Annotated in this window: 67 protein-coding genes, 2 tRNA genes, 2 rRNA genes and 1 pseudogene (2 of these 72 running past the window's edge); 46 read left to right on the plus strand and 26 right to left on the minus strand. The window is 36.0% G+C overall.

What is annotated here, in order from left to right; genetic code table 11:
- Together AB0A59_RS05985 and AB0A59_RS05990 are read right to left on the minus strand one after the other, a co-directional pair.
- A protein-coding gene (locus AB0A59_RS05985) for a hypothetical protein (protein WP_458747170.1) crosses the window boundary here: on the minus strand, window positions 1–595 show its 5' portion. The gene continues 398 nt to the left of window position 1, outside the view; only the first 595 of its 993 coding nucleotides appear in the window; its start codon is at window positions 593–595; the stop codon falls past the left edge of the window.
- Between the two features lie 62 nt (window positions 596–657).
- The gene (locus AB0A59_RS05990; RefSeq protein WP_458747171.1) at window positions 658–2,265 is read right to left on the minus strand and encodes a tRNA (N(6)-L-threonylcarbamoyladenosine(37)-C(2))-methylthiotransferase; all 1,608 of its coding nucleotides are present in this window, start codon (window positions 2,263–2,265) and stop codon (window positions 658–660) included.
- A 123-nt stretch (window positions 2,266–2,388) separates the two neighbouring features.
- Here AB0A59_RS05990 and AB0A59_RS05995 point away from each other — a divergent pair, with 123 nt between their 5' ends.
- Window positions 2,389–3,144: an ABC transporter permease gene (locus tag AB0A59_RS05995; RefSeq protein ID WP_458747172.1), complete on the plus strand. Its 756-nt coding sequence runs from the start codon at window positions 2,389–2,391 to the stop codon at window positions 3,142–3,144.
- Between the two features lie 47 nt (window positions 3,145–3,191).
- On the opposite strand, the gene AB0A59_RS06000 is transcribed toward AB0A59_RS05995, so the two are convergent.
- Window positions 3,192–4,544, minus strand: coding sequence for an aspartate aminotransferase family protein (locus AB0A59_RS06000; RefSeq protein WP_458747173.1), 1,353 nt, complete (start codon window positions 4,542–4,544; stop codon window positions 3,192–3,194).
- Between the two features lie 954 nt (window positions 4,545–5,498).
- Here AB0A59_RS06000 and AB0A59_RS06005 point away from each other — a divergent pair.
- From AB0A59_RS06005 to AB0A59_RS06060, 12 genes and pseudogenes are all read left to right on the plus strand, one after another.
- Window positions 5,499–6,967 (plus strand): 16S ribosomal RNA (locus tag AB0A59_RS06005).
- An 864-nt stretch (window positions 6,968–7,831) separates the two neighbouring features.
- Window positions 7,832–10,788, plus strand: a 23S ribosomal RNA gene (locus AB0A59_RS06010).
- The 16S and 23S rRNA genes sit together here, the layout of an rRNA operon.
- A 359-nt stretch (window positions 10,789–11,147) precedes the next feature.
- Window positions 11,148–12,137 carry a DHHA1 domain-containing protein gene (locus AB0A59_RS06015; RefSeq protein ID WP_458747174.1) on the plus strand — a complete coding sequence of 330 codons (990 nt, stop codon included), beginning with the start codon at window positions 11,148–11,150 and terminating at the stop codon, window positions 12,135–12,137.
- A 52-nt stretch (window positions 12,138–12,189) separates the two neighbouring features.
- Window positions 12,190–12,705: a phosphatase domain-containing protein gene (locus AB0A59_RS06020; RefSeq protein WP_458747175.1), complete on the plus strand. Its 516-nt coding sequence runs from the start codon at window positions 12,190–12,192 to the stop codon at window positions 12,703–12,705.
- Between the two features lie 101 nt (window positions 12,706–12,806).
- Window positions 12,807–14,546 (plus strand): trypsin-like peptidase domain-containing protein, encoded by a 1,740-nt coding sequence (locus AB0A59_RS06025; protein ID WP_458747176.1) that lies wholly within the window; start codon window positions 12,807–12,809, stop codon window positions 14,544–14,546.
- A 55-nt stretch (window positions 14,547–14,601) separates the two neighbouring features.
- Entirely contained in the window at window positions 14,602–14,931 is a 330-nt protein-coding gene (locus AB0A59_RS06030) for a DUF6659 family protein (protein WP_458747177.1), read from the plus strand.
- 214 nt (window positions 14,932–15,145) lie between these two features.
- Window positions 15,146–15,334, plus strand: a complete 189-nt coding sequence (locus AB0A59_RS06035) for a hypothetical protein (protein WP_458747178.1) — start codon at window positions 15,146–15,148, stop codon at window positions 15,332–15,334.
- Window positions 15,335–15,460: 126 nt separating this feature from the next.
- Complete coding sequence (locus tag AB0A59_RS06040; RefSeq protein WP_458747179.1) at window positions 15,461–16,942, plus strand: menaquinone biosynthesis decarboxylase; 1,482 nt, start codon at window positions 15,461–15,463, stop codon at window positions 16,940–16,942.
- A gap of 90 nt (window positions 16,943–17,032) precedes the next feature.
- Window positions 17,033–17,392: a hypothetical protein gene (locus tag AB0A59_RS06045; RefSeq protein ID WP_458747180.1), complete on the plus strand. Its 360-nt coding sequence runs from the start codon at window positions 17,033–17,035 to the stop codon at window positions 17,390–17,392.
- Window positions 17,393–17,481: 89 nt separating this feature from the next.
- A pseudogene (gene dps, locus AB0A59_RS06050) lies at window positions 17,482–18,073 on the plus strand (DNA protection during starvation protein).
- A 170-nt stretch (window positions 18,074–18,243) separates the two neighbouring features.
- On the plus strand, window positions 18,244–18,396 hold the full coding sequence (locus AB0A59_RS06055) for a hypothetical protein (protein ID WP_458747181.1): 153 nt from the start codon (window positions 18,244–18,246) through the stop codon (window positions 18,394–18,396).
- Between the two features lie 856 nt (window positions 18,397–19,252).
- On the plus strand, window positions 19,253–19,684 hold the full coding sequence (locus AB0A59_RS06060; protein ID WP_458747182.1) for a J domain-containing protein: 432 nt from the start codon (window positions 19,253–19,255) through the stop codon (window positions 19,682–19,684).
- A gap of 171 nt (window positions 19,685–19,855) precedes the next feature.
- On the opposite strand, the gene AB0A59_RS06065 is transcribed toward AB0A59_RS06060, so the two are convergent.
- Window positions 19,856–20,752: a glycosyltransferase family 2 protein gene (locus tag AB0A59_RS06065; RefSeq protein WP_458747183.1), complete on the minus strand. Its 897-nt coding sequence runs from the start codon at window positions 20,750–20,752 to the stop codon at window positions 19,856–19,858.
- Window positions 20,749–21,183 (minus strand): HIT family protein, encoded by a 435-nt coding sequence (locus AB0A59_RS06070; protein ID WP_458747184.1) that lies wholly within the window; start codon window positions 21,181–21,183, stop codon window positions 20,749–20,751. Before AB0A59_RS06070 ends, AB0A59_RS06065 begins: the two co-directional genes overlap by 4 nt.
- Before the next feature lie 123 nt (window positions 21,184–21,306).
- On the opposite strand from AB0A59_RS06070, the gene AB0A59_RS06075 reads away from it, so the two are divergent.
- Both AB0A59_RS06075 and ilvD read left to right on the plus strand, forming a co-directional pair.
- Complete coding sequence (locus AB0A59_RS06075) at window positions 21,307–21,492, plus strand: hypothetical protein (RefSeq protein ID WP_458747185.1); 186 nt, start codon at window positions 21,307–21,309, stop codon at window positions 21,490–21,492.
- A 61-nt stretch (window positions 21,493–21,553) separates the two neighbouring features.
- Complete coding sequence (gene ilvD / locus AB0A59_RS06080) at window positions 21,554–23,281, plus strand: dihydroxy-acid dehydratase (RefSeq protein WP_458747186.1); 1,728 nt, start codon at window positions 21,554–21,556, stop codon at window positions 23,279–23,281.
- Here ilvD and AB0A59_RS06085 read toward each other — a convergent pair.
- Complete coding sequence (locus AB0A59_RS06085; protein WP_458747187.1) at window positions 23,278–24,153, minus strand: hypothetical protein; 876 nt, start codon at window positions 24,151–24,153, stop codon at window positions 23,278–23,280. The two genes, ilvD and AB0A59_RS06085, sit on opposite strands and share 4 nt — an antisense overlap.
- A 96-nt stretch (window positions 24,154–24,249) precedes the next feature.
- Between AB0A59_RS06085 and AB0A59_RS06090 the strand changes: the two genes are divergently transcribed.
- The gene (locus tag AB0A59_RS06090; RefSeq protein ID WP_458747188.1) at window positions 24,250–24,468 is read left to right on the plus strand and encodes a hypothetical protein; all 219 of its coding nucleotides are present in this window, start codon (window positions 24,250–24,252) and stop codon (window positions 24,466–24,468) included.
- A 32-nt stretch (window positions 24,469–24,500) separates the two neighbouring features.
- On the opposite strand, the gene AB0A59_RS06095 is transcribed toward AB0A59_RS06090, so the two are convergent.
- A complete protein-coding gene (locus tag AB0A59_RS06095; RefSeq protein ID WP_458747189.1) occupies window positions 24,501–24,806 on the minus strand; it encodes a hypothetical protein in 306 nt (101 codons plus the stop codon).
- A gap of 75 nt (window positions 24,807–24,881) precedes the next feature.
- On the opposite strand from AB0A59_RS06095, the gene purC reads away from it, so the two are divergent.
- Window positions 24,882–25,745 carry a phosphoribosylaminoimidazolesuccinocarboxamide synthase gene (purC, locus tag AB0A59_RS06100; protein ID WP_458747190.1) on the plus strand — a complete coding sequence of 288 codons (864 nt, stop codon included), beginning with the start codon at window positions 24,882–24,884 and terminating at the stop codon, window positions 25,743–25,745.
- A 30-nt stretch (window positions 25,746–25,775) separates the two neighbouring features.
- On the opposite strand, the gene AB0A59_RS06105 is transcribed toward purC, so the two are convergent.
- Entirely contained in the window at window positions 25,776–26,195 is a 420-nt protein-coding gene (locus AB0A59_RS06105; RefSeq protein ID WP_458747191.1) for a DUF371 domain-containing protein, read from the minus strand.
- Window positions 26,196–26,286: 91 nt separating this feature from the next.
- On the opposite strand from AB0A59_RS06105, the gene psmA reads away from it, so the two are divergent.
- The 20 genes from psmA to AB0A59_RS06205 all read left to right on the plus strand — a co-directional run bounded on the left by psmA (window position 26,287) and on the right by AB0A59_RS06205 (window position 36,694).
- The gene (gene psmA / locus AB0A59_RS06110; RefSeq protein ID WP_458747192.1) at window positions 26,287–27,018 is read left to right on the plus strand and encodes an archaeal proteasome endopeptidase complex subunit alpha; all 732 of its coding nucleotides are present in this window, start codon (window positions 26,287–26,289) and stop codon (window positions 27,016–27,018) included.
- Window positions 27,019–27,105: 87 nt separating this feature from the next.
- Window positions 27,106–27,771: a peroxiredoxin family protein gene (locus AB0A59_RS06115; protein ID WP_458747193.1), complete on the plus strand. Its 666-nt coding sequence runs from the start codon at window positions 27,106–27,108 to the stop codon at window positions 27,769–27,771.
- Window positions 27,768–28,634, plus strand: coding sequence for a putative RNA uridine N3 methyltransferase (locus tag AB0A59_RS06120; protein ID WP_458747194.1), 867 nt, complete (start codon window positions 27,768–27,770; stop codon window positions 28,632–28,634). Before AB0A59_RS06115 ends, AB0A59_RS06120 begins: the two co-directional genes overlap by 4 nt.
- 54 nt (window positions 28,635–28,688) lie before the next feature.
- Complete coding sequence (locus AB0A59_RS06125) at window positions 28,689–29,687, plus strand: 50S ribosomal protein L3 (protein ID WP_458747195.1); 999 nt, start codon at window positions 28,689–28,691, stop codon at window positions 29,685–29,687.
- Window positions 29,688–30,500, plus strand: coding sequence for a 50S ribosomal protein L4 (gene rplD, locus AB0A59_RS06130; RefSeq protein WP_458747196.1), 813 nt, complete (start codon window positions 29,688–29,690; stop codon window positions 30,498–30,500).
- Window positions 30,497–30,796, plus strand: a complete 300-nt coding sequence (locus tag AB0A59_RS06135) for a 50S ribosomal protein L23 (RefSeq protein ID WP_458747197.1) — start codon at window positions 30,497–30,499, stop codon at window positions 30,794–30,796. Before rplD ends, AB0A59_RS06135 begins: the two co-directional genes overlap by 4 nt.
- 61 nt (window positions 30,797–30,857) lie before the next feature.
- On the plus strand, window positions 30,858–31,265 hold the full coding sequence (locus tag AB0A59_RS06140) for a 30S ribosomal protein S19 (protein WP_458747198.1): 408 nt from the start codon (window positions 30,858–30,860) through the stop codon (window positions 31,263–31,265).
- Window positions 31,266–31,270: 5 nt separating this feature from the next.
- Window positions 31,271–31,744 carry a 50S ribosomal protein L22 gene (locus AB0A59_RS06145; RefSeq protein WP_458747571.1) on the plus strand — a complete coding sequence of 158 codons (474 nt, stop codon included), beginning with the start codon at window positions 31,271–31,273 and terminating at the stop codon, window positions 31,742–31,744.
- Complete coding sequence (locus tag AB0A59_RS06150; RefSeq protein ID WP_458747199.1) at window positions 31,745–32,473, plus strand: 30S ribosomal protein S3; 729 nt, start codon at window positions 31,745–31,747, stop codon at window positions 32,471–32,473.
- Window positions 32,474–32,683, plus strand: a complete 210-nt coding sequence (gene rpmC, locus AB0A59_RS06155) for a 50S ribosomal protein L29 (RefSeq protein ID WP_458747200.1) — start codon at window positions 32,474–32,476, stop codon at window positions 32,681–32,683.
- Between the two features lie 3 nt (window positions 32,684–32,686).
- Window positions 32,687–32,962, plus strand: a complete 276-nt coding sequence (locus AB0A59_RS06160; RefSeq protein ID WP_458747201.1) for a ribonuclease P protein subunit — start codon at window positions 32,687–32,689, stop codon at window positions 32,960–32,962.
- A 5-nt stretch (window positions 32,963–32,967) separates the two neighbouring features.
- A complete protein-coding gene (locus AB0A59_RS06165; protein ID WP_458747202.1) occupies window positions 32,968–33,291 on the plus strand; it encodes a 30S ribosomal protein S17 in 324 nt (107 codons plus the stop codon).
- Window positions 33,292–33,293: 2 nt separating this feature from the next.
- Window positions 33,294–33,728 (plus strand): 50S ribosomal protein L14, encoded by a 435-nt coding sequence (locus AB0A59_RS06170; RefSeq protein ID WP_458721269.1) that lies wholly within the window; start codon window positions 33,294–33,296, stop codon window positions 33,726–33,728.
- Between the two features lie 11 nt (window positions 33,729–33,739).
- A complete protein-coding gene (rplX, locus tag AB0A59_RS06175; RefSeq protein ID WP_458747203.1) occupies window positions 33,740–34,114 on the plus strand; it encodes a 50S ribosomal protein L24 in 375 nt (124 codons plus the stop codon).
- Entirely contained in the window at window positions 34,115–34,843 is a 729-nt protein-coding gene (locus tag AB0A59_RS06180) for a 30S ribosomal protein S4e (protein ID WP_458747204.1), read from the plus strand.
- Window positions 34,830–35,348, plus strand: a complete 519-nt coding sequence (locus tag AB0A59_RS06185; protein WP_458747205.1) for a 50S ribosomal protein L5 — start codon at window positions 34,830–34,832, stop codon at window positions 35,346–35,348. Before AB0A59_RS06180 ends, AB0A59_RS06185 begins: the two co-directional genes overlap by 14 nt.
- Window positions 35,349–35,350: 2 nt before the next feature.
- Complete coding sequence (locus AB0A59_RS06190; protein WP_144732956.1) at window positions 35,351–35,527, plus strand: 30S ribosomal protein S14; 177 nt, start codon at window positions 35,351–35,353, stop codon at window positions 35,525–35,527.
- A gap of 11 nt (window positions 35,528–35,538) precedes the next feature.
- Window positions 35,539–35,931, plus strand: coding sequence for a 30S ribosomal protein S8 (locus AB0A59_RS06195; RefSeq protein WP_458747206.1), 393 nt, complete (start codon window positions 35,539–35,541; stop codon window positions 35,929–35,931).
- The gene (locus AB0A59_RS06200; RefSeq protein ID WP_458747207.1) at window positions 35,921–36,463 is read left to right on the plus strand and encodes a 50S ribosomal protein L6; all 543 of its coding nucleotides are present in this window, start codon (window positions 35,921–35,923) and stop codon (window positions 36,461–36,463) included. The genes AB0A59_RS06195 and AB0A59_RS06200 overlap by 11 nt, the downstream gene beginning before the upstream one ends.
- Window positions 36,464–36,591: 128 nt before the next feature.
- Window positions 36,592–36,694 (plus strand) — tRNA-Asn (locus AB0A59_RS06205).
- A gap of 11 nt (window positions 36,695–36,705) precedes the next feature.
- Here the strand turns inward: AB0A59_RS06205 and AB0A59_RS06210 are convergent.
- From AB0A59_RS06210 to bioB, 7 genes are all read right to left on the minus strand, one after another.
- A complete protein-coding gene (locus AB0A59_RS06210; RefSeq protein ID WP_458747208.1) occupies window positions 36,706–37,062 on the minus strand; it encodes a hypothetical protein in 357 nt (118 codons plus the stop codon).
- Window positions 37,063–37,092: 30 nt separating this feature from the next.
- Window positions 37,093–37,437 (minus strand): hypothetical protein, encoded by a 345-nt coding sequence (locus tag AB0A59_RS06215; RefSeq protein WP_458747209.1) that lies wholly within the window; start codon window positions 37,435–37,437, stop codon window positions 37,093–37,095.
- A gap of 15 nt (window positions 37,438–37,452) precedes the next feature.
- Window positions 37,453–38,550 (minus strand): thiolase family protein, encoded by a 1,098-nt coding sequence (locus AB0A59_RS06220; RefSeq protein WP_458747210.1) that lies wholly within the window; start codon window positions 38,548–38,550, stop codon window positions 37,453–37,455.
- Entirely contained in the window at window positions 38,541–39,524 is a 984-nt protein-coding gene (locus AB0A59_RS06225; RefSeq protein WP_458747211.1) for an LLM class flavin-dependent oxidoreductase, read from the minus strand. Before AB0A59_RS06225 ends, AB0A59_RS06220 begins: the two co-directional genes overlap by 10 nt.
- Window positions 39,521–40,216 (minus strand): nucleotidyltransferase family protein, encoded by a 696-nt coding sequence (locus AB0A59_RS06230; RefSeq protein WP_458747212.1) that lies wholly within the window; start codon window positions 40,214–40,216, stop codon window positions 39,521–39,523. The genes AB0A59_RS06225 and AB0A59_RS06230 overlap by 4 nt, the downstream gene beginning before the upstream one ends.
- A 267-nt stretch (window positions 40,217–40,483) precedes the next feature.
- On the minus strand, window positions 40,484–41,665 hold the full coding sequence (locus AB0A59_RS06235) for an aminotransferase class I/II-fold pyridoxal phosphate-dependent enzyme (protein ID WP_458747213.1): 1,182 nt from the start codon (window positions 41,663–41,665) through the stop codon (window positions 40,484–40,486).
- On the minus strand, window positions 41,646–42,626 hold the full coding sequence (gene bioB, locus AB0A59_RS06240; protein ID WP_458747214.1) for a biotin synthase BioB: 981 nt from the start codon (window positions 42,624–42,626) through the stop codon (window positions 41,646–41,648). The genes AB0A59_RS06235 and bioB overlap by 20 nt, the downstream gene beginning before the upstream one ends.
- A gap of 298 nt (window positions 42,627–42,924) precedes the next feature.
- On the opposite strand from bioB, the gene AB0A59_RS06245 reads away from it, so the two are divergent.
- Window positions 42,925–43,500 (plus strand): recombinase family protein, encoded by a 576-nt coding sequence (locus AB0A59_RS06245; protein ID WP_458747215.1) that lies wholly within the window; start codon window positions 42,925–42,927, stop codon window positions 43,498–43,500.
- On the opposite strand, the gene bioA is transcribed toward AB0A59_RS06245, so the two are convergent.
- Window positions 43,497–44,828, minus strand: a complete 1,332-nt coding sequence (gene bioA, locus AB0A59_RS06250; RefSeq protein WP_458747216.1) for an adenosylmethionine--8-amino-7-oxononanoate transaminase — start codon at window positions 44,826–44,828, stop codon at window positions 43,497–43,499. The two genes, AB0A59_RS06245 and bioA, sit on opposite strands and share 4 nt — an antisense overlap.
- A gap of 115 nt (window positions 44,829–44,943) precedes the next feature.
- Between bioA and AB0A59_RS06255 the strand changes: the two genes are divergently transcribed.
- Window positions 44,944–45,489 (plus strand): hypothetical protein, encoded by a 546-nt coding sequence (locus AB0A59_RS06255; RefSeq protein WP_458747217.1) that lies wholly within the window; start codon window positions 44,944–44,946, stop codon window positions 45,487–45,489.
- A gap of 61 nt (window positions 45,490–45,550) precedes the next feature.
- A complete protein-coding gene (locus AB0A59_RS06260) occupies window positions 45,551–45,880 on the plus strand; it encodes a hypothetical protein (protein ID WP_458747218.1) in 330 nt (109 codons plus the stop codon).
- A 21-nt stretch (window positions 45,881–45,901) separates the two neighbouring features.
- On the opposite strand, the gene AB0A59_RS06265 is transcribed toward AB0A59_RS06260, so the two are convergent.
- Together AB0A59_RS06265 and AB0A59_RS06270 are read right to left on the minus strand one after the other, a co-directional pair.
- On the minus strand, window positions 45,902–46,564 hold the full coding sequence (locus tag AB0A59_RS06265) for a Snf7 family protein (RefSeq protein WP_458747219.1): 663 nt from the start codon (window positions 46,562–46,564) through the stop codon (window positions 45,902–45,904).
- A gap of 111 nt (window positions 46,565–46,675) precedes the next feature.
- A complete protein-coding gene (locus AB0A59_RS06270) occupies window positions 46,676–47,632 on the minus strand; it encodes an asparagine synthase C-terminal domain-containing protein (RefSeq protein WP_458747220.1) in 957 nt (318 codons plus the stop codon).
- A 56-nt stretch (window positions 47,633–47,688) separates the two neighbouring features.
- Here AB0A59_RS06270 and AB0A59_RS06275 point away from each other — a divergent pair, with 56 nt between their 5' ends.
- Window positions 47,689–49,035, plus strand: coding sequence for a threonine synthase (locus AB0A59_RS06275; protein WP_458747221.1), 1,347 nt, complete (start codon window positions 47,689–47,691; stop codon window positions 49,033–49,035).
- Here AB0A59_RS06275 and AB0A59_RS06280 read toward each other — a convergent pair.
- From AB0A59_RS06280 to AB0A59_RS06290, 3 genes are all read right to left on the minus strand, one after another.
- Entirely contained in the window at window positions 49,024–49,830 is an 807-nt protein-coding gene (locus AB0A59_RS06280) for an anthranilate synthase component I family protein (protein ID WP_458747222.1), read from the minus strand. The two genes, AB0A59_RS06275 and AB0A59_RS06280, sit on opposite strands and share 12 nt — an antisense overlap.
- A 121-nt stretch (window positions 49,831–49,951) precedes the next feature.
- Window positions 49,952–50,437, minus strand: coding sequence for a hypothetical protein (locus AB0A59_RS06285; RefSeq protein ID WP_458747223.1), 486 nt, complete (start codon window positions 50,435–50,437; stop codon window positions 49,952–49,954).
- 13 nt (window positions 50,438–50,450) lie between these two features.
- On the minus strand, window positions 50,451–50,873 hold the full coding sequence (locus tag AB0A59_RS06290; RefSeq protein ID WP_458747224.1) for a DUF2203 family protein: 423 nt from the start codon (window positions 50,871–50,873) through the stop codon (window positions 50,451–50,453).
- An 82-nt stretch (window positions 50,874–50,955) separates the two neighbouring features.
- On the opposite strand from AB0A59_RS06290, the gene AB0A59_RS06295 reads away from it, so the two are divergent.
- Window positions 50,956–52,359: a glycerate kinase type-2 family protein gene (locus tag AB0A59_RS06295; protein WP_458747225.1), complete on the plus strand. Its 1,404-nt coding sequence runs from the start codon at window positions 50,956–50,958 to the stop codon at window positions 52,357–52,359.
- A gap of 36 nt (window positions 52,360–52,395) precedes the next feature.
- Here the strand turns inward: AB0A59_RS06295 and AB0A59_RS06300 are convergent, their stop codons facing one another.
- Window positions 52,396–52,848: a DNA-directed RNA polymerase subunit K gene (locus AB0A59_RS06300; protein ID WP_458747226.1), complete on the minus strand. Its 453-nt coding sequence runs from the start codon at window positions 52,846–52,848 to the stop codon at window positions 52,396–52,398.
- A gap of 75 nt (window positions 52,849–52,923) precedes the next feature.
- Between AB0A59_RS06300 and AB0A59_RS06305 the strand changes: the two genes are divergently transcribed.
- Window positions 52,924–53,319: a cyclophilin-like family protein gene (locus tag AB0A59_RS06305; RefSeq protein WP_458747227.1), complete on the plus strand. Its 396-nt coding sequence runs from the start codon at window positions 52,924–52,926 to the stop codon at window positions 53,317–53,319.
- A 7-nt stretch (window positions 53,320–53,326) separates the two neighbouring features.
- Here the strand turns inward: AB0A59_RS06305 and AB0A59_RS06310 are convergent, their stop codons facing one another.
- The 4 genes from AB0A59_RS06310 to AB0A59_RS06325 all read right to left on the minus strand — a co-directional run bounded on the left by AB0A59_RS06310 (window position 53,327) and on the right by AB0A59_RS06325 (window position 55,216).
- A complete protein-coding gene (locus AB0A59_RS06310; protein ID WP_458747228.1) occupies window positions 53,327–53,644 on the minus strand; it encodes a MarR family transcriptional regulator in 318 nt (105 codons plus the stop codon).
- Window positions 53,645–53,676: 32 nt separating this feature from the next.
- Window positions 53,677–54,738, minus strand: coding sequence for a transcription initiation factor IIB (locus tag AB0A59_RS06315; protein WP_458747229.1), 1,062 nt, complete (start codon window positions 54,736–54,738; stop codon window positions 53,677–53,679).
- A gap of 9 nt (window positions 54,739–54,747) precedes the next feature.
- Window positions 54,748–54,999, minus strand: coding sequence for an H/ACA ribonucleoprotein complex subunit GAR1 (locus AB0A59_RS06320; RefSeq protein ID WP_458747230.1), 252 nt, complete (start codon window positions 54,997–54,999; stop codon window positions 54,748–54,750).
- A gap of 143 nt (window positions 55,000–55,142) precedes the next feature.
- A tRNA-Thr gene (locus tag AB0A59_RS06325) sits at window positions 55,143–55,216 on the minus strand.
- Window positions 55,217–55,294: 78 nt separating this feature from the next.
- On the opposite strand from AB0A59_RS06325, the gene AB0A59_RS06330 reads away from it, so the two are divergent.
- The 3 genes from AB0A59_RS06330 to AB0A59_RS06340 all read left to right on the plus strand — a co-directional run.
- Window positions 55,295–55,579: a phosphoribosylformylglycinamidine synthase subunit PurS gene (locus AB0A59_RS06330; protein WP_458747231.1), complete on the plus strand. Its 285-nt coding sequence runs from the start codon at window positions 55,295–55,297 to the stop codon at window positions 55,577–55,579.
- 76 nt (window positions 55,580–55,655) lie between these two features.
- Window positions 55,656–55,967: a signal recognition particle subunit SRP19/SEC65 family protein gene (locus tag AB0A59_RS06335; RefSeq protein WP_458747232.1), complete on the plus strand. Its 312-nt coding sequence runs from the start codon at window positions 55,656–55,658 to the stop codon at window positions 55,965–55,967.
- 109 nt (window positions 55,968–56,076) lie between these two features.
- Window positions 56,077–57,671, plus strand: the 5' portion of a protein-coding gene (locus tag AB0A59_RS06340) for a beta-CASP ribonuclease aCPSF1 (protein WP_458747233.1). It continues 535 nt past the right edge of the window; only the first 1,595 of its 2,130 coding nucleotides appear in the window; it begins with the start codon at window positions 56,077–56,079; its stop codon lies off the right edge, out of view.

Below are 57,671 nucleotides of genomic sequence, written 5' to 3' on the forward strand. Positions count from 1 at the left end.
TATTCGAAGTAACAAAATTAAATTTTTCAGGAAAACTCTTGTTCATCGATTGAACTATTATATCGACCATCGCCGTATTAGTAATCTCGTAGCATTGTTCAATGGAAATATCATTTCCATTTCTTATTATTGAATTGTTATCAATCACAATAACACTGTTAACAAACTTGCATAAAAAAGAAAGAGATACTCCGCAACGGAATAACTTTTCTTTCTCAAATCCAAATGGAAGTATAGTCAAGCAAATTATCTCTCGATTGATTTTATTCTTTAGTATTTGAGATAAAACGGGCAATACTGCTGATCCAAACTTGGAAGCTAAGTTTCCAATAATTATAATGGATTGGTATCCATTAACCTTTGATAAGATTTCATCTTTTGCTTTCATTAATGATTTTCTTATCTGGTCTAATGATGGATTAATTCTGGATGGAATAATTATTTCAATTTTCTTATCAACATGAGATCCGTTCGAGGAATGATTTTCCAAAAAAAGATGATCTAAATTCACTTTTTCCAATACTTTAGTTGTTATCTTTATCCCTGCAGTTCCAACACCTATGATACATGTTTTCAAAGTATTAGCATTGTTCAATGGTCATTAACAAACCTTAATCGATAGATAAAAGTGTTGTGAGATCACTTTTGGTCGATAGACTATATCGGTATGGCGTTTAACACATGATTTGAAAAGGCTACTACTCTGACTCTAATTCTCTTACCTAACAAAGGATTGTCAAAATATGATTTGCTGTTCTTATATGGACTAGCTTCGATAACCTTATTTTCTGCCTTTTGATCCTTGTAACTGGGATAGAACCTTGATTGTTGCATGTTTGACTGATAGTCCTTTTGTACATTAATTTTCAAAAATGATTCATCAGATCCGCTATCTAAAATTATTGATTTGTAAAAATCATTTCTGCCCTTCAGTCTTCCATTTTCAATTTCGTTAATGAGGATCTCCCCTTCCCAGTCTATCCACCGAGAATTTCTCTTTTTTGCTATTGCTTTAATTAAATAATGTAATCTTTCTGATCTCTCTGAAATTATATCTTCATCGACTTTCTTCAATTTCGATGCAGCGGTTCCGGGCCTAGAACTGAACTTCGATGAATTAACTATATCGGGATCAATAAATGATATCAAATCAAGAGTCTGCTCAAAATCCTCATTGGTTTCTGTTGGAAACCCAGTAATTATGTCAGTTGCTATTGTGATTTCTGGAATTTTGTCTTTCAACCTCATGACCAGATCTTTGGTCGTATTTATCGTGTGTCCTCTTTTCATATTTCTCAAGACTCTTTCGCTGCCGCTTTGGATGGGTATATGGATGAATTTAAAAAGCTTATTACTTTCTGAATATAACGTGGATAGTTCGTTTATCATTCGGCTTAGATACATTGGATTCATCATTCCGAGTCTTATCTTAAATTCTTGCTCTATTTTTTCACAGCTCTTTAATAAATTTACCAAGTTGGTCCCAATATCTAGTCCATAACACCCATTATCAGTAGATGTTAACCAAATCTCTTTACATCCTTCACCTAAATCCTGTTTTATCTGGTTAACTATTTCACCGGTTCTATAGCTCTTAAGGTTACCCTTCGCAAGCTTTGTTTGACAAAAAGTACATTCGCTAAGACATCCAGTTGAGATTTCAACGATACTAGTTATCGGACTGATTCGAAGTTTGGGAATATTTATTTTTTCAATATGCGAATTCTCTAATATTGATACAGTTTGTCCATCCATCGCTGCATGAGCGACCTCCACTACTTTATCAATAGAATTTGGTCCAATAATGCTAGCCTGAGAATTCGCAGACCTTACTAACCCCTCATCAGCAGCTGGCAGACAACCGGCTATAATCAAAGGTTTATTAGTATTACTCAAATACCTAATTCGATTCATCATTTTATGTTCAGTAGAATTTTTTACCGAGCAAGTTACAATCAAATTAATACTGGAATTTTCGGGGGTCTCAGCCAATCTGAATCCTCGTAATTTCAGCTTTCCTGCCATCATTTCTAGATCAGCAAAATTAGCGGAACAGCCATACCCTTCAATCCAGAAGCTGGGTCTTTGCTGATAATTATTGCTCTTAGGCTCTTTATCTGATCCAATATCATTCGTTTCTCTAAAGATTTTTTTAGCAGTTATTCCTGTTCTATTCAAAAGCTTAATGTGGTCGATTAACTGTGGCTTTAAGGAAATGTAATTTGATGTGTCATCTATTGTTCTACTGGTTTTAATAGATCTCAATATCACTTTTTGGTTGAATCAAATTGAGCAATATACCTTTTCCTTTACTAACTGATTAGTATCCTTTTCTAGGGTTGATATTGGTTAATATATAACTCTCCAAGCCGAAAATATACGCTAGCCATGAATATTCTCGATAATTTGTATGTTGTAACCAAACAAATCTTTATCATTGCATATATGACGGGGTATCTCTGGTTAAGAAGAAATCCACTGTCATTAATATTCACAGCTATTTCTCCCTTTTCTTTGTTGTTTATATTATTTATTGTAAGTAGTGGTGAATATGTACAGTTTGCCGTCGCTGGCAGTCTAGTTATGGCTCTGGTAGGCTACGGATTGGCCTTAGGCCAGGATATATCATTTTACAAAATTGAATATAAGATGCAAGATGTATTTGTTGCCTCTCCAGTTTCGTCCATTACCTATATGCTGGGATTGGCTCTGTCACAATTACTGTACGGCCTGCCTGCGCTACTGGTCTTACTCTCACTTGCCATATATTTTTCGGTTTCTATGAATTTCCTCCCTTTGCTATTATTGAATGTCTTTCTCATTTGGGGGACTATGTCCTCAATAGGATTTTTTTTATCTTCTCATATGTTACATATGCGAAATGCCACTCAGCTAATATCATTCGTCAATGTTATTATTGCAGTTATACCTCCTGTCTTTTATTCAATAGAAAAACTACCTGTAGAATTACAATTCATCTCGTATTTTGTTCCTACCACCCATGCTTCATTGATGTTGCAATATTCAATGGGTTTCTCTATTCCGGAAGGCTGGTCTATCTCCTTAGGATTACTTGTCCAGTCTGTATATTTTGTTTTTTTTATACTGGTAGCAAAAAAAAAGGCACTGTGGAGAGAAAATTAAGAGAGAATGTAAAAGACTTGAATTACTAATCTCACGCTTTAGTAAAATTATTGTTTATTTTGTTCGAAGATTCTTCTAGTTGATTCGACTAATCTTGTTACATCTTTGTTGTTATTTGCGTTTGAAAATGCCCCCATTTTTCCCGGCAAGAAAAATATATTATGCTTAGCCATTAAGGCTAGATTATAATTAGTTAATATCTCTCTGTCAGCCAGTGCTGCGTCAACAGCATTCTCAATCCTCTCAGTCTCTTCCCTTAAAAAATGAACCATAAACAAAGAACCAATTCCAGTTACATGGACTCTTATTCTAAGCTCAACGAATAATTTTGCTAGTTCTTTTCTTGTAATTTCTCCAAGAATATTGATTTTCTCATAAATTCCTGGATTTTTTCTCAATTGTTTTAAAGTATAATATCCAGCTTTCATAGTCAATGGGTTAGCAGAAAATGTACCTCCACCGATCGAACAATATGACGATTTATTATCATCCACAGTAGCATCTGCCCTTTTCATTATCTCTTTCTTTCCACATACGGCTCCAATGGGAAGTCCTCCACCAATTATTTTACCCAAAGTAAAAAGGTCGGGGTCTAACTTGAATAAATTCATAGCGCCATTAAAGGCAAACCTGAAGCCAGTCACTATTTCGTCTAGTATGAAGAGGCTTCCGTTTCTTTTTGCAAACTCTTGCAATCCGAGTAGATATCCGTCCTGAGGTGGAATACATCCAGCTCCGCCCAAAACCGGTTCAACAATAATCGCTGCAAGGTCATCCTTAATAGACTCTAATACTTTTATGGATCTTTCTAAATCGTTAAATTGTAAAGATTCAATAAAATGTGCCTCATCTTCAATTAGTCCCATACCTTCATCTACTTCATAGGGATAATTCACCGATTGCAAAAGATTTGTATTGAAACCGTGCCATCCTCCTTCTACCTTGGCAATCACCCTCTTGCCGGTTGAAGCCCTAGCCAAACGAATTGCATACATGGTGGCTTCTGATCCTGTACTACAGAATCGTAAATTCTCTGCCAGAGGTATGGCTTTATTAATTTCATTACCCAGTTTATAACTAGCTTTATTCGCGGTACCGTACAAAGTACCTTTACCAATTTGTTTCTTCAGCTTGGATGTCACAATTTCTGGAGAATGACCCAGGATAAGCGCCCAGTGACCATTCCAAAAATCCAAATACTTGTTTCCATCAACGTCAAATAAATATTTACCATGTGATTTGGCTGTAAAAAAAGGATAAGGTTTAAAGTATCTAATGTTGTGATTTATTCCTCCTGGAAAAATACCTCTGGATTTGAAATACAAATTCATAGATTCAAATGTTTTACTCTTGTACAAATCCGCGTAATCTTCATATTTCATACCTAATTTATTGTCCATTTACAGAAACTTTTATTTGTTTTTAAAACATATTATGAGACAATAATTGTTTATGTTATTTTACTCTGAATAATCTTAATGAATGTTTTAACTTACATTCGATCATACTTCTAAGAATATTCGAGAACATTAAGGAAATTTATTATATACCGCTTACAGCAACCTCTAAGTAACAAAATCTCATTCATTAGGGTTTTGACCTAAGAACAAGATTTATATTAATATTTTTTTGATTGTAAATAGAACGCATCCAAGACAAAAGGCGGCGTCGGTAATGAAGTTGGCTAATGCCATAATGTGATTTACAGACCTCCAGGTGCGCTCATAACAGTTTAAATATACAAACAGGGAGATTCGATCAAAAAATCAGTGCTGACCTGATCGATTGAATCTGACATGGGAATGATCAGATAGACTAGAAATCTAGATGCGATACTAATCAAGTATATAGTATTTTTTAGTAATGATTAAGATCATTTGCTAAATTACTAATTACTAAATATAACCTTGAATCAAAAGCACAGAAGACGTTTTGTCAACTTAATGTTGTCTGACTTTGAGAATTTTTATGTTAGTTAACCATAGTCACATTAGTCTTTTTACATAAATAGACAACATACAAATCTAGTTTTTCGATCGTACTCTTTCTCTTTATTGTTAATCTCTAAAAAATAGAGCTTTAATAATAAAGAAAGAACTCAATAAACGTCCTTTCAAATCTTATTACTTTTCCTTATTCCTTATTTTGTCTACAATCTAAAATCTAAATGAGATAAGAAGTAAGAAGTAAGAAGTAAGAAGAGAATTGGACGAATTATTATATAAACACATACAAGTAAACAGACAAACAAACTCGTAAAAAAAAGTTAGTTTGTTTGTTTATTTATATGAGAATCAACCGACGATTTATAATAAAGTAAATAATAATTCTACAGCCGTTATTTACTTTATTTGACTCCGGTTGATCCTGCCGGACCCGACTGCTATCAGAGTGGGACTAAGCCATGCGAGTCAACATAGCAATATGTGGCATACGGCTCAGTAACACGTAGTCAACATGCCCAGGGGACGTGGATAACCTCGGGAAACTGAGGATAAACCGCGATAGGTCATCACTTCTGGAATGGGTAATGACTTAAATCTATATGGCCCCTGGATTGGACTGCGGCCGATCAGGCTGTTGGTGAGGTAATGGCCCACCAAACCTGTAACCGGTACGGGCTCTGAGAGGAGGAGCCCGGAGATGGGCACTGAGACAAGGGCCCAGGCCCTATGGGGCGCAGCAGGCGCGAAACCTCTGCAATAGGCGAAAGCTTGACAGGGTTACTCTGAGTGATTTCCGTTAAGGAGATCTTTTGGCACCTCTAAAAATGGTGCAGAATAAGGGGTGGGCAAGTCTGGTGTCAGCCGCCGCGGTAATACCAGCACCCCGAGTGGTCGGGACGTTTATTGGGCCTAAAGCATCCGTAGCCGGTTCTACAAGTCTTCCGTTAAATCCACCTGCTTAACAGATGGGCTGCGGAAGATACTATAGAGCTAGGAGGCGGGAGAGGCAAGCGGTACTCGATGGGTAGGGGTAAAATCCGTTGATCCATTGAAGACCACCAGTGGCGAAGGCGGCTTGCCAGAACGCGCTCGACGGTGAGGGATGAAAGCTGGGGGAGCAAACCGGATTAGATACCCGGGTAGTCCCAGCTGTAAACGATGCAGACTCGGTGATGAGTTGGCTTATTGCTAACTCAGTGCCGCAGGGAAGCCGTTAAGTTTGCCGCCTGGGGAGTACGGTCGCAAGACTGAAACTTAAAGGAATTGGCGGGGGAGCACCACAAGGGGTGAAGCCTGCGGTTCAATTGGAGTCAACGCCGGAAATCTTACCGGGGGCGACAGCAGAGTGAAGGTCAAGCTGAAGACTTTACCAGACAAGCTGAGAGGAGGTGCATGGCCGTCGCCAGCTCGTGCCGTGAGGTGTCCTGTTAAGTCAGGTAACGAGCGAGATCCCTGCCTCTAGTTGCTACCATTATTCTCAGGAGTAGTGGAGCTAATTAGAGGGACCGCCGTCGCTGAGACGGAGGAAGGTGGGGGCTACGGCAGGTCAGTATGCCCCGAAACCCTCGGGCCACACGCGGGCTGCAATGGTAAGGACAATGAGTTTCGATTCCGAAAGGAGGAGGCAATCTCTAAACCTTACCACAGTTATGATTGAGGGCTGAAACTCGCCCTCATGAATATGGAATCCCTAGTAACCGCGTGTCACTATCGCGCGGTGAATACGTCCCTGCTCCTTGCACACACCGCCCGTCGCTTCATCGAAGTTGGTTCTTGGCGAGGTGGTGCCTAATTGGTACTATCGAACCTGGGGTCAGCAACGAGGGAGAAGTCGTAACAAGGTGGCCGTAGGGGAACCTGCGGCCGGATCACCTCCTTAGTTATTATATTGTAGTAGTGGTAGTGGGTTAGAATGGGCCTTGTGCTCTTTCTAATCTGCGAGACTTTACAATACTTATACTAATAAAATAAATAAATCCCTAATCTTAATCTTGATCTTGATCTTAACTGTATCTTGTCCTAAATTCATAATATAATGGATGATAAAGATAAGGCAGATAAGATGGATGATAAAGATTAAGGGAGTGCAATCAAATCAAAACTGATCAATCAATTCCTTCATTTTTCATACGGTTTGAAAAATTAGAATTGTATGTTGTAATTTTGAATAACTGATACAAAGACAAAGATTAGAAAGGAAGTAATTTCAGTCAACAGTCAAAACGTCTGTGCAAATAATTGCCAGGTTATCCCTTTAGAGAAATTAAGATAGAGTAGGTAATTCAAATCTTAGAATACAATTAGTCTATCTGATCATTCCAATTAAAAAAAATCAGCAAATGTAGTATCGGATGCAATTCTTTGTCTCATGTAAATGAGAAGGAGTAGAAGATAAAGAATGAAGTTGATGTAGTAAACGTGAGTTTACAATAATCATCATGTATAGGAAACTCCATTTGAAAAGGATATCAACAACGTGTAGTAACACATTATCACAGATTCTAAAATATACTTTATTCGCGTAATAACAATATAGTCATTAGAATGAATAGAGTTATTAATGATTGTAATAGTAAGATATGTGTTATAGTTGTAGGTAAACAGCAAATAACCTTTTATACATATACCAACCATTGAATTGAATTAGACTTTTCTACCACAAGTGGAACTAAGAACTAACTAGATCCAAAGGACAAAGAAAGAAAGGAAAAAACTCCAAAAATTAGTTTATAATAACTACTGGACTGGTGCAAAGACGCCGATTGGTGGATGACTCGGCTTGATAAGCGATGAAGGACGTGGCAAGCTGCGATAAGCCTGGGTTAGGTGCATGCGACCGACGACCCCGGGATTTCCGAATGAGGTCTCTCTATACACTCCCATGCTTTAGTTAGCTAGGGAGAGCAAACCGTCCGAAGTGAAGCATCTGAGTAGGACGAGGAAGAGAAATCAATTGAGATTCCGTTAGTAGCGGCGAGCGAAAGCGGAACAGCCCAAACTGAATCTGTTATGGTAACATGATAGAGATGTGGTGTTACGGATATGACGTATAGGATCCTGTAATCGAAGCTAAAGTGTACTGGAAAGTACCGGAATAGAGGGTGATACCCCCGTAGGCGAATGAGAGCAGGATTCTGTCATATTCAGAGTAACTGGCCTTGGCAGTGGCCAGTGAAGATGGGTGAAAGTAGCATCCAAGGCTAAATATTCATCAAGACCGATAGAATACTAGTACCGTGAGGGAAAGTTGAAAAGTACCCCGGAAGGGGGGTTAAAAGCGCCTGAAACCAATCGGTTACAGACGTGTATGGCTCGAAAGGATTTCTAGAGTCATACGTTCCGTCTAGAAACACGGGCCAGGGAGATTGCTGTCATGGCGAGCTTAACCTTTAACAGAGGGAAGGCGAAGGGAAACCGAATTTGCGCATTTTTTCATCTGAAAAAAGAGGCAATGGATCTGAAAGGGTCTTGAGTCATGGCAGTAAGGCTAGAAACCGGACGATCTAGTCCTGGATAAGACGAAGGTGAGCGAAAGCTCGCTGGAGGTCTGCAAGGGTCCTGACGTGCAAATCGGTCCCCTGATCTGGGATTAGGGGTCAAAAACCAATCTAGTCCGGTGATCGCTAGTTCCCACCGAAGTGGATCGCAGTCCTGCCTTAGCTGAGATTGCTTGTACCTGTAGAGCACCGATCGGGCGGTAAGGGCTCGAAAGAGCTCGCCATCCATTCGAACTCCGAATGTGCAAGCGTCGTAGAAGCTAGGAGGCGGGTTTATGTGGGGTAAGCCTCATAACCGAGAGGGGGACAACCCAGACTAAAGTTAAGGTCCCCAAATGTCTACTAAGTGTCAAACCAAAGGGTGTTTTCGAGCAAAGACAGCAGGAAGGTAGGCTCAGAAGCAGCCATCCTTCAAAGAGTGCGTAACAGCTCACCTGCCGAGCGAAAGCCCCGAAAATGTTCGGGGCTCAAGTAGACTACCGATACTTTAGACCACCGACGATGTCGGTGCGTGGTAGGTGGGCGTAGTGTTTGGGTAGAAGCTGGGCTGTAAAGTCCAGTGGACCGAACTACTAGTGCAGATCCTGGTGGTAGTAACAGCATAGCCGGGTGAGAATCTCGGCGACCGCATGGGCAAGGGTTTCCCGGCAATGCGTCATCAGCCGGGAGTTAGCCGGTCCTAAAAACAACCTCAACAGAATTGTTTGAATGGGAAACTGGTTAATATTCCAGTGCCTTGAAAGTTCGTTATACCTCTTCTGTCGCTTCCGGATAGGGTAAGCAGAACCGTCGTTCTGTCTAAGTACTCTAGCTTTGAGGAGTGCCGTAATGGCGAGAATTAAAGCGAGATACCAATGGCCTTCCGCAAGGAGGGTTTGCTTGATTCCAGGAGACAATGAAAGCAGAAATAGGAAGATACTTTCAAGACCGTACCGAGATCCGACACTGGTGCCCTGGATGAGAAGTCTAAGGTCTATCGGGTATACCGTATGGCAAGGGAACTCGGCAAAATAGCTCCGTACCTATGGTATAAGGAGTGCCTGCAGTTTTTACGAGGAGTAGGGACTGCAGGTCGCAGTGACTAGGGGGTCCCGACTGTTTAATAAAAACACAGGTGGTCGCTAGTCCGAAAGGATGTGTATGGCCTCTGTATCCTGGCCAGTGGCGGTACCTAAAACCTGGGTTCAACTGGGCTAAGGGCCGCTAAACGCCGGGAGTAACTCTGACTCTCTTAAGGTAGCCAAATGCCTTGTCGGGTAAGTTCCGACGTGCATGAATGGAACAACGAGGGCCCCGCTGTCCCTGCCTACAACCCGGTGAAGCCACATAACGGGGACGAACAGTCCCCGAACCTCTGTCGGGGAGAGAAGACCCTGTGGAGCTTTACTGCAGCCTGTTGTTGCGATATGGTGTCAAATGCAGAGAGTAGCTGGGAGCCGTTATGGTCAGTTCTCCGGGACTGATCTAGGCAAAAGTGTAACACCAGCCATTTGTTACCGTATCGCTAACCTGTTTAACAGGGACATCGGCAGGTGGGCAGTTCGGCTGGGGCGGCACCCCCTTGAAAATGTATCGAGGGGGCCCAAAGATTGGCTCAGGCGGGACAGAACTCCGCCGGTGAGGGCAAAGCCAAAAGCCAGTCTGACTGGATTCCCAATGATACGGGATTCAGAGGCGAAAGCCGGGCTTAGCGATCCATCATGTCCTCACTATTGGGGGCTGGTGGTGACAGAAAAGTTACCCTAGGGATAACAGGCTCGTCGCGGGCGAGAGCTCCCATCGACCCCGCGGTTTGGTACCTCGATGTCGGCTCTTCCCATCCTGGTTCTGCAGCAGGAGCCAAGGGTGGGGCTGCTCGCCCATTAAAGGGGAACGTGAGCTGGGTTTAGACCGTCGTGAGACAGGTCGGTCTCTGCCTGACAGGGGCGTGGTTGTCTGAGGGGAAGTTGCCCCTAGTACGAGAGGAACAGGGCAGCGCAGCCTCTGGTTTATCAGTTGTCCGACAGGGCAAGCTGAGCAGCTAAGCTGTTTAGGATAACTCCTGAAAGCATCTAAGGAGGAAGCCTTTCCCGAGAAAAGACAACCTTCCGTAAGGAGGAGGGCGGCCATAGAAGATGGCGTTGATGGAATGGAGGTGTAATTATCAAGCCTTCGGGCGAGATATTCAGCCTGCCATCACCAATAGCCCAACGCACCTGATCTGTAATTAAAAATAAAATAAAATAAAATAATTACAACCGACAGAAAAAAAAGTAGGTAAATGAATTTCTGCACTATAACATGTTCAGAAGTGCTATTAACATCTCTTCAAAAACTTTGTCCATGATTGTATTGTGCGTAAAGAATAATGTTTATTTTGGAATAACTTATTTCTAGTGATTTACTTATTGATATCCTTGTAGTTCAGTGGAGTTTTCTGATATTGTGTCTTGTCTCGACATCGGCTATTAGATCTTACCGATTAATTAACAGTAAATGAGGTGAAAGTTTCTACTAAGGAGATTTTAATCTGTTGGATATAAACATCTAAATAGCAAACTGATACTAGAATCTCGTTATATTGAAAAGCATTTGTATATCTCATAAGGAAGATGTTGATGGGATAGTTTCCGCAGCGTTACTACAGAACGCTCTGAAGATTAGGAACATATTTTTGGTAGATTATCCAAATTTATTAAACTCCTTAGACTATACCATATCTCTTTGTCAAAAGAATAATAAGTTCTCTAGAGTTTTTATTTGTGATGTTGGTCTTAACAAAAAGAATCAAACTATATTTGTAGATAAGTTGAGAATACTACTTCATAAAAAAATTGAAGTGATTTATATAGATCATCATTATCTTGAGACCGAAATAAAGAATGAACTGGAATCGATTGGGGTGAAATTAATCCATGATATTAATGATTGCACTTCTGTACAAATTTATCATGTGCTTAGGGCAAAATTAAACAGTAAATTTTCCTTTTATGCCTCTGCCGCGGCATTGACGGATTATATGGAGTCCAATCCCAAGGCAAGCTTATTAGTTAGTAAATATGACCGAACGTTCTTAATGCTGGAATCGTGTTTTTTATCATATATAATATCTTCATCACAAAAGAATATTGATTATCTCAAGTATATCTCTAGAGCAATATCGAAAGGAAAAATGCCCCATGAGATTAAGAATGGATTCAGATTAGTCAGGGACTTTTGTGAGAAGATTAATAATGCCATTACTATAATAGATGAACAATCAAAACACCTAAATAATATATCATACTTTGAGCATAATTTGGAGTTATCTTCAAGCATGATTGTAAATTTTGTTTTGGGTATCACAGGTAAGAAAGTTGGAATAGCATTTAAATTAAAATCAAATATTAATTCATATATTCTTTCAATTCGTGGGTCTAAAGAATGCCAGACTCATCTAGGAGCGTTAGTGAACAATCTATCGGCGGAATTGAATGGAAGTGGAGGTGGACATAACAAAGCATGCGGAGCCGTCATTCCTATGGAGAATTTTAAGAAGTTTTTAGATAAGTTGGATCAGTCAATCGTCTAAACTGATTCAAAAAACTATTTAATTAATATTTCATTATAGTATAGATTCCAAAATGACCAGAATAGGAGAGATTTATCGTCGAGTTCATGGAAGGTTAGTTGAACGACCAACTAATTTTAGTTGGGTGATTCCTCAAAAATTAGCAGGTAGCGGGTTGCCATCATCTTACGACCAACTAACTTGGCTTGCTTCTAATAATATAAAGACATTAGTTACTATTAGAGAGATTCCTTTACCAGAAATCTGGATACAAAAAGTAAATTCTCAGAATTATGAGCTAGAAAATTATTTTTTAAAAACAGATGATTATAATGCTCCGACTGTAGACGAAATTCATAAAGTGATAGATTATATCGAAAAAAATATTGAGGCAAACAAACCAGTATTGGTTCACTGTGCTGCAGGAAAAGGGAGGACAGGAACTGTCTTAGCAGCCTATTTAATAAAAAAGGAAGGGTTGACTCCGTTTGAAGCGGTAAAGAAGTTGAGACTTATGAGGCCGGGATCAGTTCAATCAAGACAACAGTCCGTAGCCCTTGAACATTATCACAGATTTCTTAACCAATAATACTTACTATTGTGCAAATAATTGTAATACTTAAATTGACTGAAAAAGTTCTATATTTATTAACGATTAACATGGTGCTCAATACCTATCAAGATTATCAAATGAAAATTGATAAAAAGATTCAGTCGATCATAATATTTCTGACATCATTATTTATTATCATATGTCTATTTTCAATTAATACTGCTCATTCTATTGAGTCGGTTAGCGGGCAGGGAGATAACTTTACTTTAGAATCAGATCAAATGACAGTCGAATCTATGCCTGATTCTACAAACAGAGATTATAGCAATTCGCTACCTGACCTATTTGACAAGGTTGAGAAATCAGTTGTTCAAATAACTGAACCTGGGAGTACCCAGGTTAAAGAATCTAACCCGTCAAGATTGGGATCTGGATTTGTATACGATAAGTCAGGACATATTGTGACTAACTTCCATGTGGTAGATGGATCAAAGAATAATAAAGTTTATGTAACATTTCTCGATGGCGTATCATACGAAGGTGATATTGTAGGAACTGATCCTTATTCTGATCTGGCCGTTATCAAACTTACCGAATTAGATAACAGTGTCAGTTCCAAATTGGTCCCATTAGAATTAGGTAATTCTTCTACAATTAGAATCGGACAAAAAGTTGTAGCCGTTGGAAACCCATTTGGATTATCGGGATCGCTGTCGGAAGGTATTATTAGTGGTTTAGGAAGGCTTATGCCAGCTGGAGATAATGGTGAATCTCCACAAAATCCGTTTGAGAAAGGCCCTATTGTGGAACCAGTTCCTTCATTTTCTATACCTGATATTATTCAAACCGATGCTGCAATAAATCCTGGTAACTCGGGAGGCCCATTGATCGACATGAATGCAAATGTTATAGGAATTAATACGGCCATTTTCTCGAATACGGGCGTTTATTCTGGCATCGGGTTTGCTATTCCATCTAATTTTCTCATAAAAATTGTACCACTTCTAATTAAAAATGGAGAATATGATCATCCATACATTGGGATAAATGGGTTTGATATTACTCCAGAAATAGCAAAATTATTGAATTTACCTGAAGCTGTAGGATTTTTAGTGATCAATGTTACGGAGAATAGTCCAGCTAAGTTGGCTGGCATACAAGGAGGGAACAAGAGCATACAGATTAACGGAATGCCGATTGAACTCGGAGGTGATATAGTTACTGAAATAGATAATAAGCCTGTTAGAAAGGTGGATGATATTTTATCATATTTGGAGAACTATAAGCGAATTGGCGATAATGTAACCCTAACAGTGCTGAGAGGCCCGAATCTTGATAAGCAGGTAGTAACGATCCCATTGACTGCTAGACCATCCTTGGAAACCGATTTGACTAATCCGTCATTGGGTGTAATAGGTTTGGATATAACTCCTATGATTGCCAAGCAAATGAATATATCGAGAGAAAACGGGTTCTTAATTACCAGCATAATTGGTAATAGTTCTGCTTCTAAAGCAAATTTGAGGGGTAGTTACGTGGTCACTGAAGTAAACGGTACCGTATTAGAGTTAGGTGGAGACATAATAGTAAAGATGGATAATGTCGACGTACGAAGCCAGTTGGACATAAAGAATTACTTAAAAACTAAGAATATTGGAGATTCTGTGATTATTACCGTGTTAAGAGACAATAACTATTTAACAAAACCTCTAGTCCTCGAACCGATAAGCGAAAATCAACGAATATTGGAGGATTCCTCAATGACCAATGATACCCTGCCACCTCCACTCTCACAGGATGATCTTAAAGAATTTTTAGAAGGATGTGTGAAAGTATTGCCTAGGGAATCTTGCGAATCAATGATAATCATAAAATAACAAATTTTTCGTAATACATGATATATATCGGCGTTAAAATATAGTAATAGAGAACATGATTTCAAGGAACGAAGATGAATTCCATGTGTTCTGTAAACACGTGATAGACCTGGACCCTAGTATACGTTTTGCGGGTATTGCTGATGAAGACGGAAAATTGGAATCCATCGCTGAAAGAACTGGGCTTGTGCCCTTGTTAACTCCTGAGGAGAGGGCTCAATATGCTATTACCGCTGCCACTAGGCAATATACACGTCTAAGGTGGGAATACATGTTGGGTAAAATACAATATGCTAGTTCAAGATATGAACGTCTAATTAGGGCTACCATACCAATTACCGATGAAAATAGTACCCTTGTCGTACGTTCTACTATTGTCATTTGATCCTGAGATTATAAATGTTCATCAAATCATTACTGAAAAAATTATTCCATTCATAAATAACAATAAAAACAACTTGACGAAATTGCACAATAAGTATGACTGACCATGTAGGAAATGACTACTGTTTTTCAAAAAAGTTTTTAGTGTATAAAAATATTACAAGAAAGTCTACTGGTATTAAACGATGTTGTTATTTGCCAGGAAAATCTATTCAATGATCCATAATAAGTTCAATGTATTCGTAGTTTTAAGTACCGTAGCAGCAGCCTTATGGGAAGAAGTCATGGTAACACCAGCAGTAGCACAAGAAAACATGTCAATGCCAATGGATCATATGAGTAATATGAACATGATGATGGATAATTCTACCAAAATGGGTAATGGTATGACGACTATAAACTAGAATAAAATATTAACTCAAATATTTTTTCTAGAATTCATTTGCCGTTATTTTTTTCCTTTCTTATTTTTATTTGACATCCATGGCATAATATTGATGATTAAATAAGGCTAAATACAATTATTTTTAATGACTTTTGACAATCTATCTGAATACCTAAACGCCTTGGAATCAGCTGGAGAATTAAAAAAGATCCAGACGGAAGTAAGTTCCGAATTAGAAGTCGCTGAGATCATGAGACGTATGATGTATTCAAAAAAAAGTCCTGCTATATTGTTCGAAAACGTACAAGGTTTTGAAATACCTATCCTAGGCAATGCTTTCGGATCGTTGAAGAGATTGCAAATAGCATTAGACATACAAGATTTTTCAGAAATAGGGAACAGAATAGTTGAAATGACACGGATGAAAATGCCATCTGGTGTTTTTAATAAATTAAAAATGCTTCCAAAGTTATCAGAGATTTCAGATTACGGGCCTAAGATTGTGGAGAAAGGTCAGGTCCAAGAGGTAATCGAAACTAATAACCCTTCATTCAAGCAATTTCCAATTCTCAAGTCGTTTAAGCAAGATGCTGGAAGATTTATTACCTTGGGAATGACGGTTACTAAACATCCAGAAACTGGTATTAGGAATATAGGAGTTTATCGTATTCAAATTTTAAATGATAATCAAGCTATAATGCACTGGCAGATTCACAAACGTGGAGCCCAGCATTTTGATATTTCAAAGGATTCTAAAAAACCAATCGAAGCAGCAATAGTGATTGGAGCCGATCCAGGTACCATTTTCAGCAGTATAGCCCCAGTTCCGGAGGGCATGGATAAATTTCTGTTTGCAGGTATTTCTCGAAAGAAAGGGGTCAAAATGGTGAAATGTAAGACAGTTGATCTGGAGGTGCCTGCTAATTCTGAAATCGTGTTCGAGGGCACCATTGACCCAGAACACCTAGAAACTGAAGGACCTTTTGGAGATCATACTGGTTATTATACACCGCCTGATAAATTTCCTGTTTTTAAACTAACAGGTGTAATGCACAGAAAAAATCCCATTTACCTAACCACTGTCGTTGGAAAACCTATTCTTGAGGATGCTTATTTTGGAAAGGTAATAGAAAGATCGTTTTTACCTCTGATACAGATGTTCCAACCCGAAGTAATAGATTTCTCTATGCCGGCAGCCGGATGGTTTCAAGGATTGGGAATAATCTCTATCAAAAAGAGGTACCCTGGACAAGCAAAAAAGGTAATGATGGGATTATGGGGGTTAGGCCAGCTTTCCTTAACCAAGATTTTTGTCGTAGTTGATCATGTTATTGATGTACATAATATTGATAAGGTAATTTGGGCTGTAACAACCAAAGCAGACCCAAAACGTGACATACTAATAATAGAAAATGTACCTACTGACACATTAGATCCTTCATCTCCATTGGTAAATTTTGGATCAAAAATGGGCATTGACGCCACTACTAAATGGAGAGAGGAGGGTTTTTTTAGAGAGATTCAGGAGGAGGTTGACGTTGATGAGGAAACTAAAATGTTGGTTAATAAAAAGTGGGCCCTGTATGGATTACCTACAGAAAACATATACTCTAACGACTTCGATTGAGAGGACCTCAATGGATTAATTGGTTATTAAATTAACAACATTAAAACCTTATATTTAGGAGTTTGGTATAATAGGTTACTACGATAGATAATGTCTAGTAAGGACAAAATCAAGACTAATAACCTCCAGTTGAAAAAAGCCGAGAAATGCGAGAGTTTGGATGAAGGAACCTTTGCATTTTTGAATTGGATGAATTGCAAGTCATTTTATAGTGAAGGCTATGATCAGAATCCTCCTTTGGTTTTAAAATATGTTGATTTTCCTAATATTGGTTTGGTAAGGTTATTTGACAGATTTTTGGCACAGGACATTTTTGTGGATATAGTTGATTGCGTACCATTATGTAAGATGTGTACAACAGATGACTGTTCACATGTTGGTTTTACCATTTGCTTGCTCCAATTAATTGAGAGAGAAGGCTTTGAGTCAATGGATGATATTTTAAAGTAATAAAAAAACGAAGACCATATTTCGATTATTATAGCATTTATTACTAATTTATAATAAAATTTTTATATTCATCTGTCTAACGTTTGATAATGACTGAGAATAATGAGTATGTTCCAAATGTAGTAGCACTAGAAGTCTTAGAAAAAAATGGTGTTAATATTGAAAGATTAAAGGAATTGCTAACTAAAGGCGTGGGGGCGGAATTTACTACCTATTATTATTATACTATTTTAAGGATGCACTGTACAGGGCTCGATGGAGAAGGAATTAAGGAGATAGTCGAAGATGCAAGAATTGAAGACAGAAACCACTTCGAGGCTATGGTTCCGCGGCTTTATGAATTGGGTGGCAGCTTACCACGAGATATTAGAGATTTTGCAACTCAAGCGGGATGTCCAGACGCTTATTTACCCGAGAACTGGAAAGACTTGACTTCCATTATAAAAGTACTATTAGAAGCAGAACAATGTGCTATTAGATCTTGGGGAGAAGTATGTGACATGACCTGGGGGAAAAGATCCCAGAACATTCGACATTGCACAGAGGATAATGCAGGAGGAAATTGAGCACGAAGCATGGTTTATAGAATTGCTATCAAAAAGACCATCTGGACATTTCAGGAGGAATTTTCCAGGACAATCGCCATATACTACGGGTGCAGGGGGACTCAGCCACCTTTAACTTATAGGTTTAATAACTTCCTATATTATTTTTTTTAGAAGTGTTTGATGAATTATCCATATCCGTAGGTGAACCAATTCCAATCCTTTCGTACTAAATAAGCAATTTAATGATTTTTTCATCAAGAAGGAAATATTTTATAAACCCATAGTAAAATAATGATAATAGTATTGCATTTAACAAATAGAAGGAAAGGGGAAATTCTGATGGCTATAGCAGGAATTGGCTTGGCCATAGGTGCTATTAGTATTAGCGTACCACAAGTAGCATATGCAGGCTTGTGTATAACCGGGTTAGGAATAGTATCTATGTTGTGGAGATAAGGCTCATTATTGTATTTTACCTTTTAGTTCTACAGATATAGTAGGTCATACAAAACTGAATCTTGAGCAATTCAATTATTCAAACAATCTGATACCTTAAATCGGGATGCTAAGGGGACAGCAGAGCTAATGTTTCAACAAACTCTTGTACATATGAAGATCTCGTCCTAATCTTTTGGTTAATTATCACTCGTAATTTGAGACTCATAGAGCTATGTAAAAAATAGAATTTTGATTAAATATCAGCAGTTTTTCAGTGTGGGCCAGAAAGATAATCATTTCTTTGTATTTATTCATGTGGCATAATTGTTTGGTAAATATAGAATTATTTGAATCCCAACAAAATTCTGCGCTATTGACCTTTAATGCCATACAGCGGATTGGAGTTATACCTGATGGGCCTTTAATTCTTACTACATATAACGCAATAATTTATTATTTTTTCAAATTCTTTAGATTTTCTATCATAGCATTGAAAACACCCCAGTTGATTTGTCCTCAGATCCCATCTTCATTCACGTTTTTTATTTCTTCAGTAATTAGATTATTGCAAGCAAAGCAGATCTGACAATTTGTTCTAGTTTTTATTGAATGTGAAGTATATCCTCATTTTTGTAAAGTAAGGAACTTGAATAATCAGATTTTTTCTCTATAGTACTAATAATTGATTCGACTCTATCATCGTCCCCTCATTTTCTATATTTATATCGGGATCATCATTGTTATTTTATCTGGCTGATTTTCTTTTAAATAGAAACTTCGCGTTTAGGTTAATCGAAATTATGATATTTTAGAATTGAATTTCGTTGAATCTAGAGCAAAATACTTAATTTTTAGAACTGTTCATTTAGTATTATTGTCGCAGTCCTACTATGACATACTAGGGATAGATGAACATGCAACCATTGCCGATATCAAAAAGTCATTTAGACTTCTTGCCCTCAAACACCATCCTGACAAAAACAAAAGTAATGAGGCTCATCAAAAGTTCCTGCAAATAGTAGAGGCGTATGAAGTACTTTCTGACGAGAACTCAAGGAAGAAATACGATTTGATCAATTCTTCGTCAAACCGGCATTCAAGTTATAATAGAAGTTGGACACCATCTGCTGATTTATCGAAATTTTATAGCTACGATGTGATAAAGAATTGGCAAGTCCCCAGCAAATCAACTGGAGGTATGTGGGACATAGGGGAAAAGGAAAACCTTGGAATGTGGAAGACCACACTGGCATTATTTGGATCATTAGCCTGCGTTGCAGTCTTTATTATTATTCTCTCGAATTAGTTATTGCAATTATCAATCAAGTTTGACTGTAGAATTAATCAAAATTAACATATCATGGCCGGTTGCCATTCTTTAGAAAATGAATTTTCGATCTTTGTATTTTGTTTTCAATTTTGTTTTGGTTCTTCCGTGTCTATCTTTTAACTACATAAAATAACAAATCTTTCATTACTAATTTTTTGTACTATCCGCAGGTTCCCAAAGGTGGGAAACTTGTTCTCTTTCCCTAAAGTAACTAAGAGGTAATTCTAAATAACATAATAAAAGACACAATGAACCTTTAGGATATTTTATTGAATTGATCATAAATTCCTTAATTATTAGTGAAATGGAAGCTTTGAAATCAAATTTTCTCGTCAGCTCTTTTAACTGACTATGGCCTCTTAATGCTCTTACTATTTGGCTAAAAAAATCATGCCGAGTTGTTGGAGGATTAAAATAGATTATTGCATCATCATCATAGGTCACCCTGTCGCCCTTTTCTAGCACTTTACACTGAAGATAGAGATCTATTGCTATTATTTTCTCTGGAATTTCTATCTGTTTGGCCAAATGAGCATTCAAAGCGAGTGCTCTTCCCATTGTCGTGTATTGAGAAAGGCCATGCATTCTTATCGATCTTAACCAATATGCGATAAAAATAGATGCACATGCATAAAAACTTGTATCGTTAATTCTAGGAACAGTGTTAGAAGCACACAATCCTACATTACCTGTTATTTTATTCGACAATTTGGAGATACAGTTCTCGCCGATCTCGATGTCTGCATCTAATAATACTATAATGCTGCCTTTTGCGTTTCTGAATATGGTATTCCATCCTTGGCTTGCACCTTTTCTTTGGTCGTTGTGAATGAGACGAATATTGTATTCGGGATTTTCAGACTTTATTTTATTGATCAGGTTAGGAGTTTCATCATTCGAGTCGTCTACGAAAATTACCTCCGCTATTGTAAAATTTTTTATTAGCTGTTGTGCTCTGAGCGATTCAAAAAATTTTAAAATATTATGCTCCTCGTTATAAGTAATTATTCCTATAGTGATGGCACAAGTATCCATTTTATTCATTTTAATTCGATATTCTCTCTAATTTTTTGAGCAATACCTTCTAGCTCCTTTATCTGTGCAATCTTACGCATGGGCCATTGACCTTTAACTTTCTCAATAGAGTATCTGGGAACTATATGTACATGTACATGTGGAACTATCTGATTTGCAGATTTTCCATTATTCTGATTGATATTGAATCCGTCGCTTCCTAATACACTAGTGATGGCCTTTGCTATCCGCGGTACTAAGCAATGCATCTCCCCAACCTCATTTATGGGCATATCCAAAATGTTTCTATAATGCTGTTTAGGCACTAATAGCGAATGTCCATGGTTTATGGGATATTTATCCATGAAAGCCAAAAATTTTTCATCTTCGTAAATTATTGCGTTAGGTAAATTTTTCAGTACAATCTGACAAAAAATACAATTGTGATTTAATGTCTGCATCCTTATCAAGATAGTAAAATACTGAAATGTTTAATTTAGTTTTTTATACAGTTAATATGTCTTGTCATGATTTAGATTTTATTTTTAGTTCATTTTAAATAGCTCGAAAATTTTTTAAAAGATATGACTGAATCAATTGAGTTAGAAAGTTTCACACTGAATTTTTCTTTCCCATGCCCAAAATGTGAGTACCTTAATGAAATCTCTTCGAACGAATTGCATAATAATAGTATAGAATGTGGAATGTGCGAGACCATATTCAAGTTTGAGGGTTTGGATTCTATAAAAATAACAGCAACCTTGGACTAATATCATAATATAACTAAAAGAATTAAGTTTTTATTTTATGATTCTAATCTAAACATTTGTAATGATTTTACCGAGCAGAAAAACAGTTGAGGGAGCATCGCGTGCACCTCATAGGGCAATGTACAAGTCGATGGGGCTTACAGATGATGATCTTAGTAGGCCCTTAGTAGCAGTATCTAGTACATGTAATGAGGCAACACCTTGCAATATTCATTTGGGCAAACTCGCTCAAAAATCAAAGGAAGGTGTAAAGGACTCTGGAAACACGCCGCGGGAATTCACTACAATAGCTGTTTCTGATGGCATTGCAATGGGACATGAAGGTATGAAATCCTCTCTTATCAGCCGTGAGATCATAGCAGATTCGATTGAGGTGATGGTTAGAGCACATCAATATGACGGAATAGTAGGGATTTCGGGATGTGATAAAAGCTTGCCGGGAACCCTAATGGCTATGGCTCGACTCAATATTCCCTCCATATTCGTTTATGGAGGTACCATTCTTCCAGGCAATTGGAATGGTAAAGCGGTTACCATTCAAGATGTTTATGAGGCTGTGGGAACATATGACGCCGGTAAAATGAGCTTGGAAGAATTGATCAGCCTCGAAAACGTAGCATGCCCTTCGGCCGGATCATGTGCAGGCATGTATACCGCTAATACGATGGCATCCATAAGCGAGGCATTAGGGATGTCGTTACCAGGAAGTGCTACACCGCCTGCTGAAAGCCAAGAAAGATACAAAATTTGCTTTGAAACCGGTAAATCTATCGATCATCTTTTAGTGAACGATTTGAAACCTAGGGATATAATGACCTATGAGGCATTCGAAAATGCAATCATGATGGCAAATGCGATAGGAGGTTCGACTAATGCAATACTTCATCTATTAGCATTGTCACGTGAAACCGGAATCGAGCTGGATATAAAGGATTTTGAATATATACGAAGAAAGACACCTCATATTGCGAATATGAGACCCGGGGGGAATTATGTAATGTTGAACTTGGACAATATCGGAGGCATCCCAGTAATTTTGAAGGCATTACTAGATAAAGGTATACTAAATGGAAATGTAGAGACCGTTACTGGTAGGACAATGAAAGACAATCTTGAATCCTATGACTTCAGTAATTCTAAATCTTTTTATAAAGCACATAGAAATGAGTATCGGAATATCCTTCGACCCGTTGATAATCCAATACATAAAGAAGGTACGTTAAAAATTCTGTTTGGAAATTTGGCCCCGGAGGGTGCTGTAATCAAAGTTGCAGGATTGAAGGAAGATAATTTTGAAGGGATTGCGAAGGTTTATGATTCAGAAGAATCTGCATTTGATGCAGTTTCAAAAAGGCAAATTAACGAAGGCGATGTTGTCGTAATAAGATATGAAGGTCCAAAGGGTGGACCAGGAATGAGAGAAATGCTAGGAGTGACAGCGGCAATAGTAGGTCAAGGATTGGGTGAAAAGGTAGCTATGTTAACTGATGGTCGATTCTCTGGCGCAACCCGTGGATTTATGATAGGACACGTGTCTCCCGAGGCCATGGTAGGCGGACCAATTTCCATAATCAAAAATGGCGATAAAATCAAGATTGATTTGCTCAAAGAAACAGTTGATCTCAAGATTTCGAAGAAAGAATCCACAAGTCGGATCAAGAAATTTAAACCTATTAAGAATAGGTATCGATCGGGAGCCTTAGCAAAATATGCAACATTGGTTAATTCTGCATCAGTAGGAGCCATAACCTCTCCAATACCAAAGTATATGAAAAAGAGCTTCACCTAATTTTCTATGTCAATAGAATCAATGATACCGTAAAGTGGAAAATTATTAAAGTGCTCCGCTATTTTATTATCAAGGAAAATGATTTGAATCAGCTCGAAATTATTGATCATAATTATTACCTTGCTATTCCCAGTTACAAGTTTATTGTCTGTAAATAAATCAACTGTTCCATCCATGAATATGGTGTCATCAGTACCAAAAAACACATCTCCCTCACTATTAAAATTGTTAATTGTATGCCAGTGAAACCCTTTGGCGTTTGATGTAATCATTACAAATTTTGAATCAAATAATACAACTTCTGAAGAATTGACATTTATCTTCCAATTCCCGGAAACTATTGTTGAAATATTCTTATCAAAGGGGCCAGCGGAATCACTAGCGTTACCAATTTTACCTATGGTTGGATTCCCTTTTTCGATCGATTGAATGATAATACCTGAAAGCATTGAAACCAAACTATTTGATAAGTTATCAGTTTGGTTTAATTGACCAAAGCTGGTGTTATTCCCGGTTGTGCTTTGATTCGAGTTCAGCATTGAGGACGGATTCGCTGTGCCGATTATCTCATCAATCTGTTGATCAGGTGATAGGGTTGGATCTGAATTTTCGAAATTAGTATCAAGCTCTGAATAAGAAATTATCCGGTCATTTTCACTTGATCCGTTATTGGATACTAGCGAAGGGTTTAAGGTGGAGACGAGGGATCCAGATAGAGCAAATGTGTTATTCACATCAAGTCTACCGCTCTTTGAATTCGAAATGCTTTCCTTAACAACAATATTATTTGTTTCGGCAAAAACAGACTCGAAATTACTATGAGCAAAATATACCAAGAATACTAGCATTGTTAGTAGAAGAATTTTTGTCAAATCCAATAATTGTAATAAGCCAATTTTTTTAATAAGTTTCTTTCCTTATAAAAGTTAATCCAAAAATTTATGAATCTGAAATACCATAATAATGAAATGTTAAACAAAGATCAATTTTTTAATTTCTTAAAAATAAATAACAATAAGGAATTCTCCAAAGAAGAAATTATCAATCGCTTTGCAGGGTCTTATAATGAAGAACAACGAATAGACCAATTACTAGCTGAACTTGAAGTTGACTCCACTTATACGGATTCAAATCTAAACGCATCATGTAGATCTGGGACCGTATATTACAAATGGAAAAGTTCCTAATAGGTTTAAATGGTTTTGATGTAATCTGCAATTTAATATTCATTTACCATGATTTCCTCCAATTCCGCGTGAATTAACTCAAGCACTTCAGAGATAGTATTTAGGTATGTAATTCCACAAACTATGCATTTGCTATGATCAGTATAATTTCTATTACGATTCAAAAATGGATCCATCTTATTTGTTGTATAATAATATGTTACAAGTAATACGTAGTTTCCAAGTAAATTCTTGTTTATGAAAATCTTTTTGCTAGTTGATTTAGATTCAATTTTGAGGCCCTCGTCAGAATCCAGAAGCGATAACGATTCCGCAAGGAACTCATCTGTAGGATTCACGATCAAATGGTTACATTGTGAATTACCATTTGATCAATTTAAAACTTATAATTAGCATGTGGAAAGATTATCAGGTTGAAGTTAATCAGGAAAGGTAAAGTAAAGGATATTTATGAAACCTCCGAGAACACATTCGTTTTTTCTTTTTCTGACAGAGTGTCTGCCTATGATGTTATACTAAATGATGAAATTCCTTACAAAGGGAAAGTCTTGTGTGATTTTGCTGTTTTTTGGTTTAAAACTATAAAAGGAAAAAACCATTTTAAGAGAAGGGTAGATACAAACAAAATTGAAGTAACTAAATTACACATGATTCCGATTGAATGTGTAGTTCGATCATATTTATACGGAAGCTTATATTCTCGATACCTTAAACATGAAGTCAATATTTTCGGGAATGAGAAGTCATTTCTAAAGGGGGATTTGCCACTAGCTTCAAAATTACCCGAACTTATTTTCGACCCAACTACCAAATCCTATCAACATGATATGCCCATTTCCGAAACTGAAATACTTAAAAATAAGTTAATTAGTCGTAGTGAACTATCGCAATTAAAAAAACTATCGTTGGACTTGTTTAATCAAGTAAACGCGATCATATCTACATCCGGTTTTATTCTCTCAGATATCAAATTTGAATTCGGAAAAGAGCCTAAGACCGGAGAAATCATACTCGCGGACTCAATTGGGCCGGATGAATTTAGAATATGGAATAAAGATGATTATAAAGTTGGATATATTCAGGATAGTTATGATAAACAAATATTAAGAGATTGGCTGGAGAGCATTGGTTTCAGAGAAGAAGTGGAAAAATGCAACAATAATAATACAGTTCCAGATATTCCAAAGCTACCTCAAGCTATAATTGAAAAAGTGTCCCAAAGGTACATTGATGCCTACGAACGCATCACAAGATCAACTTTTAATAAGAGTTCATGATCAGTTAATCGAACAAATAGAGTAAACCTTTTATTCAAGCCTTATAAGCAGCAATCCCTGTTTCAATGGGTCCTTCAATAAATCTATCATCTTTCTTGGGATGTGTATGGCGCTCAAATTACAATTCACACATAGAGTGCGATTACAGGTAAAATTGCTTTTTCTAAAAACAATATCATGATCATGAGTAAGAAGTAGATTCTCATTTCCAAACCCATGAAACATAAACTTAAACGGTTCAACAATCAATTCTATTTCTATGAAAGAGTGATTACTCTTGATCTTATTTTTCATTTCACTAGATAGGTCGGAACACGATTTGTTTGCATTAACTCCTATAATACAATCCCCCCTAAGTGTCAAGTGAGGATCTTTTGTAACCTCTATGGTCCTTGCATGAAGAGACCGAATATTTTTATGGCCATAAAATTGGATTTCCTCTATTAACAACTAACTGTTTTATTCACTTTTTTAAGTAAATAATCCTTTATTTTTTAAATAAGGTAACTATAAATAAAGATTTAGAAGTATTCTAGTTGATTTGTTACCAGCAGCAGCAGGTTATGATAGAGGAATTACTGTTTTTTCACCTGATGGGCGATTATATCAGGTTGAATATGCAATTGAAACCGTTAGGAGAGGCACATTAGCTTTAGGGATCAAAAGCACTGATGGTGTAATCCTTGCAGTGGAAGAAAAAACGAGAAAATTGCAAATATCTAATGTAACTCAAAAAATATTTCAAATAGATGATCATATAGGTCTTGCCGCAGCAGGATATATTCCAGATGCTCGTACTCAGGTTGATCATGCACGCTTTTTTGCCCAAAGCAACCGTCTTATTTATGACGAGGTAGTTGATGTTGAAGGCGTCGCAAAAAATTTAGCTGATATGGCACAACAGTATACTCAATATGCCGGTGCCAGACCTTTCGGCGTTGCACTAATATTAGCAGGTGTAGATAAGAATGGGATTGGTTTGTATCTCACTGACCCAAGCGGTACATACATTGGATATGATGCTGTAGCAATAGGTGCGGGAAGTGAACAAGTAACCGAACACTTGGAAAAGAATTATAGAAACGATATCGGTCTCGATAAAGCCTGCATACTCGCAATAGAATCTATTTTCATGGTTAGTGAAGAGAAAACTGGTACTAAACATATTAGATTGGCCGTGATTGATTCCAAATCAAAAACTTTGCGAATGATGCCATTGGAAGAGATTGAGAATTATTCTAAACAAGTGCAAAATAAAGAAAGCCAATCTTAGCTGGCATTAAGATAAAAATTACCCAGCTTGGTTCTTATGTGACTAGAGTCTTTAAATAATTCTTATTTTATTGAAGATTGATTATCAATGGCGTTAGAAATTGGTTCCAAAGCACCTAATTTGCAACTTTCGAAATGGGTACAAGGTACTCCAACAAATATAGATAACTTGATTGGAAATGTAGTAGTAGTTGAAGTTTTTCAAGTTAACTGTCCAGGATGTTTCCTCTATGGGATTCCCCAGGCAGTTTCCGTGTATGAAAAATTTAAAAATAAAAACGTTAAGGTAATAGGAGTTGCCACTGCATTCGAAGATTATGACAAGAACACCTTACAAAACCTTGAACTTCTGCTTTCAGAAGGTCAAGTAATTGGAGAGACATTGAAGGCTTTAAAACAGCATGGTAAAATAGTTGACGAAAATAAATTATATTACAATATACCCTTTCCTGTGGCTTTCGATAAGGTTATCAAAATGCCAGTTGATGTTTCTGACAAGATGATTTTTGATTTTATAGGAATATATTTTTCTGATTTTTCTACATTTTCTGACACCGATAAGAAAGAACTTATTGATAAGGTAAGAAATTATTTACAAAATAAGGAATTTTCCGCATTGACTTTTGAGACTTTTAGGCTGAGAGGAACACCTTCTTCTATAGTTATTGATAAAGAGGGAATATTGAGATATAGTTTTTTTGGATCTGAAGGTTACTTGGAAGGAGCAGTAAACGAATTACTAAACGAACGGTGATTTATATTTCAAATCCATTGAGGTTTGATGTTTCTATCCCCGATTCATTCCTTTATGATGTTTCGACAGAAAGTGATAAAGCACTGAAAATTTTTCAATTATCTAGAGCTTTATCGATTTTTAGGATTAATAATCTATTTGTATATCACGACAAATTACTGAACCCAGGCAAAAATGATCTGAACCTAATGATAACAATTCTGGAATATCTTGATACACCTCCATATCTAAGGAAGAGGCTTTATCCTAAACTTGAAATTTTAAAAAATGTAGGAAAGCTTCATCCAATAAGATCGCCTCATCATAAAGATAGAATGGAGATAAGGAACTTGAGAAGTGGCGAAATTAGGGTAGGAGTTGTTGAGAACAGACATGGCATATATTTTGTAGATATCGGATTAAGTATTCCAATTGAGTATAGTGGAAAATATAAACAAAATGGTAGGAAAGTTAATGTAAAGATATTAAAACACAAGAATTACATTAATGCCATTGATATAGAAAAGAATGAAATAACTGAATTATATTGGGGATACAATGTGCATCAAATAAAAGACTTAAAAAATATAATTGAAAAATTTCCTAAATCAAAGATCATCCTTACTTCGAGACTTTCGAAATACTTTAATCCATATGACAACGAGTTTTCTAGACTGCCTAGTTCTTCAAGCAATGATTCAATCCTAGTTGTATTTGGTTCACCGAAATTTGGATTAAATTCGATTTTGTCAAATGAGAAAATGGATATTTCTAAATATTATTCTTATAACTTCTTCCCAAATCAGGGTACTCAAACCGTTAGATTAGAGGAATCAATATACGGTGTATTGTCTATCCTGAACATATGTTCATATTCTTTCTAGTCTATTAATAGCGATAATAAACTTATTAAAGGGATCCGAAAAATTTTTGTATCTATGGGTCACCGAAAATATAGCGCACCACGAAGAGGCAGCATTGCATTTCGACCACGGGCCAGAGCACAAAGCTTAGAAGCTAGAATCAGAACATGGCCCGATAATATTAGTCGCGAGAATGTTGGCTTGGTTGGATTTGCCGGATTTAAAGTAGGTCAAATTCAGGTAATGACGATTGATGATAAGGAGAAGACTCCAAATTATGGTAAACCATTAATGAATCATTCTACAGTGATATCTTTACCCCCTATAAAAATAGTGGGAATTCGAGGCTACTCCGAAGATGGATACGGTAAGCATGCACTTTTTGATGTATATTCCAAAGAAAGCGTTAAAGATTTATCTTTAAAGTACAAAACGAAGTATTCCGAGGATGGACTAAAAAAAGCGGAAGGAATGATTGGATCTGTTAAACACTTGAACGCAGTAGTTGCCGTATTTCCTAATAAAATTGGAATTTCGCAAAAAGTACCATTTATATACGAAATTCCAGTTTCTGGGACTGACAATCAAGTCAAATTCGAATTCTTAAGATCAAAGCTAGGTCAAGAAGTCCGAGTAACCGATGTTTTCAAAACAGGACAAAATATTGATGTTCATGGCATTACCAGGGGTAAGGGTGTTGAAGGTCCAATTACAAGATTTGGCGTTAAGAGGAAACAACATAAATCAAGGAAAAGTGTTAGGGCAGTTGGAACATTAGGCCCTATATCCCCTGCGGTGGTAATGTATACCGTCGCTAGACAAGGACAAAGAGGGTTTCATCAGCGTACCGAATATAACAAAAGGATACTAGTTATGTCCAATTCCGAAAATACTGAATTGGTAAATATTAATCCAAAAGGAGGATTCAAACATTTTGGATTGGTAGATGGAGATTATATGATAGTGAGGGGAACTATACCTGGAGTACCAAAGAGATTGATAAAGTTGAGGCAGCCTATAAGGAGCAAACAATCAAAAATAAGTGAACCCAAGGTATTGGAGGTAATTGTATAGATGAAGACTAAACTATTCGACTTAAAAGGTATTCAGACCGGAGAGATAGATTTACCTCAATTGTTTAATTTTCCATATCGTCCTGAGATTATTAAAAAGGCTTTCGTTAATTTATATTCACACCGTTTCCAGAAACAGGGTAGATATCCTGCTGCCGGCGAAATTGTGAGCGCTGAATCTAGGAATACTGGCTTAGGCATCGCTCGACTTGCGAGGGCAAAAGGTGAAGGATTTTCCCGTGCTGGTCAAGCAGCTGGAGTAGCTGGTGTAAGAAAAGGCAGGCTTGCACATCCGCCTGAGTCATGGAAGGTCACTCATAAGAAACTTAACAAGAAGGAAAATATTATCGCTCTTCTCTCTGCTATCTCGTCGACCCGTCAAAGCGAACTAATACTCAGTAGAGGTCATTTAATAGAGGGGATAAAATCATTTCCAATTGTAGTAACGAACGATATAGAAAATGTAAGTAAAACCAAAAACTTGCTCGACGTTTTAGGTCTACTAGGAATAGGAGAAGACCTTAAAAGAGTTGAACAATCGATTAAGAAGCGTTCTGGTAAGGCAAAGAGGAGGGGCCGTCCTAACCGTATTGGAAAAAGCGCATTAATAGTAGTTGGTCATCGCGACTGTGAGCTGTTGAAATTAAATAATTCTATACCTGGCATAGGCATAAAATATGTAAAGGATATAAGTGTCTTAGATCTTGCTCCAGGTGCCAGACCAATAAGATTGGTAGTTTTTTCGCAAAGTTCAATAGATGAATTAAGTACTCTGAAAATTCCAAAGAATGTAATTCTGGAGAACTCTATATGAATAAATTTTTATATAATAAAAAAATTGAAATAAACGCCGATATTGCAAGCAAAATAATCCTAGAACCTTACGTGACCGAAAAAACTTTTAATATTATAGAAAAAGAGAACAAACTGAGTTTTATAGTCCACAATAAGGCAACTAAAGGTCAAATCATTAGATCTATGAAGATAATCTACGAAGCAGATATTAGTGAAGTAAATACTTTTAATACCATCAGAGGTAAGAAAGCAATTATGAAATTCAAGAATGCAGATGGCGCACGACAGCTGGCAACTAATTTAGGTTTGGTGTAAAATATGGGAAATTATGCTCATAATACTGAATTAAAAGTTATTGATAGGAGTAGGTAAAAAAATGGTACGCGAATTTAAATTCAAAGGATATTCTGGAGAACAAATTCAAAATCTTTCAATTGAAACACTTATGCCGCTCTTAAATTCAAGACAAAGACGATCTTTAGATAAGAGGCTATCAACTTATATGAATGATGAAAAGAGAAAATTCCGAGAAGATTTGAAATTAGCCCGGGATGGTAAACTTAAAGGTCAATTAAAAACTCATCTAAGAGATATGATTATTTTACCCGACATGATCGGATTAACGGTCATGGTTCACAACGGAAAAGAGTTTGTTTCCTACGTTATAAAGCCTGAAATGGTGGGTCATTATCTAGGGGAATATGCTATCACCAATAAACGAGTTCAACATGGAACACCTGGTGTTGGTTCATCAAGGTCCAGCTTGTATGTCCCATTGAAGTGATTAAGATGCCAGATTATTCTTATTCTTTTCAAAAGTATGAAAAGTCAAGACATGTAAGGGCCGCAATAAGGGATAAATCTATCTCCCATAAACACTCTAGAGAAATTGCTATTGCTATAAACAACAAAAGTATAGAAAAAGCAAGAGAATTTTTGGAAGACGTTTTGATAAAAAAGATAGCAGTTCCTTATAGGAGATATAATAATGAAGTAGCACACAGATCAAACATACGAGATGGATTTTGTGCAGGTAGATACCCACACAAATCAACATCAGAGTTCTTGAAACTACTAGACAATCTAGAATCTAATGCAGAGTACAAGGGAATGGATTTGGATCGACTTAAAATTATTTCCGTTGTTGTCCATAAAGGAACAAAATTAAAGAGGTTCACGCCGAGAGCTATGGGGAGGGCAAGTCCTAAATATGATACTCTCGTTCATGTTGAAATTGTAGCCATGGAAGGTAGGTCATCTTAAATGAATGCGATCAAAAATGTATTAAAAAACAATTATCGTAATACCGAATTAGACGAGTTTCTAAAAGAGGAATTGAAAGATGCTGGATTTGGAGGAGCGGATATTCAAAAATCACCTCTGGGCACTAGACTGACCTTGTACGTTACAAGGCCTGGGCTTGTTATAGGAAGGAAGGGCAGCGGTATTAGGGATCTTACATCTAAGTTGGAGGTAAGATTTGGATTAACCAATCCGCAAATTTCAGTAGTTGAAGTAGAAGTTCCTGAACTAAATCCTAAGATCATGTGCAACAGGTTAGCACAACTCATCGAACGAGGCACGGCCTTCAGACGAGCCGCATTGTGGACAGTAAAGACCATAGAGGGTGCCGGGGCACTTGGTGTTGAGGTGACAATCTCTGGAAAGTTGCGTAGTGAGAGGGCTCATTTTGAAAAACATTCGTCTGGAATTATTCCTAAAAGTGGTAACATGGCAGATAAAGTTGTCCGTGAAGGCATAACACATGTCCTAACAAAAATGGGGATTATGGGAATTAGACTTAAGATTGCTATAAAAAATGCTACACCTCAAGAATTTGAACTGATTACTAATTTCAAAGATCATAACAATCAAATAAATCAAGCTGATGATAAAAACCTGTCAGACTCAAATGGAAGTAATACCCACGGTCCTAACGAAACAAAACCGCAGAAAGAAATAATAGAAAATAAAGGAGAGATAACTAAATAATTGTCAAGAAACAAGACCAAAACTTTGAGACAGTTTAATGATGATGATCTCAAGGATAAATTAACTGATTTGAAAGTCGATCTAGCCAAGCTTCGTTCTGAAGCAACTAAAGGCACTTTAAAGAAAGAAGCTGGAGTGATTAGATGGAAGAGAAGAGACATAGCAAGAATACTTACTTTAATGAATGAAAGAACCGGAGGTAAGAAATAGAAAATGCAGACTCCCAATCAAATATCCTGTAATGAATTTCTTGGTAAATTTGTTAAAATTAACAAAGCTACTAATGCAAGGAATTCTAACAGATCGGGAATCGCTGTAAATGAAACAAAAAATATGATATTCTTAATGAATCATGAGAACAGAAAGGTGATGAAGTTTTCAAAAGCAGAAATCTATGATTATGTAATTTACCATGCGAATGGAACGTGTATACTCGATGGCAAGCGATTATTAGGCAGACCTGAGGAATTAGTTAATAAAGTAATGTGATTATTATGGTTAAGAATATTGGTATCCAAGTAAAAGCACCAAAGAAGACATGCACTAATAGCCATTGTCCGTTTTGCGGGTCTCTATCGCTAAGAGGAAAATTGATAGTGGGGAATGTAGTAAGTCATAAAGGTAGAAATATGGTTGTTGTAGAGCGAGAATATTCAAGATTTGTCGACAAATATAAAAGATATGAGAGATCCAAATCTAGAATCCATGCTTTCATCTCTGATTGCATGGATGTATCCGATGGAAGCAAAGTCAAAATTGCTGAATGTCGACCATTATCGAAAACCATTTCATTTGCTGTTGTAGAGGTAAGTGAATAAACTTGTCAACTAAATCAAGAGCCGTATCCTCAAGAGGAGTAGAAGAATTCAGGCCTTACGTTACACGGGCACTTCCAATAATGGCAAATCTTGTCTGCGCAGATAATACAGGTGCAAAAATACTACAAATTGCTCAAGTTACACGGTATAAGGGGAGACATTCAAGGCTGCCTGCCGCCGCCGTTGGTGATTTCGTAACGGTCACTGTAAAAAAAGGACCGGCTGAACTCAGAAAACAGATTTTTGGAGCTGTTATAGTTAGACAGAAATATCCTATTAGGAGGCTAAATGGTGTTCGAGTATCTTTTGAAGATAATGCTGCAGTTTTGGTCACTACTGAAGGGGAAATAAAAGGAACAGACCTTAAAGGGCCTGTAGCTGCTGAAGCAGCTGAAAAGTGGCCAAGGATTGCTAACTTAGCATCCATGATCATTTGAGTGTAAAGAAAATGAAAAGAAAGTCAAACAACATATGTTCAAATCTTTCTAGTAATTTAAAGAAGGAGTATAATAGGAAGAGCCTAAGAATAGTCAAAGGAGATTCAGTAAAGATAATGAGAGGCGAATACAAAGGGGTGGAAGGAAAGGTAGAGAAACTAAATACTATAAAAGGAAGATTGAGTATAGAAGGGGTTCAGAGGGAAAAAATTAAGGGCGGACAAGTTAAAGTTCAGATTCATGCCTCCAATGTACGTATAATGTCACTACACCTAGATGACAAATACCGAAAGAATAAGATAGGAAATCAGGAACAAATTAATAAATCATCAAGGAAACAAACAGTGAAAACACCTGAAAAAAATGAGGAAAATAGTGAAAATTAAATGGTAAAAAAAAGTGGTAGTACTCGGTTAAAAAGACAAATGGCACCAAAATTTTGGGATATTAAACGCAAAGACTCACCTTTCATTCTTGGACCAAGACCTGGCCCTTATTCAAAAACAAAATGCTATTCGATCGGTGTAGTGATTCGTGATGTTTTACGTTTGTGCTCAAATTTAAATGAAGCTAAGAGAATATTAAACTCTGGACAAATTAAAGTGGATGGTAAAATTAGAAGGGATATACGTTTTGGTATCGGAATTATGGATGTTGTAGAGATAGTTCCAAATGGGGTTTCTTATAGAATGGTACCGAAAGGTTCCAAATTACTAGTACCTACACAAACTACTGAAAAATCATTGAAATTGTTAAAGATTACTAGCAAGGTAAGCTACCGAGGAAATAAAATCCAATACGGGTTTCACGACGGAAAAACTTTGATATCGGACAATAAAGATATGAAGGTTGGTGATTCCTGTCTGGTAACAATTCCTGAAATAAATATAGAACAACATATAAAGTTCGAAACTGGATGCAATATTCTTGTAGTTCAGGGTGAAAATGCAGGTAAGATCGGCAAAGTAGAAGAGATTAAAGACGGAATGTTTTCGTTACCTAAACGAGTAGTGTTAACTTTAGATGAAAAAACCGTAGAATTACCTGTTGGTATAGTAATGCCCGTCGGTGTGGAAAAACCTGTATTGGAGGTATTGGTTAATGACAGAAAATAAGATTAACCCGATGAAAGAAATTCAGGTGTCTAAGGTGGTCATTAATATTGGTGTAGGTAAATCCGGAGATCCTGTTGAAAAAGCCAAGAATGCTTTATCTGAACTAACAGGTAAAACTCCTAGTGTAAGGGGTGCAAAAAAAAGTGTAAGGGATTTTGGTATTCACAAAGGTGAGCCTATAGGTGCAATGGTTACCCTAAGACGAACAGATGCCACAAACTTTTTAAGACGAGTAATAGAATCAAAGAGGAATGTGATAAAGAATTCATCATTTGACAATAATGGTAATATATCCTTCGGAATCCATGAACACATTGATATTCCTGGTACAAAGTACAATCCTGATATCGGTATATTTGGAATGGATGTATGTGCCGCATTGACAAGACCTGGTTACAGGATTTCAAAAAGGAGAAATCCTAGTAGAATCGGCAAAAGTCATAAAATTACAAAAGATGAGTCTATAGAATTCTTTAAGGCTCAATTTGGAGTTGAAGTCAATTGAAAATTAAAATTAGAGATTACGCACTTACGGGAAGAAAGAAGTTGGCCCACGGAAAAGGTACCCGGTGGTGCAAGAGATGTGGCTCTTTTAGCGGCATGATTTGTTCTTATGATCTCATGTTATGCAGAAGATGTTTCCGAGAAGTTGCCTTCTCCTTGGGGTTTAGGAAATACGAATAGGTGATAATTGGATGCCCGCATTAAATATTTTATCTAATCTATTCACCACTTTGTATAACAACGAAATGAGAAGGAAACGTGAATGTATAGTATTGCCCGCGTCAAAATTCTCTAGCGAAGTCTTAAGAGTCATGCAAAAGCAGAGGTATATTGGAGAATTCGAACAGGTTGACGACGGAAGATTGGGTAAATTCAGAATACAACTTCTAGCAAAAATCAATAAATGTGGAATTATTACCCCTAGATTTAGTGTAAAGAAGGATCGATATTTAGATTGGGAACGTCAGTTTCTTCCATCTTATAACATGGGCATATTAATAGTATCTACTAGTAAAGGAATTATGTCTCATCATGATGCTGAAGACGCAGGACTAGGAGGTGCACTCATAGGTTATGTCTACTAAACCGGATTTTTATACAAATGAGATCATTATTCCAGATGGTGTATCTGTAAATAAAGATCAAAATCTCATTACAACAAACGGCTCAAATGGAAAAGTTCAAAAGGATTTTACAAAAATTCCCGCATTAATAGAAGTTGATAAGGAAAAGATTACAATTCGATCTTATGGAAATAGAAAAAGCGATTTTGCATTGGTCAATACAGTGCATAGTCTTATCAGGAATATGATAAAAGGTTCTACCACGGGATTCACATATAAATTAAAAATCGTCTTTGCACACTTTCCCATATCTGTTAAGATTAAAGGACAGCAGGTTTACATCGAAAACTTTTTTGGAGAACGATCATCTAGAGTGGCAAAAATACTAGGCAAAGAAACCAAGGTGACTGTACAAGGTGATGATATTTTGATCACAGGGCCAAACATTGAAAATGTATCCCAAACAGCAGCAAATATCGAAACTTCTACAAGGATAAAAAATAAAGACTCGAGAGTGTTTCTTGATGGAGTATACATATACTCCAAAGAGTGAATATCCAAAAAAATCTTTTTAACCTTTTTAGAATAAATGGTATTTGATCAATATTTTTATTACTTTACGAGAAATCAAACTAGTAAACATAACATTTAATTATTCTTTACAATTTTTAATAGCATAGTGCCGCTGTAGCTCAGCTTGGTAGAGCAAATTCGTGATGGATTCATTATGAAGCTTAACTGGCTGTTAACCAGTAGGTCATCAGTCCGAGTCTGATCAGCGGCGCTTTGTTTAATTTAAAACGAAACTATGTCTAACGCTATTGCATCGGATAATAAATAAGTATGTCTGTTCCCTGAAACAAAATTATTTTTAATATCTATTCTAGGAACCCATCTATTAGAAGACGTGAACAGTCTTTCTTTCTTCATTCTGTTTTCAAGTTCTTCTATATCTAGTTCTTTCTCTTCTATCTCCTCAGTTTCCAAATTTTGAACTATCAATAATATTTTCTTAATCAAAACCCTGTCCCCATTTTTGGAGAAGTCACGATTTCTTTCGTCTTCCTCAATGATTTTTATTTTAATCTGTTTTCGATTAAATGCATCTCTACTCATTAGCATTCTGTCACTCAGATATCCTTCGTAACTCATTGAAAATCAATGTACATAGGTTGTTAATAATTATTTTAATCTTTTAATTTTGATTTTTGTAAATTCTAGGCTTAATTTGTTATCTTTAATACTAACTTTGGAAATTATTATTCTATCATTGGGAAAAACAAGTTTATCAACACTTCCAATCATTCGTATTCCTGAAAACTCGCCTACACCGTAATAGCCGATTAAGTCTGGGATATTGGAAAATGATTTTTCAATAAGGACTCCTTTTCTATTGATTTTCCTAAAACCAGTTTTCTTGAAACAGGAGTTGCAATGGTGATTCGGTGGCCAGATATGAATTTTGCAATGAAAGCAATAGGTGGTAATTAGGATGCCCTTGTTGGCAGTATCAAAAATAATATCCACAAGGGTCATTCTAATTTATTTTTGAAGGATTATTATTGTGGTGGAAGTACCTGCAGCTGCCATATTATGAACTAGGCCGTTCATACAATCTTTTTTTTGTCTTAGACCTGCCCTTCCTTGCAGCTGAATTACTATTTCGTTGGTCTGATCAATTCCAGTCGCCCCAATAGGATGACCGCAGCCAAGAAGTCCGCCTCTTAAGTTTGTATGGAGCGTATTATTGTCTATGAATTTTCTTCCATCTCCCTTACCGATAAATCCAATATCTTCATAGGCTAGGATCTCTAAAATTGTAAATGCATCATGAATCTCCACGATGTCAATATTTTTAGGTCCCAAGTTTGATTGTCGGAATGCATCCCTAGCTGCAATCCTTGTGGATAATATGGAATCAAGTTGATTCGAAATCGAGGCAAAACTAGCGCCTTGGTTACTCTGGGAGATCCCCTTTATCCAAATGGGTATTTCAGTTCTCTTTGCCATTGCTTTTGATAATATAAGTAAGGATGATGATCCCTCACAAGGATAACAACAATCAAACTTTTTTAACGGTTCTACCACAACTTTTGAATTTACTATTGTCGAATAGGTAAAATGTTTGTCATAGAAAAACGCATTAATATTTTTATTAGCATTCATATGATTTTTTAAGGAAATACTTGCTAGATCATCTTCAGTCGTCCCAAACTTTCGAAAATGGTTTTGCGCATATAGTGATGCCCAATGAATTGGCATATCGAATTGTCCCCTGGATATATCCCAAATCAGTTTGTTTCCTTGACTATTTTGCTTCTCAACTCCAGTTACTAGCACCGCATGACATAATCCTGATTTTATCAATGAGTAGGCCAACATAACGCCGCTGGTACCTGAATTACATAAATTTTCAACCTTGGCAGAAAATTTTGGTTTTATTCCTACCATTTCTGAAACTATGTTTCCTAAATATGTATCACTAGAGCTGCTCGACACTATAAGGCCATCTATTTCATGCTTTTGAATTTGCGTTCCACCAAGTAATTCAATTACAGATTTACTGGCTAGTTCTGCAGGTGTAGAGTCTGAAGCCTTGGTAAATTTTTGTGTATTGGAAGAATCAATTGCTACTTCCATAAATCTGTAAAATCCTTGTAGTTCAAATTGTCGCTAGCGTCTTTTATAGGATTCATCTGCAATATTGGTAAATCGATACCAATTTTCCTTACTCGTTTAATTTGACTATTGCAATCATTTATAGAACCTGCTATGACAAGATCATTAATCATCTCATCAGTAATGTTTTTAATTGACTCTCCTAGTCCATACTTTTTGTAATCATTATAGATTTTTTCAACCTCTGACTTGTATTTGGTTTTAATCAATGATTCATAGTAGATACTTCCAACTGATATATAAAAGGCCAAAGTTCTGGCAGCTCTATCAATAGCCTTTTTAGGTGCTTTATTTGATACGGAGGTAATAATTACAAGCGCCTTCATGAAATTCTGATTTTGATTTTCAAATTTGATGTCCTCAATCAACCCCTTCAATTCCTCTTTGGACTTGAGGTAAAGAATGACTCCATCAGCGTACCTCTTAGCAACACAAATCATTCCTGAATTTACGGCCGCAACATAGATAGGAATATCATCTCTAGAGTGTTCAAGCAGTTTAAAATCTTTAATATTTATTGTTTGTCCATAATAGTTAACTTTATTCGATTTTAATAACAACTTTATCGATTGGATGTATTCTTTCATCCTGACTAACGGTTTTTCAAACTTCATACCATGAAGGTTCTGTACTAAGGCAGAAGTACTTGTGCCAAGGCCCAAAATAGCCCGTTTGTTTGATAGATTATCCAAAGTGATCCCACCCATAGCAATCGTAGCGGGTGTTCGAGAATAGATGTTAACAATAGATGATCCAATTTTCATTCTATTTGTAACTTGGGATATCGCCCCAAGAGTTGAAAAAACTTCCTTTCCCCAAGACTCGGGGGCCCAAATGGAATGAATATTTTCATTTTTGTCCACTATCGAAGCAAATTCAAGAATCTGTTTAGCCTCTAATAAGGATCCAATGCTAAACCCTATTTTTTCCCTCATGATTGTTTTGAATTTATCCTTGATAGCTCTTTTGATGATTCTTCAATGTCCTTGTGGGAATCAATTGATTTCCAAAATGATTTTTCAAATTTCTTTGCTTTTAATTTTTGTTCATTTGCCATAGCAGGCAATGCTGTAGTTTCTATGTTTCCTTTATCGGGTAAGAAGTCAAAAATTTCTTGGTTAAAAAAATAAATACCTGCATTAATCCATTTATCGAGTATATTCGGTTTCTCTTTGAATCCCGTCACAAATTGCTGGTCGTTAAAATCCACAATCCCAAACGGGCTTTTTAATGGAACTACTGCTATAGAGTTATAATCATTCTTGTGGGATAGGATGTTAAATTCGATGTTTGTCAATATGTCTCCATTGATCATGAAGAACCCATTTTTTTCATCTTTTAGAAGAGCATGTGTGTTTTTTAGCGCACCACCGGTTCCCAGTGGTTCCTCCTCTACCATGTAGGCCACTTTTACCTTGAATTTGTTTCCACTCGCAATATGATTTATGATTTGCTCCTTTAAATAGCCGACACAAATGATAATTTCTGTTATATTATTTTTTGACAATAGCTTTAATTGCCATTCGATAATGGGCTTGCCTAGAATTTCTATCATAGGTTTGGGGCGGTTATCAGTGATCGGCTTAAGTCTTTTACCAAATCCTCCCGCTAATATTACTCCTTTCAAAACAAATTAACTAATTTGATTTAAAATATATTTTTTCCTATTATCGCATTCAAATGTGTTACCCGTAATAGGAATTTATATTATTCAGCGAGTATCAAAAAAAAGATTACCATGATACTAGTGTTATTACCATTATACTAGTGTTATTACCATTATACTAGTGTTATTACCATTATACTAGTGTTATTACCATTATACTAGTGTTATTACCATGAATAAAAAATAAATATTTCAAAATTCGAGTTATGAAATAAGACTAAATAAGTTTTAATTTTTTAAATATTTGGCGAGATGGTCTAATAGTTCATAGATTTGATCCTGACTATGATTACTATTGAGTGATATTCTTAAACGCGCCTCATTTCTTTTAACTGTAGGATATCGTATGGCCTGTACAAAAAAATGTTGTCGTAATAATCTTTTCGAAATATCTAAAGCTTTTTTTTCAGATCCTATTAATATTGGAATTATGGGACTGTATTCGATTTTTCGACTGTTAATTTTTTGTTCATTTGCTATTTTATGGAAATAATCAATATTATTATATAATTTAATTTGGAGGATTCCCTCCTTTGCTAATTGCATTGACATCATAGCTATTTCGGCCAAATAATCTGGGAGAGCAGAAGTGAAAATAAATGGTCGTGATTTATTAATTAAATACTTTCTTACCCACTTTGAACAGCTAACATAACCACCGAAACAACCAAGTCCTTTGCTAAGACTACTAATATGAATATCTACGGTTCTATTAACGCCGAAATAGCTTGGAGTTCCACTATAATCCTTTAACTTGTTATTACCTATAATAAAGTCTCCATGTGAGTCGTCCACTATGAGTAAACAATTATTTTCCCTTGAAATCCTCGCAATTTCACTTAGATCTGCCATATCACCGTCCATACTAAAAATTCCTTCAGTTATTATTATTTTTCTTTTGTCATTATTCTTTTTTATAATCTTCTCTAATTCGATACTATCATTGTGGGGGAATGGCTGGATTTTGCTCCGAGACATCCTGCAGCCATCTATTATACTTGCATGATTTAACTCATCACTAAAAATAATGGTTTCCCCATCAGCGATACAACCAAGAACTCCTAAATTTGCCATGAATCCTGTTGGGTAAAGCAAGGATGAGCTGGTTTTCCTATGCTTTGAAAGAGCCTTCTCTAGGTTTTCTAAACTTTCTGTATTTCCACTAATTAATCTCGAGCTACATTGTGAAATCGCTGAAGTAGGTAGAGTTTTTAACTTTTTTACTAGTAATCTGTTCCTAGATAAGCCCAGATAGTCATTTGATGAAAAATTCATTACATCGGGGGCATTAATCCCCTTTACTGTATTAGAGATATCTACAATAGTTCTTAGATCTCTGTATAAGTGCTCCTTTCTTAACTCTCTTAACTTGTCTCGAAAATAATGTGAATTATTTTTGATTAAGCCCAATCTCTTTTAGCATTTTAATGTCATCAAGAGCTTTATTTCCTTTTGTAGTTAAATATCCTCCACTAATTATTCCATTAGCACCTGCTTTTAGTACTTTCATGTCATTCTCTTTTAAATGAACTTCTCTTCCTCCTGCAATTTTAAGAATAACTCTAGGCATAAGAAAACGAAATGTTGCAATAGTCCTAATTATTTCCTCTTCAGTCAGCAAGGACTTGTTAAACAATGGCGTTCCTTCTCTACCTATCAACATGTTTACAGGGACTTCGTCAGGATTCAACGATTGTAAAGCAATACCCAATTCTACTCTCTGTTCGATCGATTCTCCCATACCTATAATCCCACCACTACACAACTCCAATCCGGATTCTTTCACAACTTTAGCGGTATTAATTCTATCTTCGTATTTATGAGTAGTACAAATCTTATCAAAGAAACTTTTCGCCGTTTCTAAATTATGATTATACCTCTTGACCCCTAATTTCTTTAGTATTTGAGCCCTATCTCTGGTCATAAAACCCAAAGAGGTGTTAACATCTATATCTAGCCTTTCTTTTATTAGCTTTATAGTATCGCATATTTGAATGAAATCCGGTTCTGGTGGAGCGCGATAAGCACAGACTATACAAAAACTATTTGCCCCATTATCCTTTGCTGCTTTTGCTTGGGCTAATATCTCCTCCGCGGTTAATAGAGGATATTTTTTGATTTCTGTGGTGTTAAATGTCGATTGAGAGCAAAAAGAACAATCTTCTGGACATCGGCCAGATTTGGCATTAACTAGGGTTTCAACATCAATTCCGTCGCCCCCGAATTTCTGTGTAATTTGATTAGCACAATCAGCTAGCAATTCGAGATCAGTAGTATTAATTAACTTCATGGCGTCATGGAAATTAATTTTTTTATCTGAGAAAACGTTAAACATTTTTTCGTAGATAAAATCCTTAGTCAAATTACTCATTTGATAACGCTTTTAGATAATAACTTCCTTATATTAGTATTTTAGTATTTCCTCAGTGGTTTTTAAAAAACGGAATTCGTCTTAAATGTAGTAATAGTGATTTGTCTATAAAAGGACCGATTTTCATACAGTCTTATAATCAGACCGATTTTCATACAGTCTTATAATCAGACCGGTTTTTTTACCATTGTTATTTGGATTATCGTTTAAACTTTTTTAATACTTACTCGTATTATTTTGACTACCTTTTTTTTACTCTCAGCAATGAATAGAATATGTGAAATATGCTTTTGCTTACTTGCGAGTAAGTACGGAAGAACAAACTGTATTAAATCAGAAGTTGGCAATGCAAGACTGGGCACAGTCACATGACTTTCAGATCTTGGATTATTTCGAAGACTCCTCAATTAGCGGAAAAACAGCCGCAATAGGCCGCAAAGGATTCCAAGAATTGTTAAAAATAGTAGCATTAGAATCTGTCGATGCAGTATTGGTCTATGAACTTTCTCGGGTAGGTCGTACATTTTGGGATACTTTGGAAGCTATCAAGGCCATTGAACAGTATTCTCCCTTAATCTCATGTTCTGCCCGGGAAACTTTCCTCCAAACTACTGAACCAAGCATTAGAAAGCTTATGTTGGGTATTCTGACCTGGGTCGCAGAGCGTGAAAGAGAACTTTTAGTTCAAAGAACCAAAGATGGTATTATCAGGGCTAAATCTGTAGGAAAACATATAGGAAGACCTAGAAAAGAATTGAATACTTCTGTTTTAATTAGTCACCTTTCTCAAAATAAATCTAAATTAAGAATCGCGAAGGAATTAGGAGTTTCTAAAGCTACCCTTTATAAAAATTTAAGAAAGCTTGCCCACTAGCGATTATTTCTTCCATTAATATCTTTAACAATCTCCAATTGAGTATCTATAATTTTATTAAGAGAGTTTGTGTCAATTGCTAAAGGTGGTATAACTATCATTGTAGCTCCTAAAGACCTAAGTAAAACTCCTCTCTTAAGTGATTGGTTCATAACAAAATAGCTTATGGGGATGTTATCTACCATAGTAATGGGTTTACCATTCACTGCAAGTTCAAATCCAGCTAATAATCCTTTTGCTCTGATATTTTTTACTATTGGAATAAATTGAAATTCCCTCAACCTCTTCTTAAGTTGTTTGGCATTTGATCTTATCTTGCTTATCAGATTATTCTCCTCGTACATTCGAAGATTTTCAATGACAGCCGTGCATCCAATTGGGTGTCCAGCATAGGTGTGACCATGAAACAGGTGCTTTTGATCTCCCATAGAGCCAGAAAATTCTTGGAATATTTTGTTGGAAGAAACGGTAAGGGCTAAAGGAAAATAACCCCCTGTTATTGCTTTTCCAAAACACGCTATGTCTGGGACGGTTTCTTGGGCGATGTATTCTATCATATTTCCAAGTCTCCCAAAGCCGGTCGCAATTTCGTCTAAAATAAACAAGATATTATGCTTTTTACACATTTCACTAATTCTCTTTTGATAGTCATTTGGGTAAATATTAACCCCACCAGCCACCTGCGCACCGCTTTCCATTATTAGTGCAGCAGTTTTATTTGCATTTTTCTCAATTAACTTCTCTGTTCTTTCTAACAATAGATTCAACTTTTCTGAATTAACTATTCCATCAAGGGACGTCCTTTTAGGATTCGGAATTACATTACATTTGCACAACAATCTTTTATAACTCTTAAAGTATTTGTCGACATAACCTACCGACATCGCTCCAATGGTATCACCATGATAACCGTCAGCAAGTGACAAAAATGATGTTTTCTTCATATTTCCCTGATTGTACCAGTATTGTAAAGCTATTTTTAATGCGGCTTCAATAGCGGAAGAACCATTATCGGTAAAAAACACCTTATTCAGACCCTTTGTCAATTTTATGAAATTATTGGAAAGCTCGATTGATTTATCATTTCCAATTCCAAAAATAGTTGAGTGAGGTATTTGTTTGATCTGGTTGATCATCGCATTGGTAATTCGATTCTTACTGAATCCCCAAACATTGCACCACATATTAGAAATTCCGTCAAGGTATTTGTTACCATCATCGTCATAAAAATAAAAATGTTTTCCTGATCTGATAATTCTTCTCTTTATATATCTGGAATAATCATGCATCTGTGTATAAGGATACCATATGTTGTCACTTTTTGACAAATATAAATTACCTAATCTTTTATTGATTAATAAATTCTTTATGTTTTAATTCTTGAAACTTATATTGATAGTCTGCTTATGTAAACTGTTAACCTAAATGGATATGAAGGATTTAATGTACTCAGCAATCGATCAACTTGGAAGAGATTTTATCAAAACGAAAATCAAAGATAACATTTTGAATTCCGAGTGTATAATCAATCAAATTTTTGAAAAATGTGCTAAATCAAGAGGTACTCAGCACCTAACTCCTTTTGAATGTATCTCCTTAGCTGAAGCTTTGATGCATTATTTACTTGCAATTACTATAACACCGTCACAGAGAAAAATTAAAATAAATAATATCGAAATTAGCATTTTTGTTCCCAGTGCTGGCGGTTTAAAGTATGGTGGAGATAAAGTATTGGTCATCCAATTTCTGAAAGAGGGTAAAATTGAAAATGAGCATACTGTCAGCAGTTTATTGGAAATACAACCAACTTTAGATAATATATGGTTAGTTTCCCACAGTCCTGTAGTAACCCTTTTCCCATTGAAAAATTTTGTAATAAATACTCAGTTGATTGGAACAAATGAACTTGTACAACCATTCTCACGATTGATGATTCAGATCATTGCCTTTCTGAATAAAATTAATTATACCGGTTTTCGAATTCTCTAAAATTGAGTATTTCTTGATATTTCATAACTCGAATTTTGAAATATAGATTGGTTTAAGGTATATGAAGAAGTATAGAATTGAATTCTACGCATCAAGAGCTGAATACACTGAAATAAGAGGTTATTTCGAAAAAATACCTCTTGAGGTAATAATGGCTGGACTTCGATTTTCAAATAATAGATACCGGGCTAATATAGGTGGTTACTTAAATCCAGGACGCAAAAGTTTAGTCAAAAAGGAGACCGCACTATTGACAAAAAAGCAAGCTAAAGTTAGGTTAAAAAACTGGAAAATCATGATAAAAAAATATCGAGAAAGTGGTTATAGCTATCCAACCATTTACCGCATAAAAATGAGGCTGGATGCCATTGTCAATGATATAGATATCTAAATAGAGATAGTTTGTTGTATGTCAGTATAGAGAGTTACTTTCTGAGATTTTAGAATCCAATCCTGTATTTGGTAAATCCGGAAATTTATCCTTCATGTTCTGTTCGACAATGGCGCTAGCCTCTTCAATTATTTTTAAAGCATCCTCGCTTACAGTATTTGTGTTTCCACTAATTTCAGACCCCGTTGGAATCTGTCCAGAATCATTCATGATACCATTTAATATATCTGTGATCTTTCCAAACGACTGTCCGGCTTCTGGTATCATCGAATTTAACCCACCCTGAATATTCTTAATTACCGACATCGCTGGACTCAGAGTAACCACCACATCGCCAAGCTCGGTGATAGTATTTAATCTAAGTTGAATTTGTTCTAAGGCAAGTTTTGCGGATGTTATCATCTTATTCATTTTCCTGATTTGCGATAATTCATTGGAAAGGATTTTTGCATATTGACTATCATGATTCTGCATTGCACTAATAATTCTCTTAAATATGATTTGATCTTTCTCGTCCATCTTAGATGACATACTTTCTAATTTTGCGATCTGAGAGTGCAGCCTCTTTTGTGCCTCTTCAATTCTAGGTTTTAATGGGGAGGGGGGTTTTATATTCTCTAATAATTTCATACCTACGTTGCTAATTTCATTTTGTGGTTTGATCCATTTGTTGCTGAAAGACATTTAATTTTATACCCTCTCCCAATGTAAAATTTTGTATATAAAGATGTATTTTTCTCCATTGTTGTAACCGAAGCGACAACAATCAATGGTTACAAAAGCTTTGCTTCAATATTAAACAGGATAAGCGCCGCAAGTCTTACAGAAACTGCCATTCCAAATAAATATGGTGTTACAGTGCGAGCATCTTTTAGATTTCATAATTTGAGAACCGATTTCATGAAATGGAGCGTCAAAAAATTTTCTATATATGCGGTAATAAAATAAATGCTCCTTATTCCTTATTAAAACCCTTTCGTTTTTTGCTTTTGTGAACCCTGCAAGAAAATCTTCATCGGTAATCCTCTTTTCTAAATAAGGCAAAACCTTGATTATGCCTGAGCCACTTTCTAATGCTTCCTTTCTTCTCCAAGCAATCTCTTCTCCCAGTATTTCCTTAAAACAATTTCTCAAAAAAAATTTTCCATAAATTATACCATGATGGGTAGCGATTTTCTCGTTTACTGATAATGACTGACTGAACTTTATAATTAATTCGTCAAGAAATGGAGTTATTATCCTCAGATTATATTTTTTTGATAATTGAAATGATATAAACTCCATGTTTTGACTTATTTCATCCAACTTTGTCTGCAAAATCTCTGGAGACTTTATGTATCTACTCAGGAAATTATATCCACCAAAGAGTTCATCTGCTCCATCCCCTAAAATGATTGCATTTGCCTTTAGTCTTGTTGCCTCTTTAAATCCTAAAAGTTGAACCACACTATTTTTTAAAAATATTGGGTCGAATGTCTTAAAATCTCTTATTAGCTCCTCCAGATTTTCAAAGACTTCTTCGATTCTGGGCATTACGATGTAATGATTTTTAGAATATTTCTTAGCGACGACCGACGAATATCTATAATCGGATGAATATGGATCGATAGATATGGTTATGGCGTCTCTGGGACGCATATAAAAAAGGAGCAGAGTGCTATCTAAACCTCCTGATAGTAAGATTGATTCTCCATGGACCCGTTTACATACTCTACGAAGAAGTTCTTGAAATTCGCTACATAAATTTAACAAATATTATGATATCAATTTTACGTTTATAAATCTAAATCGTTAAACTTTAAACCAAAATGGAATTTAGAGCAAAAAAAAAATGTATTAATCCTTCATGCGGGAAGGAATATTCCATAGATAATAATATTTATCAATGCTCTTGCAGCTTTCTTCTAGATATAGAATATCCGGATGTACCGAATAGAAATCTTACTGAAGTATTTTATCAACGACGCAATTTTGGGGGAAATATATTCAATGAAAGTGGGGTATGGCGTTATAGGGAGTTACTAAACTTTGTTGATATTGACACCGAAAACGTGCAAGAATGTGCAAAATTTCTGGTTTCATTGGATGGATCAGAGGGTAGATCATCCAGACCTTACCAAATGAGTAAAGTTGCAAAGTACGTTAACTTACCTACCAATAATTTATTTCTGCAGCCAGAAGGTTATAACCCCAGTGGATCTTTCAAGGATAATGGAATGGCAGCTGCAGTTACACATGCAAAGTTACTAAATGTTGAAAAAATAGTTTGTGCCTCTACAGGAAATACTTCTGCATCAGCTGCAATGTATGCCTCAAATGAGGGAATAAATTGTGATGTTTACATCCCAAAGGGTGAAATAGCTCCAGGAAAGTTGGGTCAAGCATTTCAGTTTGGCGCTCAAGTACTTGAAGTAGATGGTAATTTTGATGATGCCCTGGCGCTATCTTTAGCCATGGCCTCGAAAGAAGGGGGATACACTGTCAATTCGTTGAATCCATTTAGGATTGAAGGTCAAAAAACTATAATATTTAGAATCATGGAATATCTCAATTGGAACCCACCTGACTGGATTGTATATCCGGGAGGAGCTCTAGGAAATATATCCAGCTGTGGGAAGGCGCTTATGGAGCTCTATAAATGGGGATGGATAAAAAAGATACCTCGCGTTTTGGTCGTCAATGCTACAGGTGCAAATACTTTTTATCAATTAGTAAATGGTTTGTTTGAGGATACTAAACTAAAATGGAATGGCGGTAAAGTTGATACAGGTCTTATTGACCGATTCTATCAAAAACAACAAGAAAAGAACATTCTACCTAAAACACAAGCAACCGCAATTCAAATTGGCAAGCCAGCAAATATAATTAAGGCACTGAGAACCATCGATTTTACAGATGGCATTGTAGAACAGGTTGCTGACATCGATATGATGGATGGAATGACCATCGTAGGGCTGAATGGATTTGACTGTGAGATGGCATCAGGCTCAGTCCCTGCCGGAATAAAGAAATTATGTGAAAAAGGATTGATAAAAAAAGATGAGATTGTAGTAGGAGTATTAACAGGTAGACAGAAAAATCCATCAATTGTTATTCAATATCATTTACTCAAGTCTAACAAATATTCAAAACCACCACGTGAATTACTTAATTGAAGCCTTAGTAGTGGCTTTTTCGATCGCATATAATGTTGAAAGAACTGCATGGGACTTGTCTTCGGTTTCTTGATATTCTTTGTCGGGTATTGAATCTATTACAATTCCTGCCCCAGACTGCGTAAACGCCTTTTCTTTATTAAGAAAGATCGACCTTATGGTTATGGCGAAATCACAAGATTGATTGAATGAAAAATAGCCCATAGCACCAGCATATGGTCCTCTACTTTCCGGTTCTAGCTCATTTATTATTTCCATCGCTCTTATTTTTGGAGCTCCTGAAATGGTACCAGCTGGAAATAATGCTTTAAACGCATCAAATGAATCATATTTTGGATCTAACACACCCTGTACATGCGATACAATATGTTGAATATGGCTAAACTTTTTTACTTTCATCAATTCTGAAGTGATTACCGACCCAAATTGACAAACCTTTCCAAGATCATTGCGGGCTAAATCTACCAACATGGTGTGCTCAGCTATTTCTTTTTGATCTTTTAATAGTTCTCTTCGTAGGCGTTCTGTAACTTCCTTATCTTTAGAAACTGGTCGCGAGCCAGCGATGGGGTATGTTTCGACTTGGCCGCCAGTGATCCTTAGTAACATTTCGGGACTGGATCCAAGTAAAATCCTAGAACCGGTTTTATAATAAAACATGTAAGGAGAAGGGTTAATTTTCCTGAGCTCATCATATAATTGCAGAGGGTTACCATTAAAAGTAAACTTTATTTTCTTTGATAATACTGTTTGAAAGACATCTCCAACAAATAGGTGATCCTTGATTTGATTCACTTTATCTTCAAATGTTTTTTTCTTTATACTTCTCTTGGGGAGGGAAAATGTCGAGTCATACTTACCTGCTAACTTACTTTTGCCTTTTACAATCTTTCTAATTGTCTCAATTCTTGATTTTTCATAAAAAAAATATTCTAGTTTCTTTTTTGTATGAATGGTACACTAAACCATCATCGAAATACCCAAATTCAAGAAGGGGAAATATTGTCCTACTTTTGACATTGATTTTCTCCCAATATTTTATAGCCTCATAGGAAAAATAACCCACTAGTCCACCAACATATCTGTAATCTTTGTTAGTGATTCTTGGAAAACAATTTTTTAATGTGTACAGCGGGTCTGTGATTGAAATTTTTCTTATAATTCTATTATTGTGATATACTAGTAACGTATTAGTATTGCATTTAATTTTGTATTTAGGACCAAATCCTATTATTGAAGATTCGGCTAATTCCTGGGGTCCTTCTAATGATTCAAAAATGAAAAGATCGTTGAACTCATAACTTATCCTCTTGAAGATATCAAATGGATGCATACTTGTTTCCAAAATAATAAAAGTAGGTTCATTGTCAAGCTTGAAGAGTTTCTCTAAATCATTTGACACTAAATATCCCTATCTAACGTAAATCTGCTAAATCATCATTATTAAAAGTGCCTCTGACTGAAAGTGGCTTTCTACCCATAAAACCCTCATTTTTTCCATGCCAAAATTTAATTTTATCCTCACCTATCTTCCAACACAACCAAACTTCCTCGTTAAAACGTTTTGAAGGAAAATCTAATAGGCCCTCCTCAAAACTCTTAATCAATATACCTAATCCTTCAAGCTCTTCGATATCTTTATAGAGTTCGATAAGTGCTTTGTTCACTAGCCCTTTCTTCATAAAATATGCTTCATGTGATGATTCTAGATTTAATATAGAATTCAGTTCGACCTGAAGTTCCATAATATTATTTCTTTGATTCAGAATCTTGACAAATTTAGCCCTTACTTCTGGTAATATACTGTTAGCTTTGATCGGGGTAAATAATTTAATCATAATAGAGAAAAAGGGCAATAAATATTTATTTTTATTTGAGAACAAATATGGATTAATAATAGAATTACTCAACTGAATTCATATGGGTATCATCAAGAACAAAGGTGCTATTCTTAGATATCATAATTGTAAATCATTACGTGATTCCCTCAATGCTTTGAATTATGCTTTCAAATATTGTGATCCTCAAAGGCTCGTTAATCAGTCTATTCGCATAGATTCAGATGTGCAAATCACCGATATGAATAATAGGGTACATCAATTTGACCTACCTAACAAACAATCGACATTAGTAATTAGCGTTGGCAAAGCATCTGAAAAAATGTTAGTTGGATTGATTGATAAAATGAGTGATAGAATAAAGAATGCCATATTGATTGTCCCTGTTGGCTATGTAATACATAAAAAAAATTTTAAAATATTGGATCAAACATCGATAATCCACTCATCTCATCCGATCCCCAATCTAAAAAGTACCTTGGCTGCTAGAAAAGTGGTTAAGGAATTGCAAAATAAAAAAGGTATCGAGTTAATAATCTTCCTAATATCTGGCGGTTCGTCCTCTCTAATAGTATCACCTGTTAGGGGGATTACTCTTGAGGATAAAAAAATTATTAATAAGTTACTGATAACTTCTGGTGCTAACATAAGGGAGATAAATATAGTTAGAAAGCATCTGTCTCAAATCAAGGGGGGTAAAATATTGCGCGAAATAGACACTAGAACTCCGGTCATAGGTTTAATTCTATCTGATGTTGTAGGTGATCATCTCGATACCATAGGGTCGGGTTTGACAGCTTCAGACAGGTCTTCCTTTAGTGATGCACTTTCTATTTTGGATAAATATTCCATTTTAAACCAGAAATCTAAATCCATCAGGAAGATAAAATTTATACTAGAATCGGGAGTTTTGTCCAAAATACCTGAGACAGTAAAACCAAAGGAGTTTCATTTAAGAGCTGTTACCAACATAATCATTGGAAACAATTCAAGATTTTGTCAACTCATCCAAGAATATTTTGAAACACAGGGGTATTTTACAAATTATATGGGCTCCAATTACGGAATTTCAATATCCGCTTTCATTAAAATTGCATCGAAAATCATTAATACAAAACTCCAACCTAAAACCTGCATCCTTTTAGGTGGAGAAGTCACCAATACGATATCAGGTAGAAATATTGGAATTGGGGGTAGAAATCAGGAGGCAATTTGTAATATGTTGCAGTTAATAAAGAGTTCTGATCATCATGATTTTTCCATTATTTGTATCGGCACTGATGGTATTGATGGAAACTCCACTTCTGCTGGCGGATTCATCTCAAAAAAGACTATTGAGCTATTGAAACGTAAAAACCTCGATGTTGGTCATTACCTTAAAAGCAAAAACTCTAACGTATTGCTTAAAAATTTACATTCAACAATAAACACAGGCTATACGGGCGCAAACTTTAACGACGTTTATCTTTTCGTTAGAGATAAATGACAATAAATAAATGACAATAGTTTCTCTAATTTCTGGCTATATAGTCCATTCTATAGGAATATCTTGATATAGTCCATTTGGAAGTATTCTCCTAATAGAAATAGGCAAAGTTTTCTTTTCCAGTTCGTATTTTGCTATCATGATGGTATCTGTAAGTTCTGGGGGTATCTTTGTTAAAATAGGGGCTCCCAATGATAATTGCAACGATCTGGCTCCTGTAATCCTAGCTTTTTCAAATCTAGTTAATCTAGAAGGACCAATCAGGATTTTATCATTATCATATGCAATCTCCTGTAACTTGAATTCTACATCGGCGTCATAAGTCTTGTATACTATTACCGTATTTGACTCTATATTACCTGCTGCTCCTAGTTTACTAGAAGGATCTTCTGACTGTAAGTTAGCTTTGATCCCATCATCATTTTTTTCTAATTCCGATTCATCTTTCGTCACTGAAGTTGATTTCTTTTTTGCTCGCTTGACCGCCACTACTATGCAAAAAGATTAATTTATATAATTAAATGTTGCTGAAAGTTCATATTTATAAACCTTTTATCGATATTTATGTCATCTGAGTTTCAGAGTGTTTCGAGAATACCTATAAAGATAGAGCTTAATCAGGCACGCGAATTACAAGGCGAATTTAGAAGACATCTATCACCCTTAACTATAAAGAAACTAATTAGTGTATTTCCATTATTTGGTAGAATTAACAGGTACGATAGTAAATTTGTTTACATAAAGTTAGAATTACAACTGGGGGCCGAAAAACCTACTGGCTCTTTTAAAAAAGGTGATATAGCATTTTCTCCATTGGGAAGTTTTCTTTGTATCTTCACAAGTGATGCCGCATTGGACCAAAAACTGAATCTATTAGGTAGGGTTACTTCGGGTAACATCGATATATTACAATCTTTCAAAGTAGGAGATTATTTGAGCATTAACAAGTCATTAAAATAAAAAATAGTTATTTTGACTTTTGGTAAATTCTATGTCCGCTGTATCCGCCAATCACTTTTATGATGTTCTTGTTTTCTAAATTCTTTAAGAAATTATTGGCTACCGAAATTTTTACACCTGATGTCCTTGCAAAAGAATGAACTGTGATGGCTTTCATCGAATCAAGTGTCTTTAATCCTTGGGCTTCTTCAATCAATACAGAGAGCTTTTGTTTCTGCTGACTTTTAGAAGATGGAGTCTTTTTTACCTCCTCTTTTTTACCACCTTTGTTATCTTGGGATTTTGAAGTACTAGACTGACTTGACTTTTTCTTATTACCGCCCATTGCTAAACAAAATTTCTATATCCTCAGATAATTTATATCTTTAAAACTGGCTTTACTTTGAGTGTTATTCTGAAACACGTAAGAATATCCTTGCATCTGTTACGTATAGTCACTTCTGTTACTCCAGCTAATCGAGATATATCCATCTGTAATATATTGATTCCAAGTAGGACTGATGCTAGATACAGATAAGCAGCCGCAATACCATTAGGAGATTTGCCATCTGATAGTAGATGATTGTCCGTTTTCTTTGCTATCTCAATTGCCAGACGCTCTATTTTTACGTCAAACTTTGCTGTGTTCGCCAATCTAGAAATATACTGATTTATGTTAATTGATTGCATATTTACTATTGTAAAACTCTGTTTGTTTCTGTTTTGGATTTTTGGATCTTGATTTATAAAATCGGTAATTTTATTTTGTGTTTCAATTCTCAAATTGGTATCATCGTTTTCACAAATCAATACCATCGAACGATAATATTTTGAAGCCAACTTGAGGTTTTCACTAGGGTCTTCGGTGTTACCATTATATTTCACTATTTCGTTTAGTGATCTGAGGACTTTACAAATTTTACAGGCATAGTATATAGCAGCTGCAGCCATACATGCTGATGATTTTCCCTTAGTATCGTTCCTATTCTCATAATTCCTATAGATTAATGCTGCCGTTTCACATACAACTTTTGGGAAAGACATAAGTGAACAAGTCTCATTAATTTTTGATAACACGTTTGAAAGTCTCCTGTCTTTCGAATTTGAGATTCTTATAATACTATTCCATTTCCTGAGGTTGACTACCGACTTTCTGATATCATCATTGAAGTGTTTGCCAGAATAATCCTTACATTGGTTATCTATCTCAGTATGAAGACCATAATCATGATACGCAATACTATTTACTCCACTGGCTCGCAAGTTATTCGATTTATGTCCAGGGTCGCTAACAAAAGCATCAGGACCTTGATATTCCAAATTTTCTTCAACCACATATCCACATGTACTACACACAAATTCGCCTTTTACAGTATCTTGCACGAGGTTTGCACGACATTCAGGGCATTCATTCTGAAGATCTAAATCGTTCGAAATCACTCTTGTCACCTACTTTTTATTATTCTTGATTTTCCTTTTATTTTTAGTTTTGAAATTAAAGTCTCTTTTTCCTGTCATGGCAAAATACACTTTTAAACCAGCCATTTTACTCTTAGCTTGAACGAATGGAATTATAGACGCATAGGGCGACTTCACCGATCCTATCAATTCCGCAATCTTGCCAACCTTCCTGTCATTATTATCTAATACTATCAGACCAGATTTCACATGTGAATAGTTATCCTCAATTCTTACTATCAAGCGACCGCTCTTAGAAAAGTGTAGTATTTCTCCCAGCAATTCCATAGTCAAAATTCGATAATCACTATTACTTACATATTATTCTGTCAATTAAAGCTATCAAATCAATCAATTATTATTACAAAATGGTTAATCATCCATATAGGTCATGATGGGATTTGAACCCACGACCTAAGGTTTACAAAACCTTCGCTCTGCCAGGCTGAGCTACATGACCATGATTTTATTATCAATTAAATTCTGTAATTAAAAGCTTTTGTATATATAATGAAGTCCCTTTTTTTAACAGGTATATATGACTGATAACAAAAGAAAGAAAATATTCCTCGTAAACGTGAGCATCGAGAACAAACCTTTTCTCAACGACCCAGAAGGAGAAACAGTGCTTAACGATCTTATACTCAAAGAGAACTATTCCCATATAATTTCAGTCAAATCAGCTAAATCCTTCTTAATCAAGATTTTATCAAGGAACGAGGCTGAAGCGATATCGGAGGTAAAGAAAATGTGTGATGATTTAAGGATTTATAATCCTATTGTAAGTAATTGTGAACTTTCGATTAAGCAAAACACAAAATAATTAATTATTTTTCATTTACATACTATCAGTATAAAAAAACTTAAAGGTTAGAAGGAACTTTTTTATTGCAAGGCATTTGAAGGACTATGACAATGTTATCATCTGGTTAGATTATTATAATAAGAATTTTTCAAGAGGGAAAGGAAGAAAGATATCAAAATCGATGGCAGTCTATGATCCCATGATATCAGAGTTAATTGCTGCTGCCGAATCCCTGGGGTATCAAGTTGAAGAAGATCAGATCAATGATAGTGCAAGGTTTCCTAAAAGACCGCACATCAAATCAGGATATATTATGATCTTAAAGAATGAATCCTCAAAAAGCAAAATTTTAAAGGATGTCGCTGAACAAATGGTGCTAAACAGGACCAAATCAAAAGGCAGGTAGCATAACAAAGTAGATAGCCACTTTTTAAAAATATAAATAATCATAAGTAGATACGTAGAATATCTGAATTTTTACGACATGTTAAATAAATTAAGGAAATATACAAAAATTGGCCCATGAGAATATTGAAAAAATCACTTTGCGTGAAAGAACAATTCCATTAAAGGAATCAGACAGTGTCATAAAAGGTGATAAAGGCAATTCACTACATTCTGCTTCCCTGAGTTTTGCAGAAAAGCTAGAATCTCAAGTCATACAATCTATCCCTAGAGAAGCCCAGATAACAATTGTCAGGTGTGAAGCCGCAAATATAGCCCTATATACTAAGAATCCGTCATTTGCATTGAGTGAGCTATCTCTTCATTTATCGGCCCTTTCAAAATCGATGAAAAAAAGATTCATAATTAGGACTGATCCATCAATAAGACTTTCAGAGGACGATGCGCGTAATGCCATTAATAAGATACTGCCAAAAGAAATCCTTTTAACTGTAATATTTTGTGACGAAGCGACTGGCGAAGTCATTCTAGAAGTAAACAATCCAGAGGGGATAACTCCTGAGATATTTATAAAAATAGCAACAGAAACGGGATGGATTGCACATACAAGGCGGTCGCCTCATATCCCTTCTAACAGTATAAAAAATATACATTCCATATTAAAAAATTCATCCAAAGAACGCATTAGCTTTTATCAGAGTTTGGGAAAGAGAATTTTCAGGCCTCCTTTATTGTCCTCATCATTACTACATAATGGTGAACCAAATGATCAGACTGTGTTGACAGCTAAGAATCAAAACAATAATGCTAGAAATATTTCAGAAAATCTGGGTGATTATAAATCGATATATCGGTACAGCAATCTAAAAGAGGTCACAATTTACTGTTTAGGTGGTGTCAAACAAGTGGGACGGTCATGTTTTATTGTTGTTACGCCTGAGAGTAAAATAATGCTTGATTGTGGGATTAATCCCGGCGAGAATATAAATTATAATGCTTATCCAAGACTCGATTGGTTCAATTTTAATTTAGATGAATTAGATGCCGTTGTAATTAGTCATGCTCACATCGATCATCAAGGGTTTTTGCCAGCGATATTCAAATACGGATACAATGGTCCGGTCTACTGTACAGAGCCTACGTTACCTTTAATGACTTTATTGCAAATGGATTCAGTAAAGATTGCACAGAGTAATGGATCATACTTGCCTTATGAAATCAGAGACGTCAACGAGGTAATCAAACATTGTATTCCTCTTCCTTATGGCAAACCAACTGATATATCGCCTGATATTACGATAACACTAAATAATGCAGGGCATATCATGGGCAGCGCTACTGTCCACATTAATATTTCTGGAGCTCACAATATCCTTTATACTGGAGATTACAAATATGCAAAAACACAGTTACTAGATGGAGCTTTGGCTAATTATCCACGAGTCGAGACTATAATCACTGAAAGCACATATGGCGCGAGCTCAGATATAATGCCAAATCAATCTGTTGTTTATAATACATTCACTGACAGTATTAATCAAACCCTAAAAAATGGAGGCAAAGTGCTTATACCTGTACCTGCTGTTGGTAGAGCACAGGAAATAATGTTGGTCTTAGATAAAGAGATGAGAGAAGGCCGATTGGTAGAATCCCCCATATTTATTGAAGGGATGATATCGGAGGCAAGTGCCATCCATATGTCTTA

The organism is Candidatus Nitrosocosmicus sp. T, assembly GCF_054408485.1.

Bases quoted from the DNA above. Each gene is read 5' to 3' on its own strand.
- AB0A59_RS05995 (WP_458747172.1), top strand. From the start codon at position 2,389: ATGAATATTCTCGATAATTTGTATGTTGTAACCAAACAAATCTTTATC.
- AB0A59_RS06000 (WP_458747173.1), bottom strand. From the start codon at position 4,544: ATGGACAATAAATTAGGTATGAAATATGAAGATTACGCGGATTTGTAC.
- AB0A59_RS06020 (WP_458747175.1), top strand. From the start codon at position 12,190: ATGACCAGAATAGGAGAGATTTATCGTCGAGTTCATGGAAGGTTAGTT.
- AB0A59_RS06025 (WP_458747176.1), top strand. From the start codon at position 12,807: ATGAAAATTGATAAAAAGATTCAGTCGATCATAATATTTCTGACATCA.
- AB0A59_RS06030 (WP_458747177.1), top strand. From the start codon at position 14,602: ATGATTTCAAGGAACGAAGATGAATTCCATGTGTTCTGTAAACACGTG.
- AB0A59_RS06035 (WP_458747178.1), top strand. From the start codon at position 15,146: ATGATCCATAATAAGTTCAATGTATTCGTAGTTTTAAGTACCGTAGCA.
- AB0A59_RS06040 (WP_458747179.1), top strand. From the start codon at position 15,461: ATGACTTTTGACAATCTATCTGAATACCTAAACGCCTTGGAATCAGCT.
- AB0A59_RS06045 (WP_458747180.1), top strand. From the start codon at position 17,033: ATGTCTAGTAAGGACAAAATCAAGACTAATAACCTCCAGTTGAAAAAA.
- AB0A59_RS06065 (WP_458747183.1), bottom strand. From the start codon at position 20,752: ATGAATAAAATGGATACTTGTGCCATCACTATAGGAATAATTACTTAT.
- AB0A59_RS06070 (WP_458747184.1), bottom strand. From the start codon at position 21,183: ATGCAGACATTAAATCACAATTGTATTTTTTGTCAGATTGTACTGAAA.
- AB0A59_RS06075 (WP_458747185.1), top strand. From the start codon at position 21,307: ATGACTGAATCAATTGAGTTAGAAAGTTTCACACTGAATTTTTCTTTC.
- ilvD (WP_458747186.1), top strand. From the start codon at position 21,554: ATGATTTTACCGAGCAGAAAAACAGTTGAGGGAGCATCGCGTGCACCT.
- AB0A59_RS06090 (WP_458747188.1), top strand. From the start codon at position 24,250: ATGTTAAACAAAGATCAATTTTTTAATTTCTTAAAAATAAATAACAAT.
- AB0A59_RS06115 (WP_458747193.1), top strand. From the start codon at position 27,106: ATGGCGTTAGAAATTGGTTCCAAAGCACCTAATTTGCAACTTTCGAAA.
- AB0A59_RS06125 (WP_458747195.1), top strand. From the start codon at position 28,689: ATGGGTCACCGAAAATATAGCGCACCACGAAGAGGCAGCATTGCATTT.
- rplD (WP_458747196.1), top strand. From the start codon at position 29,688: ATGAAGACTAAACTATTCGACTTAAAAGGTATTCAGACCGGAGAGATA.
- AB0A59_RS06135 (WP_458747197.1), top strand. From the start codon at position 30,497: ATGAATAAATTTTTATATAATAAAAAAATTGAAATAAACGCCGATATT.
- AB0A59_RS06140 (WP_458747198.1), top strand. From the start codon at position 30,858: ATGGTACGCGAATTTAAATTCAAAGGATATTCTGGAGAACAAATTCAA.
- AB0A59_RS06145 (WP_458747571.1), top strand. From the start codon at position 31,271: ATGCCAGATTATTCTTATTCTTTTCAAAAGTATGAAAAGTCAAGACAT.
- AB0A59_RS06150 (WP_458747199.1), top strand. From the start codon at position 31,745: ATGAATGCGATCAAAAATGTATTAAAAAACAATTATCGTAATACCGAA.
- AB0A59_RS06160 (WP_458747201.1), top strand. From the start codon at position 32,687: ATGCAGACTCCCAATCAAATATCCTGTAATGAATTTCTTGGTAAATTT.
- AB0A59_RS06165 (WP_458747202.1), top strand. From the start codon at position 32,968: ATGGTTAAGAATATTGGTATCCAAGTAAAAGCACCAAAGAAGACATGC.
- rplX (WP_458747203.1), top strand. From the start codon at position 33,740: ATGAAAAGAAAGTCAAACAACATATGTTCAAATCTTTCTAGTAATTTA.
- AB0A59_RS06180 (WP_458747204.1), top strand. From the start codon at position 34,115: ATGGTAAAAAAAAGTGGTAGTACTCGGTTAAAAAGACAAATGGCACCA.
- AB0A59_RS06185 (WP_458747205.1), top strand. From the start codon at position 34,830: ATGACAGAAAATAAGATTAACCCGATGAAAGAAATTCAGGTGTCTAAG.
- AB0A59_RS06195 (WP_458747206.1), top strand. From the start codon at position 35,539: ATGCCCGCATTAAATATTTTATCTAATCTATTCACCACTTTGTATAAC.
- AB0A59_RS06200 (WP_458747207.1), top strand. From the start codon at position 35,921: ATGTCTACTAAACCGGATTTTTATACAAATGAGATCATTATTCCAGAT.
- AB0A59_RS06210 (WP_458747208.1), bottom strand. From the start codon at position 37,062: ATGAGTTACGAAGGATATCTGAGTGACAGAATGCTAATGAGTAGAGAT.
- AB0A59_RS06220 (WP_458747210.1), bottom strand. From the start codon at position 38,550: ATGGAAGTAGCAATTGATTCTTCCAATACACAAAAATTTACCAAGGCT.
- AB0A59_RS06225 (WP_458747211.1), bottom strand. From the start codon at position 39,524: ATGAGGGAAAAAATAGGGTTTAGCATTGGATCCTTATTAGAGGCTAAA.
- bioB (WP_458747214.1), bottom strand. From the start codon at position 42,626: ATGAGTAATTTGACTAAGGATTTTATCTACGAAAAAATGTTTAACGTT.
- AB0A59_RS06255 (WP_458747217.1), top strand. From the start codon at position 44,944: ATGTACTCAGCAATCGATCAACTTGGAAGAGATTTTATCAAAACGAAA.
- AB0A59_RS06260 (WP_458747218.1), top strand. From the start codon at position 45,551: ATGAAGAAGTATAGAATTGAATTCTACGCATCAAGAGCTGAATACACT.
- AB0A59_RS06265 (WP_458747219.1), bottom strand. From the start codon at position 46,564: ATGTCTTTCAGCAACAAATGGATCAAACCACAAAATGAAATTAGCAAC.
- AB0A59_RS06275 (WP_458747221.1), top strand. From the start codon at position 47,689: ATGGAATTTAGAGCAAAAAAAAAATGTATTAATCCTTCATGCGGGAAG.
- AB0A59_RS06290 (WP_458747224.1), bottom strand. From the start codon at position 50,873: ATGATTAAATTATTTACCCCGATCAAAGCTAACAGTATATTACCAGAA.
- AB0A59_RS06295 (WP_458747225.1), top strand. From the start codon at position 50,956: ATGGGTATCATCAAGAACAAAGGTGCTATTCTTAGATATCATAATTGT.
- AB0A59_RS06305 (WP_458747227.1), top strand. From the start codon at position 52,924: ATGTCATCTGAGTTTCAGAGTGTTTCGAGAATACCTATAAAGATAGAG.
- AB0A59_RS06310 (WP_458747228.1), bottom strand. From the start codon at position 53,644: ATGGGCGGTAATAAGAAAAAGTCAAGTCAGTCTAGTACTTCAAAATCC.
- AB0A59_RS06330 (WP_458747231.1), top strand. From the start codon at position 55,295: ATGACTGATAACAAAAGAAAGAAAATATTCCTCGTAAACGTGAGCATC.